Here is a 57,671-nt window from a genome sequence, read left to right as displayed (position 1 = left end):
TACGGGCAAAATTTTCAGAAAACCACAGAACAGCGCGCCCACGCGACCATGGTTCTCATCCTTCGCCCCCAATACACGTTGCACAATCGTCTGATCTGCACACCAGTACCAGATCCCGAGAATCGGGTAACCAAAGAACACCGCATACCAGGGCATACCACTGCTGTCATCAGCGCCACGGAGCATGGACAATCGGTCTAGTCCACCTTCAGCGATCAGTACATCTTTCATCGGTATCCACCCACCCATGCGATCGAATGCCGCAAAACTGATGATAAATGCGCCGGCTAATAATACAATGGTCTGAATAGATTCCGTCACAACCACCGCACGCAATCCACCAAGGATAGTATACATTCCGGTAATAACACATATCACTGTAATACTCAAATACATATTGATCCCAAAAAGGGTCTTTAGCACGATACCTCCTGCCAACATCGAAAAAGCGATATGGATCACTATGGCCGATATAATGGAAATAAACGTCAGCCAGTCTCTACTGGAACGGTCATACCTTCTTTCCAGGAAATCCGGGAGCGTTGCCACACCAGACTTGAGATAGAACGGCACAAAAAACAAAGCCAATAAGACCAAAGTAAATGCAGCCATCCATTCAAAGTTTCCATTAAGCAAACCCGTATCAAATCCACTTTGCGCAAGACTTACCAAGTGTACAGTCGATATATTTGTCGCAAAAAGCGCCAATCCGATCGCTGGCCACCGCAGACTTTTGCCGGCGAGAAAATAACCTTCGGCCGTCCCTGTATTTTTCTTACCACCGATACCTGCACGAATACCGACAATCAGAATCAATGCAATATAAGCTACTGCGATACCCAAATCTATATTTCCTAACATAAGCTAATTTTTAGATTAAGTCACAACTACTTCCAGCTTCCATCGGCGTCCGATAAACTCCATTTTCGATTACTACGGGATGTACGAAGTGGGACTTGAGATGTGGAATATGTTCAAGAAACAGTGCTTCATGCCCAAGACTAATGTGATTAAACAACACGAGGTGCTGGTGCAGTTGTCCCATATCTCCTACATGCGGTACAACAGGGATACCATATTTGCGACAGAGTAAACTGACTGTAATAAATTCACTCACCCCGCCGACACGGACCGCATCTACCTGTACAAAACCTGCTGCCCCCAACTGTAGGTAGTTTTTGAATAAAATCCGGTTAGGTACATGTTCCCCCATGGCGACTTTTATCGGCGCAATGGCATCAGTCAATATCTTATGCGCAACAATATCATCTGGATGTGTAGGCTCTTCCACCCAAAACGGATTCATTGCCTTGAGCTCCTGACATATTGCCAGCGCCTGAGGTAATGTCCATTGTTGGTTAGCATCCAGCATGACTGTAGCCTGATCACCGGCAACCTCCCGAACAATATGAGCCCGTCTGATATCACGGAGCGGATCCGCACTACCCACTTTCAGTTTCATCGCCGTAAAGCCATTTGCAATAGCCCGTTTACAATTCTCTCTGACTTGGTCGTCTGAATAGTTAAACCAGCCAACAGAGGTATCATAACCCGTATATCCCTTTTCGATGATGTTCATTCGCTCCTGACGGCTCTGTCTATTTGCAGCAATCAGCGCAATGGCCTCTTCCTTTGTCAGCTCATCTTCTAGATAGGATAGATCCAGGGTATTAACAATTTCCTCTGGGGATAGATCGACCAATAATTTCCAGAGCGGAACAGCCCGGGTTTTCGCCCATAGGTCAAAACATGCATTTGTCACCGAAGCCAGCGCTAGATGTACAATACCTTTGTGTGGTCCTAACCAGCGAAACTGCTGCTCATTGCTCAATGTATTGAAGATTGCACCAAAGTTTGCCATCAGCTCTTCGATGGGTATTCCCTTGAGCCGCTCCGCATAAAATGCTGCCGCCTGACAGACGAGTTCATTTCCCGCACCTATGGTGAATGCCAAGCCAGTGCCTACACGTCCTTTATCATCTAACAAATGGGTAACGGCATAAGAATATACAGGATCTTTATGTATAGCATCGCTACCTGCTCCAGTATTTAAGGAAAATCGACGATCCTGGATATCGAACGTTGTAATCATACTAATACTAATTTTTATAATCTATGGATAAGTGTATTTCTGGGCTATAATTTTAATTTATCTTTCAATTGGAGAAGCAACGTTACATCTGTCTCTTTGATACGTCCTTCCCTGTTGGGGCCAACATTCAGGATCAGGATATTATCCTGTGCGGTTGCTGTCCGATAGATATCTTCTAGTTCTGCCAGCGTCTTGTACTTTTTGTCTGTTGTATTATAGAACCAACGTTCGCCAAGTACAACTGTTGTCTCGAAAGGCATGTAGTAGATATTGCCCTGTGCGGTAAAGAGTTTGGGATCAGGCGTACCCGGCAAATATGGATCACCTAAACGGAAGTCACTTGGGAAATAACGTATCGGAAATAAATTCTGTTGATCCTTGGGCTGTACAACATGCTTATCTGCATTTTCAGGACTACCAATGGTCCAATTGATACCTACCTGACACTGAGGCGCCTTACTTTTGACCAGCGTATAGATTTCCTGTGCGGGCCATCGGTAATTTTCTTTTTCCCAGCCGCCATCCAACCAAAGTTCGACGATGTCTGTATACTTCTTGGTCATATCAAGCAATTCAGTCAATTGATTGAGCATATAGGTATTATAGGCTCTATCCGCTTTTCTGTCATTTACATTTCCATTTTGTTTCCGGTCCCACAAGGAATAATAAAGTCCCAAACGGATGCCCTGCTTACGGCATTCCTTTGCCAGCGCCTCCACAACATTCGTCTTGTTAGCTGAATTTGCCACATCGTAATCGGTATATTTACTATCCCATAAGCAAAAACCATCGTGATGCTTGCTTACCAATATGATATATTTCATTCCCGCAGCTTTCGCCGTAGATACCCATTGTTTTGCATCAATGGTTGTTGGCGCATAAGAACTAGTAGGTTTCGACCCGTCAGTCCACTCTTGATCGTGAAAGGTATTTATACCAAAATGTATAAACATCCCATACTTGCGATCAATCTGCTCTTGTTGGTATCGATTGGGTTTATCGGATGCTGTGGGTATAACAACTTTCGTCTGAGCGAATACCTTAGCTGCCAATAAACATAGGGTTAAACTAAAAAACACCTGCTTTTTCATATTTTTTTGTTTTAGGTTATTGTTCGGTTTTTTATTTCAATTAGTTTGTATGAAATATCTCTTCCATATCCGACCAGACCGCTCCTTTTGCACGGGCATCCGGGAGTGGCATCTGGCAAGGATCCGTTTCCTTCCACCAACGCTGTGTTTCGGGATCAGCAGCCATCCGATGCATATCGGCGTTAAAATCTGTTCCGGTATACTCAAAATAGCTGAATAGATAATGCCGCCCATCTACCTCTTTCAGAAAAATAGAATAGTTCTGGATATGGCATTCCTTGATTTTCCGAAGCACCGTAGGCCATGCATCAGCATGAAGTTTTTTGTAATATTCCAATTTTTCAGCTTTTACACCTGTAATGGAAGCATAGCGTCTAACAGAGTCAGGTTCTTGATCCTGTCCACAGCAAACCATTAAAATAGAGATTGCACAAACGAGCGTAAAAAGCACAAAGGGAACTAATTTTTTTAATATCATATTTAGGTATTCTTGTTATCAATACTTCTTTTACATACTGCTAAACTACCATTCTTAGGACAATAAAACTGTACCTAGATTGCTCAATATTGACACTATATTAACGATATTTTTCCCCTAATTTCATTTTTATGACAAAATAAGCTATATTTAACATCCATTAAACAACATGATAACCAGTAAATGAAACCCATCTTCACAAAAATATTGGAGGGATCCGAGATAGCGACATTTGCAACAAAAGAAGTTTGCCAACCTTTTTTTTCCACAGAATTCCATTTTCACAGTGCCTGTCAGATGACCTATATTGTTCAAAGTGAGGGTAAACGTATTATAGGTGACAGTATAGACAGTTTTTCGACCGATGAGTTGACTTTTGTGGGCCCTGACCTACCCCATGTTTGGCACAATGACAGCTCCAATCAGGATTCGACAAATCTATCGCACTCAATGGCCCTTTATGTCGAACCTAAATTACTCTTAGAGGTATTGGGACAGCTTTTTAAAACACATAAAATAGAGGCTTTTCTGACTGCCTCCAAGCGGGGACTTCTATTTCGGGGAGAAACAAAGCAGCGGCTAAAACACAAACTTGATCAAATAGTTCATCTTGACTACGGTTTTAAAAAAACAATATTGCTGCTTGAAATCATTGAATTGTTGATTACAACCGATGAATATGAATATCTTTCCAGTCCTGGTTACACGCACAATTACAGTTCGATGGACAATGAGAAAATCGATCGTATCTTTAAGTTTGTGTTCAACAACTTTACGAAAGAGATTCCGCTGGATCAGGTTGCGACCCTAGCAAATATGTCCAAACATTCGTTCTGTCGTTACTTTAAGTCCCGCACACAAAAGACCTTTGTACAGTTTGTCAATGAAGTACGCATCAGTGAATCATGCCGGTTGATTACTGAAAATAAATTACAGATCACCAACATTGCCTTTGCCTGTGGTTTCAATAGCCTTTCGAATTTTAATAAAATTTTTAAATCCATTAAAGGTATTACCCCAAGTAGGTACAGATTACATATACAGCGTTAAAACAAATCTTTCTGAGATCAAGAAAAAATCATCATGAACTGACCCAATCTACTCAAAAGTAAGGTTGATCTTCGAAAAGCCCAGTCCTTGCAACAATGGTTTGAACACAGTCGTTGCATTTGCTTTGGTTTGTTGTAGGATATCGGATTTCTTCACATCATCCGCTACAGCTTTTTCAGCAGTTTTGTATGCTTCATCAACCAATTCCGCCTCTCGCAGGAAAGCCATTTTGGTATCATAAACCTTTGATGCTTCGTGGTCAATCTTAATATAACAGATCTCCGGAGCCGGCAATTTAATGGAAACAGAGTCCCCAACCACCTTAATATCCTCCGGCGTCAGTTTTGTTAAATTCACACAGCCAACAGCATCAGCTTTGACAATTAGCAATACACTTGCCGTAGGCAAGAACGTATTGATATTTTTATGTTCAACAACATCGCTGTAGCGATATTTCACCAATTCCAATTTACCCATAGCTTCAATGCGATCAACCAGAAGCTGATGCTTGCTTTCCACCCGCGGTCCACTATTATATTTTTGATAGACAAACCAAGCTCCCACTGCCAAAATGGCTACGACAATTAAAAATTTCAAAAATTTTCCCATAAATAGTATAATACAAATAATAGACCAAGGTCCAATTATGGCCATTTGAACCGAAAATGTTACGCGAATATTACCTTTTGTCGCCTTTCAATATGCTCCGATAAAAATATACCATTTGATAGACAATTGTTTAATCAAAAAGTTTAAAAAACATTTGGAAGATATGGGCTATAATACTACTTTTGTGACATCAAAATCACGGTAGGTATAGCTCAGTTGGTTAGAGCACTAGATTGTGGTTCTAGGGGTCGTCGGTTCGAGCCCGATTACTTACCCAAAAGGCAGATCATTATAATGATCTGCCTTTTTTAATTTTCAATATGTCCGGTCGTCAAAACCTATCGAGACAATTTGAATGGCGTCAGGGGACAGTGATATCAAATCATTTAATCTCTTAACAACGTAATATCCTGAGCCGGTGCAGTTAAACTAAGGTTAGCAATTTCCGTATAAACAGATTCATCAACTTTAAAGCCCCATTTTCTAAAGAAATCTGAGAGGTCCTTTTGTGCAATCTGACAGGCTGAAAGCATAAAATAGCGCATCTTTTCAGCATCGGTAGAAACGGTTGGTCGGGTTTCACGTGTAGATCTACTCAAATTAATATACAGGTTATCGCCAAATGCCAACCATAACTGATGGAACATAATCATTTTTAGATCATTATCACCTGCATTAAAATTACGGTCGGCTATATTCTTTTGAAAGTACGTATCCAATTTTGGCCAGGAGTTGTTAGCGGTAATTCGGCTCACAGGAATACCAAATCCCCTTTCACTCGCCAACGAATAGACATTGACTGTTGTTTCGGTGAGGTTGCCCCAAGTCCAAGCCTTTTGCTGATAGGTGTGACCTACTTCATGCCAGATTCCCCAGCCGTTCGTATTGGAGAGGTATTTAGGTTGTAGCATTCTATAGGATAGAGATTCTGTAAAATAAATAGAAATACCAGCGGCCATGTATCCGCCAGCAGAGGAATCTCTAACTGTAATTAGATGTTTGTTATAGGGGATTGCATGTACGCCGCTGGCTCCACTCAAACCACTAATATAATTTGAAAAGCCGATGATAGAATCCAGTCGGTCAACAATGAGCTGCTGATCTTCGTTCTGATATAAAAGAGCCTCATCCATATTAGCGACCATAATCGTACGATCAGAAGAGAACATGACATCAGGTGCCATATTTTTTAGCGAGTCTAAAGTCAGCAACCATTGTTCATGCGTTGTTTTCCCTTTCTGGAAATACGGAACAGGAATGAAGCCATCTCCAAAGGTCAATTCAATTTCTCCGGGAGTAGTGTAATTGTTGGCGGTATAGATCACGTACACCAAACCTCCATACTGATCGGCCGTGAAGGTCTGTGTTCCCGCCTGAAGATTAAAATACTGTCTAACAGGGCGAATATTATCTCGAAAAGGCGTACCAATTGCCAGACGGGCAACCGTAGTACCCGTATTGACTTTTACGTTCAGGGTAATTGTGCTATTGGGAGCGACATAAAACCCCGTAGCCTGCATATCGTTGTGATTTGCTCTGAATTGTAGCCGGTCCACCTCTGTAGATGCCGATGGTGTAATTTTAAAGGTCTGCACACTATCTGCAACGGCCAGTTCCAGGGCTTGCGGATCAGCAGAAACAGGAATCATCCAACCACCATCCTTTTTGCAGGAGGAAAATACAGTAATACAACAGAGTGCAATAACATAAAAGATGTTCTTTCTCATTGGTTTTTAAATTAAGTTTATGAATTGTGTTAATTATTTTATTCGCAAGAATACCATACCGAATTTTTATGTACGTTACGTATTTTCATCATATCTTGAAATTTCTATAACAAGAAATTTCTCGGTTTAAAATCAGTAGCAATATAGGCGGAAAAGTTTTAGAAAATTTCATCAAACGATTGCGTAATTACCGAAAACGTTATAGTGTATAACAAACACTGTAACACCAAAACATGAAGTCCATAATAATTAAATATAAATTATTTTAATTTCCTAAAAATAATTGTGAAAAAAAAATAGAGAAACTACCCTATAGGTATTGATGCTGAGCGGGATTAAATGATTTCCAGAAAAGCAATTCCAGCTGATCCATAAGGAAGGAAACTGTCCCCTATAGTAAAAGGGAGACGTGGCTCCCTTTTTAACAATTAAACCAATGATCTATAGCTCAATAAAGAGCTCTTCGTGCGGTCTGCATACCCGATCTAATTTTGACCACCAATCATTTTCATCGTCACGATGCCCCAAAGCCATCAACACTGTACTTCTTAAACCCTGCGACTTTAGGTCAAGCAGTTCATCCATAACATAATAGTAGTTGTTACTCCTTATACTTCAACGCCCTGTACTTGCTTGGGGTCATACCGGTCGTCGACTTAACAAACCGTGTCAGTGTCGAGGCAGAAGTAAAGCCGTATTGGGCACACAGAGCTTTCATTGGCATTTCCGTTGTTGTCAAATCTTTCGTAATGTGCTCCACAATAAAATTTCGCAAAAACTTTGTAGGAGATAAGCCCAATACATCTGCGAACATTCTCTCTAATTCCCATTTTGAAATATTGAGCTCGGACAGATAAAAATCCAATCGCTTTTGTTTTTTAAGATGTTGCTCAATGAGTGTTTTAAATGCAAGGATCGTCTCCTCCTCTTTTTTACTGCCTAAATATCTCCCTTCGATCATCATAGCTATAAATTTGATTGTAATCCCGTCTATAAGTTACTGTTCGCAGGAACTCAATAGATTTTTCGTTGGCAATAAAGTTAGTATTCACTTTGCGGTTATATATAGGACGAAAAATGTAATTAAGAGAACAAAAACAGGAACTTATAGCACAATTGGTGACTACTTACTACCCTACCCAAATACGGTGAATGCTCCTCGGAATTATTCACCCCATAATGAAGGCAATTTCTTCCATTGCTTTCTCTACAACAATGGGTGAAATCAGGAGGAATATTTGCAATTGACTTGGGTGATAAGAAAGATAAATCGACGGTAAAATCCCACTATTATAGAAACAAAAACGGCAAATCAATACAATGATCTGCCGTTTTGAGGAGCCTTGGAAAGTTTTCAATTGGATCTATTCCAATTTGGTAAGAATCTTCAATTACAATTTGTAGGAAACCGTAGCCACAAAATTTCTTTTTTGCTGTGGATTAACGGACCAGTAACCAATATAGTATTGTTTATTGTTGATATTGTTCATATTAAAGTTTACGCGGAATTTATGAAAAGAATAAAAAATACTTCCGTTTAAAAGCGCATAACTTGGAAGTTCAAATACACCCGTCACACTATTGTCTATTACCTTATATTTTCCGCCATAGTTACCTCCGATTCCAAAGCCGAGATTCCGCAGCTTACCTTGCTGAATCTGATAACTTCCCCAAAGGTTTGCCAAAGTACCCGGCCCTTGTCCTCCGGGAGCTCGTCCTTTTTCATTATAGAAATCATTTCCGTTTCCGGCAATGATCTGGATATCATTATAGCTAAATCCAGCTTTTACCGAAACTCCTTGGTAAGGCAGTGCTTCAATATCGAAATCAAAGCCCTTACTTTCGACCTTCCCCCCTTGTACAGATCCGGTTGGTGTACTGTACACCCTATTTGCAACAGTAATGTCGTACAATGCTAATGTGATCCATAACCTATCTTTGATCAGGTTTGCTTTGGTACCAAATTCCCATTGGTTAGCCCGTTCAGGCTTAAATGACCGTACTCCTATCTTTACATTATTGTCGTCATAGCTTATGTTCGGAGCAACATTATAGAAAGCATTCATATAATTAGCAAATACAGAGACTCTATCTTTTACGATCTGGTAGACGATGCCGAATTTTGGTGACAGTGCCCATTGGCTATAATTATCATCTTTATTAGAAACATCGCCTTTTGAGTCAAAATAATCTGTTCGCAAGCTCAACATAACGGAGAGTTTATCCGTAAGATCCACTAGATCGGAACCATACACACTAAATGAACTATTTTTAATATGGGAGGGATCTCCGGCTTTTGTCCCCGCCAGCAACTTGTCTATGGCATCCTTGGTCAGTGGAACAGGATCTAATACTGTTGAGTTTTTGCCCAATGGTCCTTTTATTTCCCCCTGCGGGCTTACCCTACGTCCTAGTCCCCAGCCAGACCCATTTTCCTTGACATCCCTTGAAAAATAGTCAACACCAACCAAAAGCCTGTTTCTTAAGCCTGCCAATTTAAAATCACCGTTGAAGTTTTGCTGCAGATCATAAGTCCTTGTCTTTTGATTTTCATTGTGAAAATATTGGTCAAAAAAATTGCCCTGATTACCCCATATATAGCTGTATATTCCATTCGACTTCACCTTTCCGTATGAAACAACGGTCTGCGAATTCCACTTTTCATTGATTTTATAAAGCACTTCGCCCTGTATATTCGTCCGTGGGTTTTTGATGGTCAATTCATTGCTTGTAAAGGAAAGCTTAGGATCAAGGTTTAGTTCTCCTATATTTTTAAATGTAAGCGGTGCTACCCTATCCGAGTGGAAAAAAACGGGAGCAACAGCCCTTTTCATATCAAGCAATTCGGTCATCAGATTAACGGTCAACCTGTCATTTACCTTATAGGTCAACGATGGTGCAAAATAAAAGGATTTTTTAAATCCGGCATCCTGAAAACTGTGTTCATGATGATAGGCTGAATTGATCCTGAGTGCCAGGGTTTTACTTTTATTCAGAACGCCATTGAGATCAACTGTCGCCCGATGCAGCTTATTGCTACCGTAGTTGTAGGAAACTTCACCACCATTTTCAAAATATGGTCTTTTCATAATCGTATTGATTACACCACCATACCCATAAAAGCTGGCACCGAATAAAGTCCCAGAGGGGCCTTTCAGGACTTGAATCTCCTCTATTCCGGCCGGATCTAGGATACCGCTTGATAAGCCGGGAAGCCCGTTAACAAGATTACTTTGTGCTTCGAACCCCCGTAAGGAAAAATATGCACCTCCATCTCCTGCTCTACCTGTAGATTCCCATGTCCGGCTGAGCCCCGAGACATTGCGGATCAGGGCGTCATCAAAACTTGTGATTGCCTGTTGTTTTAATAGCTCATGTGAAACGGTGCTATAGACCTGCGGATTCTCTATATTGTTCAGTGGCATCTTGGCTACTGCGCTGGTCGTTCGGTTGACTTTGAAAGCAGATACCAGCACCTCTTGCAGTTGAGCGTAGTTCTCATTTAAAGCGAAATCCAGGATAACAGGTTTATTATTTTCAACGGTTACTTCCTTTTCAATCGGATTTAGTCCAGTGAAACTGGCCACAATCTGGTAACTCCCAGGTTTCAATCGATCAAATTTGTAGTTCCCGCTTTTATCCGTCCGGGTCTGTCGATTAATTCCTTTGATGGTCAAATTGACCGACTCCGCCGGATTACCATCAATTGTCGTTATTTTACCAAAGATACTCGCTGTCTGCGCATTGGCGACTCCTGTAAGCGAAAGCATCGCTACTGCAATAGGTATAGATCTGATTCCCATAAAAAAAATTATGGAGCCGAATATAGTACATCCAATTGTATAAATAAAATTAATTAGACTAATTATAAATAATAAAACACATTACTATTGACTGACAGGTTAAATAATAGGAATAAAATGAATGCTGAGAAATCAAAAAATTGATAAATCGACTCTCATGTCTTTGAATAGAACCAGTACATTGATAAAATAATTATCCCAAAAAGTATAAATTGCCGATTGGTCTTTTGTAACGGTTTTCCTCCCTTTGACAGATCTCCTTGTTGATCATCATGAAATCGCATACCAATCGTTTTATTATAAATACGATTTACAGATGGAGCATAATCGCCCATGATTAGCTGCACCCATTTGAAACTACTTTGACAGCTCCGCTCCATCCATTTGGAGACATTTGAGGTTATTTCACGACATTAAAAACTCTTAAATAATAAATAATTTCAATTAACACAAACACCCTCAACACCAGAATATTATTTCTCGACACAAAAATGCAGTTCCCCAGTATAGATATAGCACTTACCAAGCACAGATAAAGCACTCATCTATTACAAAGCGATATATGCCTTTAAAGTCTTATAAAGATACATGAAGACTGAGTACAACTGGTTAATGGCGGACTTATACTTTTGTTCGCTTTTTAACCTATAGATAAACAAAAAATCCTATCAATGAGCTTATAAATGTGTGCAGCTTTTACTTAGCACGTTTTCTCTCATGATTCATCTGGTATAGAATAATCAACATGAGTTTGTTGCGGAAATGGGAAAAATTGCATAAAAATAGGGGTGCCCGATTTTTTGGACACCCCCCAGTAAAATATGTGACAAATAATTTTTACTGTATAACGGCACGCATTAGAACTTATAGGCTAGGTTCAACCTAAAGCCCTGCGGATTGACTGCCCGCCATCCATAGTGCGTATATCTCCAGGCTCCGGGATAGAAACCGACGTAATTATAGCGGTTGGTTACATTGTTGACCAATAGTGCAATGTGATAGTTATTTTTTTGATAGGATGCCCCCAAGTCTATGGAAAACAAGTCATCAGGAAGGTACTTATGATCTTGGACAACTGGCCAGGTAGCACGCTTCGCCTGATATTCATAACCTGCAGAAAATCCGAGTCCTTCTAAATTCCCTTCCGCAATGGTGTACTTTATCCACGCATTGCTAATATGACGGGCAGTACCATACAACATTCCTCCAATCTTCTTGGGATCCTTATCTTTTGTAACTTTGGCATCGGTATACGCGTAATTGAATACTACATTCCAGTTTTTGTTGATAACACCATTGACATCCAGCTCAATACCTTTGGATGTTGCTTCACCCGATTGTTCAAATCTTCCGGGATTGTCAACCCCCGCCGCGGTGAGCATATTGGTCTTTGTTAAATGGTAAGCTGTCAAATTGGTCATCAATTTATTCTGAAACCAGGTTTTCTTCAGCCCAATCTCTTTGTTTCGCCCATAGGAAGGATCTGCAGTCCCTCCATCCAGCAACAATCCCACTTGCTCCTGAAATGTTTCATCATACAACGCATAGAGAGTAAAAGTGGGTGTCAACAACCCCGTCACGCTAAACCGCGGTGTAAATGCTTCATTTTTAACTTCATTACCATTATTGGCAATAGATACCTTCTTTGTTGCAGTATACCGTAGACCAGCAGCGACCCTTAGTTTATCTTGTAAAAAACGAACTTCATCCTGAATATGGACAGAACTGTATGAATAATCCGATAGATAATTGGCACCACGTTCCCGTAATGATTTGGAACGATCATATACCGGTAACATATCCTTAGTCAAATTACCATAAACGGGATTATAGATATTAAAGATCACCTCTCCATTAGCATTGACTTGTAGCTTTTTGCTTGCATCGACAATGCTACCTGCTTCAGACCAATCCGCTACGTAGAACTTCTTACCCATGTCTAAACCAGCCAGAATATTATGATTGATCTCTCCTGTTTTGAATTTTCCTCGTGTAAATACCTGTCCTACGGTTGAAGTATTCAAAGCATCATTGATACTGACATTGCGTGTTACATCACCCTTTTTGACACCGTCAGCACCATCTTTTAAAGCAATCGTATTGTAATTTGCATACAGGGAGGATCCTTCCATTTCAGAGCGGACATAACCGAACTGTGCTGTCAACAGCCAATCCTCATTAAAGTTATGGTTGATTGTCCCGTAGATATTGTGTTCCCAGGACTTGGTCGGATCCATAATCGGATCGCTAAATGAAAAGTTCTTTTTCACCTCCTTAAAGCCGTCGATGCCATAGGCATATTTTGAAAATCCACCTTCAAAATTATTTTGAGAGAGAATATATTCGAATATTACGTTCGTATTTTCGCTGGCATTATATTTAAAGGATGGGTTCAAAACAAACTGTTCGTGACCGACATTTTGCTGAAAATTCCCCTTCTTGGTTCCCATGACGTTAAACCGTCCTAAAAACTTACCGTCACTGCTCAACCGCTGGTCAATATCAACCGCAGCGCGCAATAGATTGTAACTCCCCAGGGTCATTTGCGCTGTTCTTTGATTATTTCCCGATGGTTTTTTGGTCACGATATTATAAAAACCACCAGGCTGCGTATTCCCCATCATAAAGCCTGCTGGACCTTTCACAAATTCTACACGCTCCACGAAAGCCATATCTTCACGCAATGGTCCAAAACTACCACTTACATCCATCCCATTACGGAGATTAGAAGCTTGAAATCCACGTACGGCAATCCCTACACTCCCCTCTTCCTGATGCGTGATCGTTCGTACACCACTTACATTCCGCGACAGACCTTCAGCAGTCGTTAATATCATTTGATCATTGAGTAGACGCTGGTCGATAACCTGAATATTTTGCGGTGTGACCAAAAGATTTTCGCCCAGACGTAAAGTCGAAGATGGTATTGTCGTTCTGTTGGCAACAACGTTGGCTGTCGATAGCACATAGGATTTTGTATTATCCACCTTTGTGGAGTCGACAGCCGGATTTATTTTATTCTTCTCTTTTTCCGTCTTACCGCTCTGAGCCAGTACCACAGTGGGCAAAACCAAGATGCTCCAGAGAATACTTTTCTTTAACATACTCTATTTAGAATTAATATAATTAAATTTACACCGCAAAAGTAGAGCACATTTGGGCAATCAAATTTCGAATTCGGGAGAAAAACATTAGAATATGGGAGAAATTAAAACAAATCGGGAACTGATGAACGAAGTATTATGCTTCTATGATCAGGACGAAGATGACCAGACGGTAAAACATCTGGAAACTCCTTTGGGAAATTTTACCACAACCTATATCTATGACAGTCCGGAATTTATCATTAGGGATTACGCTTATACTTACGCTCGAGACATCACATTAACGTATAGAACTTCTACAAAAAACTATATTCAAATTGCCTTTTTCCTGAATCAGCACGTGCTAAAGGATAGCATTAACAACAGGCAAAATAGCTATCTACCGCAGCACAATTATATCTATTTCACACCATCTGAATCAGATGTAGAGATATTTTTCAGGAAAGACATTGCCTATCGTAATTTCGATATTTATGTGGAGTCAGACTATTTCCATCAGTTTGTTGCCGAAATGCAGCTGGTAGACTCCTTTATCGCCCAGGTTGACAAGAATAATTTTGTTCGTTTGGTTGAAGCGGGCATTCCCCTCAGTCCACAGATGCTTCATATCCTCCAGGAGATGAAATCCTGTCGCAAAACAGGTATTCAACGACAGTACTTTATGAAAGGCAGAACAATGATCCTCCTGCAATTGCTATTTGAATGGATTGATCAGGAAAAAAAACAAAGCGATATGAATGGCAGTTATGGGGAGACAGATGCCAATATATTCTATACGGTCCAGGAATTTATTACAAAAAATACCGGAGAATTTTATACCATCGAGCAACTGGCTATCAAATTTGGCATCAATGAATACAAATTGAAAAAGGGGTTTAAGGAAATATCCGGTATGGGCCTCTTTCAGTTTGCAACAAAAGTACATATTCAGGAAGCAATCTCCCTCTTAAAAACAACTGATCTGTCCATTAAAGAGATTGCCTTCAGAACAGGATATTCGTCGCCCTCCTCCTTTTCCGTCGCATTCAAAAAGCAATATGGCATAGCACCCAATCAGATTCGAAAGAAATCGGATACTGTGCATGAAGATAAAGCTTCTTTTAAAAGGTCTGATAATTGATTCAGACGACTTTTGTGCTATTACTTCAATTTAATAACAACAATAATTGTTTATGAAAATTGCCAGAATCCGGGTATTATCCGACCTGTGGAACGGTGCTTATAAAGGTAGAGAGATCCATATGCAAAAACATATTCCGAAAGCTCTGAATATCCCTCTTCTTCAATTTGCAGAAAAAAAGTATATCCATCCTTCTCAAGTTGCTCATAGTAAAATTTACTATACTGAATCAACCGAGGTAATCCACCTGCTTTTACAAACAGAAAATCACCAATCTGCTTATCAACGTATTCACTAATCGAGTGTTTGCCGAGTTGGAACAAACAAGAATCACCATTGGTACCCTCTTCCGAATAGGCATGTTCGATTACCTGAATAGCAACTGAAGGGTAAATGTTATTATCAATTAACGTATCAAAATCTCCATGTATTAAAATAGAGATCATGGTATCATTTTTTTCAGGATGGATTAAAGTGGCATAGAATTTATATTCCTTGGGTACCGATTGTTCTATCGCTAATGGTGGGTTCCCTCCAATTCGTCCTCGGAACAAGGCATTATACGGAACACATTGCGCAAATATTTCATTCATCATGCAGGAATTTCCCTTGAATATACGCTATATTCATCATACAATTATTTGTATTATCTATAGAGTGGGCTATTTCCGCTTTTGTCAGCTTAACAATTATTCTTAGAAAGCACGATTTTCCCAGTTTTTTTATGGTAAATCTGCTATAGCCTTTCGTATTCCTGATCGTTAATTTTTCCAAAAGTGTATTTACAGTTTAAATATAAAATATTTAATTTACAGTTTTTGAGTGCTAAAGCCATAATCTGGTCAGGCTGGATTTACATTTTGAAAATCCAGTAGGTCACAGATCATACGATAAATATTCAATCCATAGCTTTAAATTTTGCCATCTTCTATCCTATTTAGTAACTTCAATAACAAGCAAGCCCTCGTATGACATTGATTTCGAAAACAATTCAAATAAATTTCGCAGGTTTTGTAAGACATCAGTTAATAATGATCGTTCTATCTTCATTGTTAATAACAATATCCTGCAGTCCGATAAAATATTATGAATATTATTACAATGACAATCTCAGGGAAATTAATGCTAACTATGCCTATTGCACTTTGGAAGTACGTAAGAACAAGACCGTTTATCGGGCTTTCTATAATGATTATGTATATCAAGGAAAAGACCCCATCTCTTTTCTTTATATTGAACAGAGAAAATGGCTGATGTAGATTACATTCCGCTATGGAAAGCCTCAAAATTTTATTATTACATCAATGGAAGTCAGAAAAAAGTCATTGATTATTCCAATTTATCAGATGCCGATATTAAATTAATAGGAGGATATTTCAGAGAAAATAATACATATAGAAGGGAAAATAGACGGCCTGAAGATTATCATTTTAATGATTACAATCTAAATCAAATGGCCATCTGGTTTCCATCGGAACTAAAAAGAGTCAAGAAAATAGATTATAGTAAATTTCCAAAAGCTATACAGAAACTCAATCTTGTCAATCCGGATGCTGAGAAAGATTCGATAAAATAAAAATTACGGCAATCTGCTATTCTTCTATCACCGGTTTATTGTTTTCACAACGTACGTTTTTGTGAGAAGCAAGTAAGTTTTCACATTTTACATAGTTGGGATCTAATTTAGCCAGTCTACGAGATAAGGCTTTATGTTGACGATAAATAGCATTAAAATCCTTTCTGCTTTCGCTATTTGAATCATTTTGAAATAGCACATATTTCAATTTGCAGTCTTTAGTAATTGGTAGCGCATACCAATTACTAGGTTTATCACAGATTGGATTAGCATAGAAAGTTTCTAATACCCTTATACTCGTATTCAATTTTTCTCTCGTTTGCTCAAAGTTGAAATCCGATGCCAACAGTACTTTCGGAGAACCATCAATACAACCGATGCCAAAATGAGGTTCGGATTCGACTAACATATCAAATATTGGCCGTTCATCTATTTTTCTAGCAGCCTCCAGCAACGATATATATTCTGATTTTAGTTTATTGTAGGCATTTTTTATCTCATTACTTACAGGGAAGTATTTGTAAACGCTATTGTAACCGCCATTATACCCTCCAATAACACTATCAATTTGCAAACTGCTAAGATCGTTACAAGATGATGTCTTGACCAACTTTTCTATTTCAACAAGTTTCGCATCGGCTTTTTTATAGAGCTCTTCGTAGGACTGATTATCTTTTTTACAAGCTACGCAAAGAACTATCAGGGAAAATAGTCGGATTAATTTCATAATTATCAGGTTTACTATATAATGTGTTATTTACATAATACGTAAAACATACCCTCCTTGCTACAAAAAATAAAAAAATTGACATAACGGTATTATAGAACCACCCAATCCACTTAATCTTCTTCCAAATAAATATTGTGGACGACAAACTTAACATTTTTACTGAATAATAGCATATCATCGACATCCTCCGAATCTATCGCATAAAGTGTATCGACTTCTCCCCCATCCAAAAGCTCCGAATCAGGTATTAGCTCAAAAAAGGTGATCCCCTCGATGGTAGACAACTCTTCTACCTTAATATAGGACACATCTTGGTTCTTCCAGATCGATAGAATCTCTTTGGAAAATAATTGATAGGTATTTGCTTGCGTTGACATGTGTGCAAATTAGCAAAAAATTGGTTCATTACACTTTTATTATAAGGTTTCTAAAATCTTACTTACTTTTTCGTTTTTAGGATTTATTTCAAGCAACTTTATGTAGTTCTGCTTTGCTTTGTCTCTTTTGCCCGCTTTCAGATAAGCTTCTGCCAGGCTATCATATGCATTTTCGCTCTTCGGGTATAAAATCGTATTGACCCTAAAAATATCGATAGCCTGGGTCAATTTCTTTTGAGAAAGGAGCTCATAACCTGTGCCATTCAAAAAACCTTCTGAAAGCAACCGATGTTCACTATCCTCTTGTTTTGCACGTTGATAAGCTTTTACGCCCTGTTCAAAATGACCGCCCAAAATCAGCTCCAGCGGAATAATATCGCCTGCATTAAGTTTTGGATTTCTGGCATGAATCGTTTTATCACGCAAAACCTGAACAAGCTCCCGTTTACCTGTGGTTTTATCTTTTACAAAGGCCATTTTAAAATCCCAGTCATGCATCGCAAATGTGTCTACCCCCACTTTAATCAATTCGACGGGTATGTCCAGATTCTGTATGGCCATCAGTTGACCGTTTTCCTTATAGACTTTGATTAATCCATATTTATCGGCACGATAACGTCCGATATAGGAATTTAGCTCTTGTGCGGTTGAAGGTAAGATTTTATTAGCTGGAGCAATGTAATTGGGCCATTGATAGGTTAAAGCGACAGCACGAACGAGTTCGTTGATAAATAACGGTTTGTTAGTATTTGTCAATACGACAACCCCATCGCCACTTGTCTTGCTTCCAATAAAATAAGAACTAAAACCTTCATTCCAGCCACCATGACAAAAATAAGCCGCTCCGGCATAGTTTTCAATGAACAGCCCTAGACCAATAAAGGATTCAATGAAAGGGCTGGTAAACTCTTCTGCTGTCTTTTTGGAAATAACAGTGCCGCTTTTGCCAGCCAATGTATGTTGAATATCGATCACAAACTTGGCATAATCTTCAGCTGTAGACCACAATCCTGCTGCAGCCTGCTCTGGATAAACATGATATCGTCCTTCAACAGGCTTTCCATCTGCGGAATAGGCTGTGGCGGCAAACTCTGCTTGTGCAGCTGGAAGTGGTTGCGCAAAAGTGCTATTCTTCATTCCCAATGGCAGCAGCACTCTCTCATTCATAATGCTTGTGTAATCTTTCCCTTCGATATCCATAAGCATCTGTTGCATGACGGTATATCCACCTCCTGAATAGCGAAAATTTGCTCCCGGAAGCTTATCGATAAATACCGCAGGGGTATTGGCGGGTTTTCCCCCATTCAATACCTCTACTGGCGTGGGCATCGGGTCCGTTACCTTATAGCCAGGAAATCCACTTACTGTAAAACCAGCAGTATGGCTGACGATATTCTTGAGGGTGACTTTTTTCTTTTTGGTCCATTCGTTATCCGGAACTTTCCACGAGGTTAGAAATGAATTCACATCCGTATCTGTCGCTAATTTGCCAAGTTCTACCTCCTTTAACGCAGCGTAAGCGCTGACAGGCTTGCTCATCGAAGCAACCTGAAACAATGTCTTAGCGGTGACTGGAACCTTGGATTCAAGATCTACAACTCCATAGGTCTTACTCCAGATGACCTTAGAACCTTTGATAACTGCTATACTCACACCGGGAATATTATAAAACTTCATGCGTGAGGCAATATCCCAAGATCGCTCCCCCACAAAGCGGACAGGTGGTATCAGCCCTGATTCGACACTGGAAATTTCTTTTTGGAGCTGATTTTCAGTTTGCGCACAAGCTGTTGAGACCATTAGTCCGAAAATAAGGGCAATAGGCAAAGATTTTATGATCTTCATAATTATGTTAAGTTTTAGATTCCGAATAATATAGAATAATATAATTCATGTCGCTTTTTTCGGTTTTTGTTGCAAAAAAGCGGATGATTTCCAGTTCATCTTTTACACAATTTTCTCGATTAACTTCCTTATCAACTCGCTTGCCAAAACAATATACCACTGTTAAACAACACACTAAAACATATTGATAATCATAAATTGATCATAATCGGACACCAAATGTTCAGAATCGAACGATACGACAATGCCCCCTAGCTATGTTCCCTTTCTATAATATACGTTTTGAATATCGTATGAGATCACTTTTAAAGTAAATTTATTTATGTATCGGTCTTTATATTTTAAGCCCAAACTTAACTATCATAATGTTTTGTTTTATTTAACCCAATCATTTGTTCGACCAATAACTTCAGTACTGGTCTCTCGGCGATCAGGTTGAAACTCCAGATATCATCTGTAATAAACACATAATGACCGGAAAAACTAAAGATGTAATCCCCTCCTTCTATTCCTATTGACCAGTTTTCCTTTTTTAGATCAGGAAAAGTCCTTAATACCTGCCAGCAATATTCCTTTATTTCGCTTTCACTCCAAGTAGCGTCTAAGCTATCGATCAAGCTCTCAGCTGTACTAAGCCCGTACATTTCTAACATTTCCGCAACGGTATTTCCCATGGTTGACCGATTATTCTAACTGTCTCTAGATATATTGGAACGTCCGATGCTCTTCTTTCTTTCACTAAAATAATGAAAATAATACTTTTACAGTAACATCTTACGTTTTTCAATTTCTGCGAATTTTAAAATGCAAACTCCTTAAAATATCCACTAAAAAGCAATAGTATCAACGACACCAAAACAATGAGGAATATCCCTTGTCTATAACTTGTTGTTTTTCCCCGTTGTTTGAATTGATAAGTTTCATAGGCAAACAGAACCCCACTTGTTCCCAGTAAGATGAACAAAAGACGAAAAAACAGGATTACACCATCCATATAGGCAAATTCTTCCTGTTCACTTACATAATCACTTATCAAATTGATCAGCATTACCAACAGAGTAAGTATAACAATTCTTGTAAGTGTGTATCTCATAACACTATAAAGATAAATGTCCTCACTGTTCCTGACAATGGTATTTTGATATCCGTTTATGACCATTTGTAATCCGCATTCATTTGTCTAATCTTCGTATCAGGGGCGGCTGTGCTCCTCAACCAAGTATACTCGGGCCTGTAGTTAATACGCCTGTTTAATAAGGTATTTATCCTTTTGTCGTTTTCCCCCCTTGAATTTGTCGGATATCCAACCTAAACCCAATATCGAAAATTGAATAGATTTGTTTATAATATTTTAACAATCAAATAAATATGAAAACAAGAAAGGCATTCGGGCTAATAATAACGCTAGTTTTTGCGTTATTGATATCCTGTCAACAACAGACAAACAATCGAACAGGTTCGCCAGAAAATTCATCAGTTGCTAAAACAGCTATACCATCAGAAGCCGGTTATGTTGATGTAAATGGGTTAAAAATGTATTATGAAGTTTATGGTGAAGGTAAACCTCTTGTATTACTTCACGGATCTTATATGACGATCCCATTGAACTGGTCTCATACTATCCCCAAGTTTAAAGGTCGGAAAGTAATAGTCGCGGAGATGCAGGGACATGGGCGTACCAGAGACATTGCACGAAAAATCAGTTATGAGGGGATGGCCGATGATGTATCTGGTCTATTAAAACATCTTCAAATAGATAGTGCCGATATATTGGGCTACAGCATGGGTGGCGGCGTAGCTTTTCAACTGGCTATACGTCATCCCGAGCAGGTACGAAGGCTTATTGTATTGTCAGGTAGTTATGCACATGACGGATGGTGGCCTGATGTAGAAGCATCTTATTCGTCGATAACTGCGGATATTTTTAAAGGTTCACCCATTGAGAAGCAATACGACAGTCTTGGCAATGATCCAAAACATTTCCCCGAATTTGTAAAGAAGGTAATTAGCATTGACCTGGAACCATACGACTGGTCCAAAGAGGCAAACAAAATAAAAGCGCCACTATTTATGGCCATTGGTGATGCCGATGGCATAAAGTACGAACATGCATTAGCATTATTTCGTGCCTTGGGTGGTGGAAAAATGGGTGATATACATGGATTACCTAAATCTCGTCTGGCCATCCTACCCGGGACAACACATATTGGTATGATGTACCGCATGGATTGGTTAGTTCCGATGATCGATGACTTCCTGAATTCTGACTTAAAAACTGCGGCACCAACTTTTTAGTATTTTCTGACTGATCAACGTCATTTTTATGCCATCGTAGTCAAGAGTCTACAAACGAATATTATCTAACTATAACGCGGAAAGTTCCAGAGCTTTTATTTCGGTTTAAATTTTAAATGGGCTTTAAATGTTTTTAAAAATTTAATATATATTTATGTATCTAAAACGAATACATGTTAGAAAATTTTGCATTCTATCTCTTTTTGGTTCTGTTGATTACCATGCTCATTATGCTGGCAAAAAAAATTCGGGTTGCATACCCTGTTTTGCTTGTGTTGGCGGGACTTTTAATAAGCTTTATTCCAGGAGTACCGCCTATAAAAGTCGAACCTGAATTAATATTTATTATTTTTTTACCACCATTATTGTATGAAGCCGCTTGGTCAACCTCCTGGAAGGAACTCTGGCGATGGCGCAGGATTATCTTCAGTTTTGCTTTCGTCGTTGTATTTTTCACCGCATTATCGGTTGCAGTTTTCGCAAACTATTTTATCCCCGGATTCTCTTTAGCCTTGGGATTTTTATTGGGCGGAATAGTTTCTCCCCCCGATGCAGTAAGCGCAGGTGCAATTCTAAAATTTGTAAAAGTACCGAAAAGACTGGCTTCAATTCTCGAAGGCGAAAGTTTGCTGAATGACGCTTCTTCGCTGATTATTTTTCGATTTGCAATGATTGCCGCTGCAACGGGACAATTTGTATGGTATGAGGCAGCAGGCAGCTTTATCTGGATGTGCATCGGTGGCGTAGGTATCGGACTTACACTTGCGTATATTTTCTTGAAAATGCACAAAATCCTACCAACCGATCCAAACACAGATATATTGCTGACTTTCATTGCGCCATTCTCAATGTATCTGGCGGCGGAGGAGCTTCATGCTTCCGGAGTTTTGGCAGTGGTAAGTGGTGGGTTGTTTCTCTCCTACCGCAGTCACGATTTTTTGAGTAGCGCATCCAGAATACGCACGGTAACAGTCTGGGAAAGTTTTTGCTTTTTGCTAAACGGGATTGTTTTTATGCTCATTGGTTTGGATTTACCCGAAATAGTGAACGGTTTAGGGGATACTGATATTTACACCGCAATTGGTTATGGAGTTGCAGTTACTGCAGTGCTCGTTATTGTGCGAATTTTAGCAGGTTATGCGGCAGTCATTACCACTTTAGTGATGCGGAACTTTATCACTGTTGCAGATGCGCAGTCTCCAGGCTGGAAAACGCCCATGATCATTGGTTGGACTGGAATGCGGGGCGTAGTCTCCTTGGCTGCTGCACTTTCAATTCCCCTAACTTTAGAGAATGGAGCTCCTTTCCCACAAAGAAATCTGATCCTTTTTATCACATTTGTCGCTATTCTGTTAACGTTGCTTGTACAGGGACTTACGCTCCCTTTTCTATTAAAGAAATTTCCGCCAATAGATCGAGATTTTGTCCGGACAGAAAAGGAAATTGATTACGAAATCCAAAACAAACTTGCTCAGGTGGCTGTAGAGAAAATTCGTAAAGATTACGCTGACAAAGTAGACAGCTTTCCAACATTGAAGGATCAGTTGCAGAAATATGAAAACCAATTGACTAGTTCGGAAATTATCATTAACTATGCTGAATACCGAAAAATCTATATCGACATCATAGAAACTCAAAGAATGTGGTTGATTAATAAGAATCGTGAAGAGCTTTTGTTGGACGAAGAAATCATTAGAAAACATCTTCGCATACTCGATCTTCAGGAAGAAAGAATGAATATGAAAAGCTAAACTTGCTTTTGAACATCAATCCTACGAATTGATGTTCAAAAGAGGATTAAATCGATACTAGCAGGAATTAATGTTGCCGCTTTTCTAGCTCCAGCAACCATTTTTTTCGCCAAATACCACCGCCGTAGCGTACCTGGATCAATATTTATCGTACAATTTGCAATGCCGTTTCTCCTTTGGGAATGTATAACAGCATATCTACAAATGTTTTTCTGTTCATACCATTTTTATCTGTATCCGTATAGCCCAATAAAGATTCTCCCCTATTGACACCTTTTCGTGGTTCAAGTCGAACTATTCTACCCTCAGCATAAAATTTTATAATGTAATCCTCCAGTGCATAAAATGTCCGGGAATTTGGCTTCGAGTTCGAAAACGTTGTTGCGACAGATTTACCTTTTCGACCTTTCACTGTTTGAAACTTAGTAATTATATCTTGGGAAAAATACTCCGATTGGTACCATTCTGCATCTGCCTTCAAAAATCGTGTATTTAAATCATCGTAGTCACCTGTTTCAAAAACAGCTATCATCTCCTTATAAAAACCAAGCACCTGCTCTTCGAGCTGTTGAGTATCCAACTGAGTCAAATCTTGTCCATTCTTCCATCCTGCAAGTTGATAGGGAACAGTAACAGTAAAGCTAATATCGGTTTTATATGATTTTCGTTTGGTCAAATCCAATTTTTCGTCAACAGCCTTATAAGACACAATTTCTTCGGGCTCCTTTAAAAGACCATCTTTCCCCCAACCAGTTTTCTCTATTTTGAGTGTAAATTTATCACCTGCTTCAAGGTAGGGCTTACTAATTCCTTGATCATCATAACCTGGATAGAGTTCAATGGTAACTTGTTGTTGCCCGCTTTGAAGAATATAGGGATTGATATTTATCCTCCCCATTCCCGGAATTTTATCGAAATTGGAGTAAACCGGACAACCATTTACCAATACGCTGAAACTAAACAGGCTTTCAACTTCCAGTTGATAATGAGGTTCATCTTTGAATCTGCGAACTTTTTCTGAAAGATAGCTTATACGATTAGTTGTTGACATCACCCTCTCTTTTTTTTCCTGTGCACATCCCCCACCGCATATTACCATTAATAGTAAAACCATTATCAATTTCACCATATCTATTGAACTTTGAGCATATTTATTCTGTCGCATCATACAAAGTAAATAGATATTTTAACCTGTTAAGTATTCTTTTAAAATTCGTTGTAGTTCATTTAATATCCGTAACACCAGTCATGGTATTCCTACTCATGAGATTTAGGGCCTATTCTTCAAAAACATCTGATGTAAATCTTATTATCCAATTTATAAGCTATCTATCAAATGCCATCCGAGGAGAAGACCGATAATAAGAAAACATGCAGACATCAAAGCAATACCATAAGAACCATAAGTAAAGCTTTCCGTCTCAATTTGTTTAGCCACTTTTCTATATTTGATATAAGCTAATACGACAGTAATTGAGCCTATAATAACAATTGAAACGCCAACGATACCGGAATATTCATGTTCAATATCGATCTTTTTTTTTGAGCTGAGCATTAGTGTTACCTGTTGTATAAATAAGGAAAATTTGACAACAACGAAACCAAAGCCCATTATCCCCAAACTCGTTGTTATCCAAGCTAAAAATGTACGTTCATTAGCTAAATGGTCGTTGATCTTTTTTGAATTGTTCTTTTCTATCATATGTTTTATAACAAATCTATTTGAAGCTTCGTATGATGCTTATGAGTAAATCCCGTAAGTAAACCATCACCCGACCGATATTGTTTAGACTGGACCTCGAAATAAATAGTCCGTGCAGACATTTTCTTAAAATTAGGTATAGAAAAGGACTATTATCTATTAATAATAGTTATTTAGGATATCCGGTTATTCCGGAGGATAAGGAAGTTGGAAAAGGCTTAGGTCTACATTTTGATAAGCTGTAGACCTAATTTTAGCGAACGATAAAAAAGCATCGCATTAGAACTTATAGCTCAAACCCGCTTTGATCATAAAGGGTGTTCCGGGTGTAAAATGCAGTTCCGAAACAGGTTCTTGCTCATTCCGTAAACGGGTTTCGGTTTCAAATTGTGCCTCATTCCATTTTGTATTGAATAGATTCTGCGCCTGGATCAGGAAATTCCATTTTCCTGAAGCATAATTTAATAGAAGATCATTGACAAAATAGCCTTTTGCCTGTACAGTGTTATCTTCAGTCGCAGGTTTTGTGTTCATATAACGATACCTCAGGTTTGCCGAGATTCCCCAAGGCAACTGCACCGCAACCCCACCTGTACTGGTCAACGAAGGCACCAATGGGATATAGTCCTCTCCTTTCGGTTCACCAATTGCTCTCGCATAGGCGTAATTGATATCACCATCCACATATATCCAGGGGGTTGCCTGATAACGAAGACTCAAGTCGGCTCCCAAACGTCTGGTCTTGCCCGATGGCTCCACCACCGCCTCATCGCCAACATATACAAATTCCTGTTGTAGGTAGAGTCCCCAAAGTGCAGGCTGAATAAATAGGTTATCCGTAGGTTTCCAAATTATACCCAAATCGCCACCATAGGAAAATGGCATAATTTCATTTCCTTTTTGTGCCATAACGACTCTAATATCGTTGGAATGGAAGCCCATACCTGTCTTCAGATAGACTTGTGCTTTACTATTTATTGTGTAACCAAAATTCAGCTTAGGGCTGATACGCGTTGCCGAGGCATCTTGTCCAGTGGGATCACTCTGAAGCTTATCGTGCATATTGAAAATGAGATGGTCAACTCGTACCGCTGGGTTGATCAACCATTTGCCAATACGCCAGTCAAGGTTCGTATAAGCATGTAAATTCATCTCCACTCCGGTAATATGCGACAACCTATTCAATAAGGAATCTCGTTGATATACATGATTTAACTGTAGGTCTTTTATGTCGTCTACACGAAGTCCAAAGCCTGAAGTCCAGGCAAGCTGACTATTTTCAAAATGGTATTGACGATTGTATTTGTTTTCCATTCCATACAAGTATCTATTGTCGACTTGCTCGATCTCATCCCCATACATGGGATCTTTCAAGAAGAAGGTGAAGTCCGAAAATAATTGAAATCTATACCTGGAAAAGTAGATATTACTCTCCCAGCTTTCGTCATCGTTGATCAGGGCCCGATACTGTAAAGCAAGGTTCATCCGTGAAGTATTACCTCCCTCTGTAGAGTCAATTGAGCCCCAACGGCTTATTAAGCCCCGACTGACGGCTCTTTCCGGGATTTGCCCTGATGCATTCCAACCCGAACTAAATATGGCTCCCTGCAGATTGATATAATGCTTTTGATCTATCCATTGGTTATATTTTGCGAATAAATTAACACGGCTAAAGTTTTGCTTTACATCAAAAGGTCCATTTGAATAATTAAACTCACCGGCAGCATACGCATATTTATTTTGCTGGTGATTATTCAACAGGTTTATCATCGCGACTGTACGCCAAGAATCAAAAGAACCGCCCTCGACCTTGAAAAGATTATTGTCCAAATGATCCAAGGTGTTAAAATTGACATAACCAGATGTATTTAAATCACCTTTGTCCGCATAATAGGCACCTTTACCAAAATCAATATCTTTCACTGTTTCCGGAATAATAAAATGCAGATCTGCATATCCCTGTCCATGAGCATGTGAAACCATATTCACAGAAATGCCATCCGCACTGACAGCGATATCTGTACCATGATCGTTGTCAAAACCGCGCAGGAAAATCTGTTCAGCTTTTCCACCGCCCGCATGCTGTGCAATAAATAAACCCGGCACCTTACGTAATAAATCCTGCGCAGAATTTACAGGTATGCGGTTTAGATCAACTTTGCTCAAGGTCTTGTTGACGTTGAATGCATCCACCTGAATCTGGTTTAATTGCACTTCATTTTTTTGCATAACAACCGCAATGGAAGATTGTTGCCTGTTCAGAATATAATGCTGTTCGAGGTAGCCCACTCTACTGAATATCAGGGTATCCGGAAATGTTGAAGGCTGCACCGAAAAAGTTCCGTTTGATGCCGTATGACTATGTTTCAACCCACGTTGATAGCGAATATTCACTTCCTCCAGCTGCTGTCCGCTATCTTTATCCCTTACCAGGCCCTGAACGATGGGCTGTTGTGCATATACATAGGAGAAGCAAAGCAGTGCTGCCGTAAGGATTATTTTATGTTTGTTCATTTATATGTAATCGTAAATTAAGTTTTTGGTAGTCTTTCGGATTACCAACCAAGAAATAGCATACCAGCTCCGCAAATGGATAATACAGTACCGCTGATGGCATGCACATAGCGGTCTATCTTTTCCGTATTGAGCAAATTGTAACCATAGATTCCCAACAGCACCATACCGACCATCGTGATCACTGTTGTAACAGTAAATACACTGATCAGTGTAATCACTTCGGGTATAGACCGATGTGCTCCCGAGAAAAATAAAAGTGGTATCAAAGGCTCTGAAGGCCCCATAACGAAGATTGCAAATAATACAAAAGGTGTAACCTTTGTCGGGTGATGATGATGGGGAGTAGAACTTTTACCATGACTATGTTCATGCACATAAACTTCATTGCCGACCACATCAAAATGCTTGTGGGATTTTTTGCGATAAATCTTCCAGATACCATAAGATAGATAACCGAGGCCAAAGAGAAACAGCGCCCAACTGGAAAGATTTCCACGTACATCTTGCAACCAGCTAATTTTGTTAAGCTGCCAGCCCAGATATACACCGATAATTCCTAAGATAACCGAACTAAAAACATGTCCCAAACCGCAGACCACAGTCCAAAGGATTGTTTTACCGAGCGACCATTTTTTGGATTTGGACAATACTATAAAAGGCAGATAATGGTCAGGACCAGATGCCGTATGAAAAAAACTGATTGTAATGGCTGTGATGGCCAATGCATAAAGTGTCGTACTCATGTGTACAGATGATGTTGATGTTAAAGAAGCCGTTACTTCCAAAACAAGAGTGAAACATCACATAGCAATGTGAATGCGCTATGTGTAATTAACCAAGAAATAGCAGGAAGTTTAGCAGTAAAGTCTAAAGGAATGGTAAAGGATATACCGATCAGGAATTCTATTGGACAGGTATTTATTCTGAAAATCATAAAAGCTGTCCCAGGCTTTCTTCGCCATAAAGAAAAAAGCGATTGATAGAAGTAAGCCCAAACCACATAACCACAAAGCATAGGCTAAATGCTGTTCATAACTCAATTCAAATGCACATTCTTCTGTTGAGTCTAAATAAAAATCATAATGTTTCTGTCCTGATGCAACAGTAGTAACGGAATGATGATGACTAGCTTTCGCAGAGGTTTCTCTATTCATTTTTCCTGCAGGTGAGCTACAACAAAAAATGAGCATAATGACTATAAAAAGATGTCTGATATACCTGTGCATAATACCGTCAATCCATGCTGGATTTGTTTTCAAATTTATTGCATGAACCAAAGCTTCGAGTAGCACAAATCTTGAATTTTATAGTCTTTTTATAATCAAGATATATTTCATTACTATAGTGCTATTTCTTTCAAAAATTCATTATAAACTATTTTAAATAGCAATAGAAACAAATAAAACACTCAGATAGTATTAATCAAAACAATTAAAAAGTAGCACAAATCATGAATATATTTCAATTGATTTTGATTTGTGCTACACAAAAAAGCTAGACGGTGATTTTAAAATGTTTGTCCGTTGCCAATAAGACAATACTCAGCACACACATGATAAGCGAATTATAGAAATGATGGTATTCCTGATGAGCCATATGTGCTGTCAACGCCCCCACGGCAAACGGAAACAGAAGCAAGATACCGATATTCTTAAACTCTGGTTTGTATAAACCGATCAGAAGAAGTATAACACCGAACAACTCTCCTATTCCAATGCCCAAAGTCCATGTTTTATTAAAACCTAATGAATCCATGCTCTGCATCATGGACTGTTTCTGAAAGACTTTAAACAATGAAGCGTATCCAAATACGTATAGGTAATAGGCATAACTCAACCAATGAACAATAGATTTTATAATTTCCATTTTTATATTTTATTAGATGAACTACAAATTTCTTTATTAATTTGCATGATTAACAGTACGTACCAAATTGTATGATACCAACAAAAAAGTAAGTATGAACAACAGAAAAGAGAATTCCACCAATGCGATCAATGAAACTTATTGGAAAGATCATTGTGGTATTGCATTTACCTTATCTACTATTGGTGGAAGATGGAAAATAAATATGCTGTCTTATCTCCTCCATGAGGAAAGACTACGTTACGGTGAATTGCGAAAAAGATTGGTTGGCATTTCGGAGCGCATGCTCATCGCTAAATTGAAAGAACTGGAGCAGGATGGGCTGATTAATCGAATTGTCTATCAACAGGTACCGCCCAAAGTAGAATATGAACTGACCGAGCTTGGTCGCTCACTGGAAAAAATTTTGGTCCTCATGGATGAATGGGGTGAGAAAAACATGTAAAATACAGTCCTTATATCAATAGAAATATAAGGACTGTATTTTAATTTTTAGAAAGGGCATATAGGGCAAAAGTACCCAGCCAATGCGATCCCATATAATCATCTTTGGAAGTGATATTGGGTAATGAATATTTTAAATGTTTATTGGCCAAACCGTGCAAATGCTTCAATTCAGGGAGTGCCTTAGCGATGCCATTCAGACAGGTAGCCCGGCTAAAATTCAAGCCATCCAAATGAACCAGATGTCCATCCGTACGATCTTTTACGATACCAGGTTCCAAGTTAAAATCCGGATTAAAAATTTCGGGAAGAAAATCTTTCAACCATTTTCGATATTGGTCCTCTCCTAAAACTACACTCATGCAGAGCGCCTCCTCAAGACAGGGTGAAAGGAAATCGCTTCCACTGGGTTCAAAAGAGATATTACAGTTTTTATCATGATCATATAGTCTCACAGCGTTTGTCGTCAACGATTTTTCGAAGACGGCATTGTTTGTCCCCCTTGCATAGTCTAATGCCAATGAAAGACCAAAAGCTGAATTGTCGTGATAGCCTGTCCGGATTGGATAGACCAATTTCGGTAAATATTCCTGATAAGCTTTCATAATATGCTTTGCCATTGGATCCAGAATTTTTGCCCAACGTTCTGCATCTGGATCTTTCCAGGTCAATAATTCTTTTTGCAACTGTAAGAGCCAAGCCCAACCGTAGGTCCGCTCAAAGTTCTTATTATTTTTATCCTGGAAGAAAGCTAGTTCTATTGCTGCATTTTCGGCTGTAATATTGTGATTAAGCTGCTTCCGTATAGCTCCAGATTTATCCAAATCCGGAAATTGCTTTAAAATCCGCACAATTGACCAATAGCCGTGGACAGATGAATGCCAGTCAAAACAGCCGTAAAAAATGGGGTGCAGCGTCCGTGGTCCCTTCAAATCCTGATCACTTCCAAGCACCTGTCCCAATTTGTTGGGATATTCAACGTCAATACAGTGCAAGGGCAATGTAAGGAGATGTTTTGCTTGTGCGCTATCGAGTTGTATCGGCGCATTGTTTGTACTTGTGTTTACTTTTACCTCCGAGTTGTTGTGGCAGGAAATCGCCAAAACAGAACCACAGAACAATCCTATTATTCTTTTCATTTTTTAAAATTTTATTCCATTTAACTCACACCCAAGACAGGTTCATAATTCATTATTATATTAGCTTTTATCCGAGGCTTCCTGAAGTAGCTGTGTTACCAAATTTGGTACTGCCACCGTCGCTGCCTGTTCAAAACATTGTAAACGGCCCAACGCTGTACTATTCGGGATCTGTTTGTCTATTAAAAATGATCGGCAATGGCTCGGTGCAAATTCCCGAAGTCCTGCGGCAGGATAAACCTGTAACGAAGTTCCGATAATAATCAGGATGTCTGCCTCAGCAACGTGCAACATCGCCCGTTCAATCTCTGGGACAGCCTCACCAAACCAGACAATATTTGGTCGCAGTTGACTACCTTTTTCGCAGAGTTCGCCCATTTTTATCTCGTCCCCCTCAATTGGATAAACCAACCGATCATCGAGGGATGACTTGGATTGATCCAAACGGCCATGTAAATGGATAATCTTTGTGGAACCAGCCCGTTCATGCAATAAATCTACATTTTGTGTAATGATCGTAACCTGGTAAGCTGACTCTAATTGACGTAAGGCGAGATGTGCTGCATTTGGCTGTGCGGCCAATGCTGCTTTCCGTCTAAGGTTGTAGAATTCCTGCACCAGTACTGGATTTTTGTTCCAACCTTCGATGGAGGCTACAGCCATCACGTCATGCCCTTCCCATAGTCCATTCGCATCCCTAAAAGTTGGTATACCACTTTCGGCAGAAATACCTGCTCCCGTTAATACAACGATATTTTTCTTTTCCATTTGGCTTTTTAGTCCTTTAAAAATAAGAAAATCTCCCGATTCTGGTAGATTCAGACATACTTTCTTTTGAAAATGAACAACCTGTCTTATTCCCTTATCAACCTAGTGGCATAATCATCTGGGAGCTCCAGACGAATCGAATCTTTACTAGCTGCCGCCTTTCGGTTCATCTCATCAAAAGACCGTTGGTAATAGACAAATGCTTTGTTGGGTATATGTAGATCCTTGGCTTGTTTTACAGCAAATTGATATCTGTTATCCACAAGTTTGACATGTTTGTAAATCCGATAAGTCACAAGCTGAATCTGTACCTTATCAAAAGCAGGAGTTGTCTTCAAATCGGCAGGCTCATGAAAATATTTTTCATCGAAATACATAAATTCATCGGATTCCGCCAATTGCTCCAGGTTTAATTTTCCATTGATTACTTCAGTGCACAGCGAATCCGCTCGTTGTCGTTCCATTTTATTTCCATCTCCGGCACTACAGGAAACTAAGAGCATAACCGTTGACAAAGACAGCAGAAAAATATGCGATAAACTCATCTGCCTAAGTTAATATAAAAAATGCTTCTCTCCATAAGATAAACATCAAATATTACCATTCATCTAGAACTAAAAAGCCCAAGATAGGATTATCTTGGGCTCGAAATAATTTAATAAAAGTGAGTTACAGATTATTTTCAATTGCGCCCACCTTTTCACGGTGCAATGCTAAAGGCGAATCCAACAATACCGCAATAACAGTCATATTTTTATCCAAACGCTCTTTTGGTGCCTGGATATAAACTATCCCTGGAATACTGCTCCAATAGAGTTTATTGAAAATCTCATGGTTGATCATAGAACCTTCACCTACGACTCGAATACGTGCGATACCATTCTTTATTCCTTTAAGTGCAATAGGTCCTGTCGGAGTTCCTTCCACAAAAAGATAAAGGGTCTGACGGTCCTTGGCAAGTGCACTTAAGCCTTCATAATGACCCTCTGGCAAGCCTTTTCCGGTTTCATAAAGTGCTTCAGCATGCTTTTTAACCCAATCCAACACGGCTGGATTTGTCAAGTTCCCTGTAGGCAACTTAGTCTCCATACCGTCTAATGTCAAACCGGAATGATCAAAGATATTCTTTCCAACATGCAGCGTTGACGCAATTTGATTTAACGCAGTACCAGTATGCTTGTTATTTAAAACATTTTCCAGGCTTACCTCTTTTTCCTGAGGAGCTTGCCATTGAACCTTATCCTTGAATTTCAATGCTAAAACAGTAACATCTTGGTCAAAGTTAACTTTCGTTAGGTCCAATTGGATCGCGGCATCGGCAGTCGTTGCTGTCACCTTTGAGGCGGCATTCCCCACAACAGAAAGCTCTGGAAGAGCTGTATTCAGCAAACCCTTTAGTTGTAATTGTGGTTTTTGCTCATATACATAGAGATAAAGGGTTTTCCCATCTTTTGACAAAGCGGACTTTCCTTGATAATTCTCGAATGGAATACCTGCTCTTGTACCATAGATAGCCGTTGCGTGTTTATTTGTCCATCTTCCCAGCTGCTTCAAAATATTCATTTGCTCTTCAGGAATGCTTCCATCTGCTTTTGGACCGATATCTAACAACAGATTTCCGCCCATCGAAATACAATCAACCAAGGTGCGGATAATCATGTTGGGTGATTTGTATTTCTTGTCAAATGGTTGATAGCCCCAGGAGTCGTTCATGGTGTAGCATAGTTCCCAAAACTTAGTTTCTGGACGAGTTACAGGAATACCCTGTTCTGGTGTTTCGTAATCACCGTGATGGTTCAATCGCGAATTAATAATGATATTCGGATTATGTTTACGCAACAGCGCCAGAGTTTCCTTTGCTTTCCACTCCTCGGCACTATGCTCCCAGTCCCCATCAAACCAGATCAGTTCGGGTTTATATTGCTGTGATAACTCACTGAGTTGTTTCTGATAATAGTCTACATAATGGTTCCAACGGTTGGGTTCTTTTGCCAGTTCATAACGCTTTCTTGCGCGAGTAAACACATCATAATAGGGATGGCTCCAATCTGGCAATGAATAATATAACCCTGTATGCAGGCCCTCTTGCTGTATAGCTTGCACAAATGGTGTAATAACATCCTGTTTTGCAGCGGCATCTTTCACTGTTGTAATAGCCTTATCCGCTTTGGTATTCCACAAAGAAATCCCATCGTGATGTTTGGTTGTGATAACCGTATACTTTGCCCCAGCCTGTTTGATCAATTTAGCCCATTCCTTTGGCCTATAATTTTTAGCTGTAAATCCATCAAGCTGCTTGATATAATTATCGTGGTTAATATAATTATTGAAGAATGACCACGATTCTGAGATTCCATCAACGGAGTAAATACCCCAATGAATAAAAATCCCGAGTTTGGCATCCTCAAACCATTCCATTTTTTGTGCTGGTACATTGTTCTGGGCGGTGACGTTTAGACAGGTCGACGCCAAAAGAACAAAAAGAGAAACCTTTTGAAACTTCATAAAGCTAAATTATCAATTACATAACGAGTTTAAGCCGGCAAAATACATATAAATCGTCAGAATCCTATTGTGTAAGCGATAAATTACAGCGAGGAAGCCTTTGCTAAACCGTATAACTCCTCAATATTACTGACAGAGTACCAAGCTTTAGAGGCTATGGGCACAATTATAATTGTATTTCAACGCAAATTTATCTAAGTTTGAAGGGTATGATCGAATTATATACAGACGGGGCATCAAGCGGAAATCCGGGACCGGGTGGTTATGGAACCATTTTGAGGACCATTTATACAGGCGACAACGAAGCATTTAAAGGGAAACTCATCGAAAAGGAATTTTCAGGAGGGTATCGAAAAACGACAAACAACCGCATGGAGCTAATGGCTGTTATTGTGGGGCTGGAAGCATTAAAAAATTTAAACCAAGCGGTTACTGTATATTCCGATTCCAAATATGTCATTGATGCGATTGATAAAAAATGGGTCTATGGCTGGATCCAAAAAGGATTTGCCGGAAAAAAGAATAAGGACTTATGGATACGTTTAATGAACGTCTATAAATTACACAAGGTCAAGCTGGTATGGGTCAAAGGGCATGCTGGTCATCCTTTGAACGAACGCTGCGACCGCCTGGCTGTTGCAGCTTCCAAAGATAAGAGTACCTGGAAGATTGACACAGTATTTGAAGTCGAAGAAAACAAATAGTGAATGTAACTATTCCAAAAGTCAGCTTTCTAAAACTGAACCCAATTGGAATTGAATATCGAATGTTCAATTGTTATAGCAGAGCAGCAAATCCTTTGGATTTGCTGCTCTTTTGTTTGGTCTACACTTCTTCGGATCAATTTGCATGTTCTCCCGTATACCTGAAGCTCAGTTTTATAAATGTTTCCCCCTCCTAAAAGCGAAACGCTGGTGCAGCGATTTCTTGGGTTTTACTCGCTCTAAATTCCTTCATACTGACAGGTTCCTTACGCTCCAATTCAGCGAAATCCACCACCCCATTATCCCTTGCCCAACGAAAATAAGCTGTTGATAAACGTGATACAACTCCGTGATGTTGGCTCGCTATATCTTTTCGTTCTGTGGGGTCTTGGTCCAAATCGTATAATTCCCATTTATAGGAAGGCCAGGTTGATACCAATTTCCACTTTCCGATCCGCGCGGCACGATTACCTGCCCGTTCCCAAAACAGACCTTCTTCCCGTTTGACCGTATCCTGTTGCTGTAACAATACGGGAACCAGGCTTTTCCCGGGAAGCTTATTCGCCTGATGTCCTTGATATTCTTTTGGATACACAGCTCCAGCCAATTCATAGAAGGTCGGCGCCAAATCTATGATATGCCCAGTACCCTTTTTAATACCCTGTGCGATCTTGCCTGGAAACCAAGCTATAAACGGCGCGTTGATACCACCTTCATAGGTATAATCTTTAAAGGCCTTGAATGGTGTGTTTGATGCATAGGACCAGTTTTTACTTTGTGATTCGAATGAGCCCACCGTGCCAACCGGACCATTATTTAATCGAGCACCATGAAACCAACGAACAAGATCCTCTGCTGGTGCTCCATTATCAGACAGAAACACGATTAAGGTATTGTCCAATTGTCCGTTGTCTTTCAGTTTTTGCAATAGTTTGCCTACAGTCTGATCCAGACGGTCGACCATCGCGGCGAACACCTCCATTTTCTGGGCCCATAGCTGTCTTTGATCAAAAGATAAACGCTCCCAATCGTAAATATCTTCATCAGCAACAGAGAGTGCAGTTCCATTTTCAACAATACCCAATTGCTTCTGACGCTCAAAACGCTCACGACGGATACTTTCCCACCCTTTATCATAGCGTCCCTTGTACTTGGCAATATCCTGTGGCAGGGCAACTAAAGGCCAGTGTGGCGCAGTATGTGCCAAATACAGAAAGAAGGGTTTATCTTGACCTTTGATCTGATCCAAAAAGCCTTCGGCTGCCCGATTGATCAGCTCTGTGGAAAAGGAACTTTCCAAGGGATAACCCGCGGAATCTGTTGTTTTATTGAAAGTTGGAGCACCCGAATCAGCATTCTTTTCCTCTCTTGGGAAAACTAAGTCAAAACCCCGATCCCAAGGTAGACTCTTGCCTTTACCAGATACATGCCATTTGCCTGATGTCGCTGTGATGTAACCATTGGAGCGAAGGACTTCAGCGATGGTCAGCGACTCCGCATTGATATAACCCTGATAAGCCGGTAGACCTAGATCATTTGAGAAATACCCCACCCCTGCTTTGTGCTGATACTGCCCCGTAATCAGCGATGCACGTGTAGGTGCGCAGATGGAGTTATTGTAAAACTGTTTCAGCCGTATCCCTTCATTGGCCAAACGGTCGAGATTGGGGGTTTCAATCTCTGAGCCGTAGGCACCCAAATCTGAATACCCAAGGTCATCCGCGAGAATCAAGATAATATTTGGTTTTTTACTTTGTGCCAGAACAGTACCTGCCCATCCAAAAATAAGGGCTATATATAATGTTATCTTTTTCATCTGTATAAATTATTTGTTCATCAATTATTTTTAGATTAAGACATTCACGCTGCCTTTGGCGGTATAAGTGTTGGTCTCATCGGTATAAATGAGCTCGTTTACTCATTAAATTAGTACTTTAAGGTATTCGCGAGCTCAATCGTTCGGTTCACTCGGTTTGTTTATTCAATAATCAATTTTCCCTTTAAGGTATTATTTATAAGTATTTATTTTCAATGGTATTCATGAGCTCGGTTCATGCAGCCTTCGGCGGTTTCAATTGTGATGAAGCTATTTAAATTATCTAGCCATTAGCCAGTTACTTCCTGTGCTTAGCGGAATTGACCGGTTGGCTTTAGCCGTCTATAATCTACCACGCCATTTTCCTTTGCCCAGACTGTATAACGAGCTTCGAGATCTTTGACGATCTCAGGGTATTGATCGGCGAGATCTCTATTTTCTCCGCGGTCTTCGTCGATATTATACAGCTGCGGCTTATTTCCCTCCTTAAATAAAGAGACAAGTTTCCATTTACCATATCGAACAGCTTTGTTTCCGGCCCGTTCCCAAAACAAGGGCGCTTGGCGGTCAACCTGGTTTTTGTCTGTATGCAATAGCTGCCGTAGACTTATACCTGGTAGTGGGTTGGTGGTCAAGTCCCCTTCTTTCGATGGATATTTCGCTTGTGCAAAATCATACAATGTAGGCGCAATATCAATCAGGTGTCCTGTTCCCCGCTTCACAACATTGGCTTTAACTTCTTTGGGATACCAGACAATAAAGGGTGAACCGATGCCCCCTTCGTAAGGATTGTCCTTATAGCTCCGCAAGGGTGAATTTCCTGTTTGGGACCAGCTGCTATTTTGCATATCATAGGAGCCTGGCAAACCAACGGTTTCGGTATTTCGGGATGTATAAATGCGATTACGCTCACCACCTTGGGCGCCGTTATCGGATAAAAAGATGATAATGGTGTTCTTATCTTTTTTTAGTTCTTTTAATGTCTGCCGAACCTTTCCGATGCTCTGATCCACACGATCGATCATTGCGGCAAACACTTGTTGCCGACGTTGCCAATATTGTTGTTCATCATAGGTAAGCTTGTTCCATTCCTGCACACTTGAATCCTTTGCAGCGATAGTCTGACCTTTGGGAAAAACACCTTTTTGAAGTGCATTTTCGTAGCGTTTCACACGCAGGCTATCCCAACCTTGTTGGTATACGCCATTATATTTTTGGGTTTCCTCTTCCGGAGCCTGCAAAGGCCAATGTGGCGCATTAAAGGCGAGATATAGAAAAAATGGTTTTTTATCCTGCGCCTGCTCGCGTAGAAAACCGATTGCCTGATCAGTGATTTCATCTGTTAGATACCGATTTTTAGGTAAATAGAAGGCTTTATTGTTTCTATACAATGGTACGGTAGGGTTTTCGGGATCATTGATTTCATAAAAATTGGAGGCCCCGCCTACAAAATTAAAGGAGCGTTCAAACCCACGTTGTGCAGGCCATTGATCATTATCGTCGCCGACATGCCATTTCCCGGAAATAATAGTCGAATAACCTGCTCCTCGAAGTATTTCGGCCAATGTCCGCGATTCTTGATTTAGAAATCCCTGATAGGCCGGCAAGCCGAGATTAACGTTAAAATAGCCCATACCGGCGCGATGGGCATATTGCCCAGTCAACAATGTTGCGCGTGTTGGGGCACAGATCGAATTGTTATAAAACTCCTGAAAACGCGTGCCTTGTTGCGCCAATTCCGTCAAATTCGGTGTATGGAAATCTGTCCCACCATAAGGCTCTATATCTGAAAAACCCAAATCGTCGACCAGAATCAAGACAATATTTGGCCGCTTATCCTGCGCTGTACTTCTATTCAGCAAGCTACTTAAACCGGTCAATAAAAGAATAAATACTGTTTTCATAATTTATCTCGTTTTGTTGAACTTATATCTTTATTATTTCGCCAACCAATCTGGATGTTGGACCAGTTTTGGGTTTAAATTCAGCTCTCGCTGCGGAGTTGGAAAGTGAAGGTGTCTTGCTGCTGCGTTTGTTTTCCCCGCTGCTTTGAGTTTTGTGACGTAATAGTTTGCTCCCCGACGTACGAGGTCAAACCAGCGCTGGTACTCATACACCAATTCCTTGCGGCGTTCTTCAAATACAAGCTCCCGAAAACTATCTTTATTCTCCTTATCCAGCACGTTCTCCACCCCTGCCCGTGTGCGTACCGCGTTGATTGCATCTCTTGCTTCCTTCGTAGGACCATTTAACTCATTTTCCGCTTCAGCAAAAATGAGTAAGACCTCAGCATAACGGATGATGGGTGTATTCTTCGCAGACTGTGACTGGTTACCGACCACGGTCTCATCGTAATACTTATTGAATTGTGGCTTAGCCAATGCATAGTATTTCCCGTCGGCAGGTGATGTCATGCCAGTTGTAAATGTGATGGGGAGACGTTTATCGGTTGCTACGAAGCTTTTGTAAAGCCCGCCTTCGGCGTGTAGGGCGTCGGCATAATCCCCATTGATACCTGGTATATCGGCTGGTGCCGAACGACTGGCCAATGAATTGCCCTGATAGCCGCTGTTCCCTTTAAACTGCGCTGAGAAAATATGTTCAACACCATTTTTTTTCTCTATATCGAAGACATCAGCGAAGTTCGGAAAAAGCGCATAACTCTCTTTATCAATCACCTCCTTAGCAAGCAGTTTGGCATTTGTCCAATCCGCTCGGGTTAGATATACCTTAGCCAAAAGACTTCTAGCCGCTCCGGATGTAGCACGCCCCTTATCTGCATCGCTATAATTCTTATAATTTGGCAGACTGGAGGCCGCTTTCAGATCATTGATGATCTGTGCATACACATCATCTTCAGAGGCCTTTGTCACATACAACTCTTGCGTGGATAAGGTTTCTATAGGGCGTACCACAAGCGGAACTGGACCAAACCAGCGTACCAGGTTGAAGTAGTGCAATGCACGGAGAAATTTTGCTTCATTGATCAGACGCTGCTGTACTGTTGCTTCAATCTGATTTTGTGTCATCCCTTCGATATTGACAATGTTTAGGTTTGATGCATTAATTGCATCGTAGCTCTGTTTCCAGAGTTGCTCCATTCGATCATTTGAGGCGTCATGGGTCAGATTGCTTAGGGCACGTACATGGGCATTCCGTGCTCTGGGTCCAGCTTCATAGTCATCTGTTGCCATCTCCACACCAATCTGGAAAAGGCTATTGTAAAGAGACTGCCCTGTCTCATACAATTTTCGATAAGTACCTGTTACAGCGGCAACTGCTTGCCCCTGATTGAGGTAAAACTGTTCTGAAACCAATGCGCTTTCGGGGTTTTCAGTCAATTTTGAGCAGGATATCCCTGTCAGCAAAATCAATACTACAGTAAGATGGAAATGTATTTTTTTCATTGGTATCTGTAAAAATTAAAAGGTTAAGGAAACACCTAAGGAAACAGATTTGGCAGCTGGGTAAATACCGGCATCCGTCCCAATCTGAACATTGCTACCCGAAGTTACCTCTGGATCAAAACCCCTATAGCTCGTCCAGGTCAATAGATTTTGCGCTGTCAGGTACAGATTCAGATTTGTAATGTGCGCATTTTTTAACCATTCTTTTGGAAAGCTATAGCCAAGTTGTAGGGACTTCAATCGTGCGAAAGAACCACTTTCAACAAATTGATCCGAAAATATGGGGGCCGGATCTAGTTTCGCTCTAGGGTACAGTTGACTTGGATTACCCGCAGTCCAGCGGTCAAGCGCATCGATGGATGCATTCTGTTGCCCTGTAAACATCTCAAGATTTTGACGGTTGATATTCAGTAGATCGTTACCAACTGTTCCCTGAATCAAGAAAGAGAGATCAAACCCTTTGTAGGAAAAAGTATTGCTGATACCGAATATAAAATCAGGCTGGGCATTACCGATTAGCGTGCGATCATTGGCTGTTGTAAATTGACCGTCCCCATTAATATCCTTAAATAAGCGATCCCCGGCCTTGGGATTTGCATTTCCCGTCAATGCACCTTTACTACTTTCCTCACCCAACTGTAGAATACCGTCGGTAACGGTACCATAAAAAGTACCCAAGGGTTCGCCGACTTTAATAATATAGTTTCCTGAGATATAGGATGTCGCACCTTCACCGATAGTTAGTACTTTATTGCGGTTAAACGAAACATTCAGGTCGGTGTTCCAGCTCAGATTGCCTTGTAAATTTTTTGATTTCAAACCAAACTCCACGCCTTTATTGGAAACTGAACCAAAGTTTTGCAATGAAGTGGCATAACCCGAAGTCCAGGGGATCTCCACATTCAGTAATAGATCCTTTGTCTTTTTGTAATAATAATCAATCGTAAACTGTAGTCTATTGTTCAGGACAGTAAGGTCGAAACCAGCGTCATATTGAAAGGTTGTCTCCCAGCCCAGGTTTTTATTGGGTATACGTTGCGAGGCAAAGCCTGTTGCCAGGTTATTTCCAAAGAGGTAATTTAAACTATACAGGGTTGAAAGTGACTGGTATTGACCGATCTCCTGATTGCCGGTGGTACCGAAACTGGTGCGTATCTTAAAATCACTGACACCGGGAAAAGCTTGCTTAAAAAAAGACTCATTCGCTACACGCCAGGAGAATGCCAAGGAGGGAAAATTACCCCATTTATTGTCGGCACCAAATCTGGAACTTCCGTCGCGACGTATGCTCGCTGATGCATAGTATTTATTGGCATAATTATAATTAACCCGCGCCAGGTACGAATGTAGCACCCAATTGTAGGTATCCGAAGAAGGGCGTGTAATGGTGGAACCGCTCTGTAGGCTATTGAAAAGCAAATCGTCTGTAACAAAATTCTGTGCTCCAGCCCTAAATACTTCATTTTTATTTTCCTGCTGTGTAAAACCAAGCAAAGCATTAAAATTATGCTGTCCGATAGCGCCTGTATAGGTTAAGGTGTTTTCATTCAACCAGGATGTTCCATCTAAATTTCCTAGACTTGCCTCTCCTTTGGATCCGCTCCCTTCATAGATGTAGGATGGTAGATAGAATTTATCATCGCGGTTGTTGAGATCAACCCCAAAGAGCACTTTAGCTTGTAGCCCCTCTAATATACGATACTGCGCAAAGGAAGTACCCAGAATACGTAAACCATTTGATGTATTTGTGGTTTCTTTCAATGTCGCAATGGGGTTTGCAAAAATATTTTCAAATGGATTGCGTAGCGTATACGCACCATTTGGCTCGTAGATTGTTGCTGTGGGCGGCATAATGAGCAAGGCATTGACAATACCCGTTGGTGCAATCTGTGCATTGGTTTTATTGATAGATACATTGGCACCTACCTGCAAACGATCGAAAGGATTTGCATTGATATTGGAACGGAACCCCAAACGTTTGAAGTCTGTATTTGCAATAACACCTTGTTGATCAAAATAATTGGCACCGAGAAAATACTGTACTTTTTCAGCACCACCGGACAGTGCAAGTTGATGATTTTGTATGTTACCTGTCCGAAAAGCTTCTTTTTGCCAATTTGTTCCTTCGCCCAATTGGTCTATCTCTGCCTGTTTACGATATTGATATGGACCTAAGCTGGGATTAGCATCATATAAGGCTTCGTTACGAAGGATAGCAAAATCATGGGCATTCAAGACATCAATGTTTTTGAGAACCCGCTGTACGCCTATACTACCGTCATAGTTCAATTGTACATGGCCAGCCTTACCTTTTTTAGTTGTGACCAAGATAACGCCATTTGCCCCACGAGATCCATATATTGCTGTTGCAGCAGCATCCTTTAGTACCTCAATGCTTTCTATATCTGCTGGATTTATGCTGGCCAGCGGATTGACAGGGGTGCCGCTTCCCACACCAGTGCTTTCTGTCTGGTTGTAGACTGGAAATCCATCGATGACATACAGAGGTTCATTTCCGCCTTGTATGGAAGCCCCTCCCCGAATACGGATGCTCACCCCTCCGCCGGGTTGTCCCGAAGTTTGTGTAACCTGGACACCGGAAATACCTCCTTTCAAGGTCTGATCTAGTGAAGAAACAGGCTGTCTGAGCAGATTTTCTGGCAAAGATGCCACAGCTCCCGTCAGATCACGGCGCTTTTGAGTACCGTATCCCACGACGACGACTTCCTCCAGATCTTCGGATGAAGGAACCAACTCGATAATTGCCGGTGATGTGTTGACGATTATTCTTTTCTTCTGGTAGCCAACAAAAGTTAAGATTAATGTAAAAGGCAGTTTTTGCCCGGTTACGAATTGGAATTTCCCTTTCTGATCTGTTTTTACGCTATGTGTAACAGCCTCCAACTGTATGGTCACCCCCTCGATGGGTTCTTTGGTCGTTGCGTCAATAACTGTACCTATTAGGGACGCGTTGATAATCGGTTGAGGTTGCTGTGCCTCCGCAAATACGAATGTATAGAGAAAAAGCACGACTAAAATAGCATACGGAAGTACGCTGAAATTTTTCATTGTCAGTTCTATTTAATATGAATATGCAAACAAGTGCCAACGCCATTTGGTACTCTTGTTTTTTAAAACTCGAATTGCTTGTTTAATGATTTATAAACAAGAAAGATGGTTGTGCTTAACTACACATTCGCATTCGACAAATGAAGAAGAAAAGATTAAAAGTTGGGATAGGTTTTAGGTTGCTTTTTAGCGGTTTTAGATAGTCGTTTTTCATACTTGTTCAAAATTTGTAGTCTAGATTTTATATTCGTTGCCAACGCCAATTGTTAACGACAATACAAATATATAAATAGTTTTCAAAAAGACGACTTATTTAGTAGTCTTTTTGAAAACTATTTATGATCTTCTTATAAAGGGCTCTTTATTGTGTGAGAAGAATCAATTAGCAGGTTATTAGTGGCAGTTCTTTCCTAAAAAAGTTATTTATTGTCGTAAGATAAATCTATCAGCAGGATTATTGTAGAAGATGGTGGCCTAAAACAACATAAGCCCGATATCGAATCGGGCTTATGTTTACATTTTTTTTGAGATTTCATCCTCGCTAGAGCTGATACCCCAAAGGTATCCACTATTTGGAGGATCTTATTCTCCGCTTTCTTTCGCAGCAAGATATCTTTCTGCTTCAAGCGCAGCCATACAACCTGTACCAGCTGCAGTGATCGCCTGGCGGAATATATTATCCTGTACATCTCCACAGGCAAAGACTCCTGGGATATTGGTTGCAGTACTATCTGGCTTGGTAATCAGATAGCCTGTTTCATCCATTTCCAATACGCCAGTAAACAACTCCGTATTGGGTTTATGACCGATTGCCACGAAGAAACCTGTTACTTCCAGATCTTTCTCAGATTGATCTTTATTATTGATTACACGGATTCCTGTCACCACTTGACCATCGCCTAAAACCTCTTTAGCTTCGGAGTTGTAATGTACTTCGATATTCGGTGTGTTCATTACGCGGTGTACCATTGCCTTAGATGCGCGGAACTCATCACGACGCACCAACATGTGTACTTTCGAACACAATTTTGCGAGATAAGTCGCCTCTTCTGCAGCGGTATCACCAGCACCTACGATAGCAACTTCTTGATTTTTAAAGAAGAAACCGTCACAGACAGCACAAGCTGACACACCAAAACCATTATATTTTTGTTCAGATTCTAAGCCCAACCACTTCGCTGTTGCTCCTGTAGCAATAATCACGGTGTCTGCAGTAACCTGAACTGTTCCATCAATTTCTACGCGGTGTACATCACCTGTGAAGTCTACTTTTGTCACATAACCAAAGCGTACGGATGTTCCAAAGCGTTCAGCTTGTTCCCGTAAGTCTTCCATCATAACTGGACCGGTAATCCCTTTTGGATATCCCGGAAAATTGTCCACTTCTGTTGTTTGTGTCAACTGCCCCCCCGGTACAATACCTGTATATACCACTGGTTTCATATCCGCACGGGCAGCATAAATTGCTGCTGTATATCCCGCCGGTCCTGAACCAATAATCAGACATTGTACATGCTCCACTTCTTGTTTGAATTCCATAATCCTTTTTCTAAGCTATTAATAAAGTTATTTTTTAAATTTATCTTGCAATCCTTTCAACATATCCAAAGAGATATTTTGAGCTTTCTCCTCTTTTTGCTGATTGAATTCCTTTTTAGCAGTTTTTTTATCTTCTACTGAATGCGTCGGAGCCGCTTTCGCTTTTTGCTCGCTTTTTTCTTTCTTATATCTGATCCAGATATTTTCCAGTACTTTTTTGGTATATAAAGGAAAATCACCGTTCTGCATCCAAGCATAGTAGCTAGGCTCCTGTTCAAAGACTTCTACAATCGGTTTTCCTTTGTGCTTACCAAAATTAATGGTCTCTAATCCATCTTCGTTATATACAATGCGACCGGCGAAATCCACGGGTTTACTTAAATTTGTAAATTCGTGCAACGCAGCAACATCATTGACAACAGGATAAGATACAACGCCATGACGATCTTCAAATGCTGATCCTTCGTATTTCGTCAACTGTGCTTTTAAGACTTCATATGTAGCACGAACATCTGCTTCGGCAGTATGTGCATTTTCAAGATTTTCATCACAATAAAACTTATACGCTGCCTTTAAAGTACGCTGTTCCATTTGATGGAAGATGTTTTGCACATCAACAAAAGCACGCCCTTCCAACGAAAAATCTATGCCTGCACGTAAAAATTCTTCCATAAGCATAGGCACATCAAACTTATTTGAATTGTATCCTGCCAAATCCGCATCGCCAATAAATGCCGCCAATTCGACCGCAATAGCTTTAAATGTTGGTGCATCTTTGATATCTTCATCCCGAATACCATGAAAGAAGGTTGATTCCGCAGGAATCGGTCTTTCTGGATTAATTTTCTTCGTATATACAGTTTCTTCACCACTGGGCACCACTTTCAAAAATGATACTTCTACAATACGATCTGTCGCGACATTAACTCCCGTCGTCTCTAAATCGAAAAATACCAATGGTCTCTTTAATTTTAATTCCATGCTGGATAGTATGCTTTTTTTACAAAAACCAAAAATACAAAGTTGAATTTGATTTTTGTAGTCTGTGAAATTTAATTTACAACCGCTTGATGAATCGGTTCCAACTGATTGAATTTACCTACGACAACCTTAATCATTTGGTTAAAATCGAGATATTTATTTGCGATATCACGAACTTTCTCGGGTGTCATGTTTTTGACCTGCTCCATGTAATAAGAATAATACGTTAAGCTCATATCGTTCAACAAGACATTTTTGAATTTATCCGCGTGAGAAAAGATACTCTCCAACGAACCCAACATCGATCCCTCCATATAGGTTTTCACCAACTCGACTTCTTCGTCTAGGGCTAATGTGGTCTTCAACAGGTTGATTTCTTTCTCGATCTCTGTTAACGTTGCATTTGTTACATCTACACCAACTTCCGTAGCAATTGTTAGGAAGCCGGTATGTTTTAAGGTCGCAACCGCCGAACCAATACTGTAGGTATATCCTTTTTCTTCACGGATATTTCGCATCAATCGCGAACCGAAAAATCCACCGAATAATGTATTTACAAATTGTAGCGCAGGGTAATCGGGATGGGTTCTCGAAATGGTTTGATTGCCCAGACGAATAGCTGATTGTAGTGCATTTTCTTTTTCTTCGTAAGCTATACCACCGGCATCTTGAATAAATACAGGATTATTTGCGGTAGTGACTGCTGCATCTTCTCGCCATTCGAATCCAAAAATCTGCTCCAACTCTTTCATCAAATTATCAGAAACATTTCCAGACACAATCAATGTGCAATTACTCGGCACAATTTCTTTCTGATATAATGCAATCAATTGATCACGGCTAATCAAATCATAATCAACTAGTTTTGGTGTACGACCATAACGGTTGCTTTCACCAAAAACCAAATTGTAAAACTTGCGTCGTGCCAGATAATCATTTTTTTGAATGGATACCTGAAATTTTTGTTTGTTGTTACGGAGATAGGTATCAAGTTCCTCCTGTGGAATAGATGCTTCTGTCAGTATATCTTTGACAAGCGGTAGCAGAACCTGGCTATGTCTGTTCAACGTATACAAGCACAAGGAGGTTACATCAAAAGAGTATTCAGGAACAAGAAATGCGCCATAAAAATCTACTTTGTCTGCAATCTCGGCACTAGACATGCTCATTGTACCTTCTTTTAGCAATGCACTTAATGCACTATTCAGGAGCGGATTTTCATTTTGTCCATCGAGGTATTTATTTTCAAAAATCCATTCAATACGGACAAGTTCCTGTTCTGGAGAATGAAATACATACACTGGCAATCCGTTTGCGAACTGTTTTTTGACAGGTTCCTTCAAACTTATATGACCGATTTCACGGAATTCAGGTGCTTTTGTTCTATCCAACATGTCGTATCTCCTCCTCTTGTGCTTTATACATTAATACTGATGCGTTTTCGGGATTAAAAATAGCTTGTGCTTGAGCTTGTACTTCTTGGGCGGTTACAGCCAAATATTTCGAAACTTCGGTATTGATACCATCGGCATCACCAAGCAACTCATGAAAGGCCAAATTCATTGCTTTATCCAAGATTGATAATTCAGCAAATACATTTGTCGACTCGATTTTATTTTTAACTTTTTCCAGTTCGGTATTAGATACCAATTCTTTTTTCAACAGATCGAGTTCTCCCCATACTGCACGTTCGGCTTCTTCCAACGATATTCCTTCGGATGGCTTACCTTCGATAACAAACAGGTTATTATCGATACTGCCCATCACATAGGCATTTAACTCACTAAAGAGCTGCTCTTCTTTTACTAGTCTACGGTATAGTCTTGATGAAGATCCTCTGGAAAGGATATCCGAGAGTAGGTCCATGGCAAAGTAACCATCTTCCAGTCGTGCTGGTCCGTGAAAAGCCATATAAAGTGCATCTAATGGTACTGGAGCAAAGGTCGTTTCCCTTCTTAGTTCCTTTTGTATCGGTTCTTGCGGTAGCTGACGGTTATATTTTTGACCAGGATCAATATCACCGAACCATTTCTGAACCAAGGATTTAACCTCTTCATAATGCACATCACCAGAGACAACCATAATTGCACTCTGTGGATTGTAATGTAATTTGAAAAAAGCCTTAACATCCTCCATCGTCGCATCTTCGATATGTTTTAGTTCTTTGCCAATGGTGGCCCAACGATATGGATGCACCTTATACGCTAAAGGACGCAATTTAAGCCAAGCATCCCCATAAGGTTGATTGAGATAACGCTGTTTAAATTCTTCACTCACAACATTCCGCTGTACTTCAAGACTCTGTGGAGAGAACGCTAAGCTTAACATACGATCCGATTCTAACCAAAGTGCTGTTTCCAGATTCGAAGAGGGTAAAGTAATATAGTAATTGGTGATATCATTGCTCGTAAAAGCATTATTCTCACCACCTACTTTTTGTAATTCTGTATCAAAACTAGGGATATTAACGCTACCACCAAACATCAAATGCTCAAATAAATGGGCAAAACCAGTCTGCTCCGGCGATTCGTCCCTTGCGCCTACATCGTACAATATATTTACACAGGCCATTGCCGTGTTATGATCCTCGTGTACCAACACACGTAGGCCGTTTTCTAAGGTAAATTTTTGGTATGAAACCATCTAGTTCTTTATCGATTTTATGAAATCCAGTTAATACCTTTTCGCAACAAGGATAAGGTCTTGGCTTCTTCGGAGCCTTCTTCAGGGTGATGATCGTATACCCAATTGGCTTGAGATGGTAGACTCATCAGTATGGACTCTATGCGGCCATTTGTTTCCAGTCCAAATTTAGTACCAGAATCCCAGACCAAATTAAACTCAACGTAGCGTCCCCGACGAATCAATTGCCAATTTTTCTGCGTTTCGTTATATACTTTATTTCTATTTTTTTCAACCAGCGCAGTATAGGTCGGTGCAAAGCTACGACCTAGGTCACAGGAAAATGCCAAGATATCTTCCATAGCCATACCTGTTTTCGCTGTGTTTAATTTATCGTAGAAAACCCCTCCTATTCCACGCGTTTCTTGTCTATGACGAATAAAGAAATAGTCATCGGCCCATTTTTTAAATTCATCATAAAAAGTCGGATTATGTTTATCACAGACCGTTTTCAATTGTTTATGGAAAAACTGAGCATCATCTTCATTCACATAATGTGGTGTCAGATCAATCCCCCCTCCAAACCAACGCATCTGTTCATTCAATTCGAAATATCGGATGTTCATATGAATGATCGGTACCCATGGATTATTGGGATGAATGACAATAGAAACTCCTGTGGCGAAAAAATCGTCTTCATCGACACCAAACGCTTTTTTTATTGTCTCAGGCAGTTTGCCATGCACAGCAGAAAAGTTGACTCCACCTTTTTCCAATATATTTCCGTTCTGAATAATCCGTGTTCGGCCACCACCACCACCTTCTCTTTCCCATAGTTCCTCCTCAAAGCGGGCCGAACCGTCCAAGCGTTCCAAGGCCTGGCATATTTCATCTTGAATTTCTTTATAAGCTAAAGCTATCGCTTCTTTTGTAATCATCTACTCTATCGCTAGTTTATGTTAATTTTTCGCTCAGGGCTTGAATAATTTTAGATGCAGGCTGATGTTGATATAAAATTTGGTATACGGCATCACAAATAGGTAGTTCGACAGCATATTTTTCGGCATATTCCTGAATACAAGCAGAAGCATAATAACCTTCGGCCACCATATTCATTTCAAGCTGAGCCGATTGCACACTATACCCCTTACCGATCATATTACCAAATGTTCTGTTGCGGCTAAACTGCGAATATGCCGTGACCAACAGGTCTCCCAGATAAGCCGAGGTATTGACATCCCGGGATGTATCGCCATCTACTTTAGCAACAAACCGACGCATCTCGCGGATGGCATTGGAAACCAAAACTGCCTGAAAGTTATCGCCATAGCCCAACCCATGGCATATACCCCCGGCAAGGGCATAAATATTCTTTAATACAGCTCCAAATTCAATTCCTAAAATATCTTCCGATAAGATCGTTTTAATGACTCTGGAAGATAAAAACGAAGCAACCAGGGCTGCACTATCCAAATTTTTGCATCCAAATGTCAGGTAAGACAGCTTACCTAAGGCGACTTCTTCCGCATGGCAAGGTCCTCCGACCACACAGATCCGTTCGATATCGACTGCGTAATGCTGTTCCAAAAACTCGCCGATAATCAGGTTATCCTTAGGAATTATCCCTTTGATGGCTGACACGACTATTTTGTCTTTAAAATCTTCCTTTGTGACTCCTCTCAATGCATCTTTTAAATAGGCTGCTGGCGTATTTAAAATAACAATATCCGAATTAACAACAACATTTTTGGCATTGGTATCGATGGTTGTAATACTCAAATCAACAGAAACGCCACTCAAATAGGTTGGATTGTGTTTAAATTGTTGAATATACTCTGCATCCTCCTCTTTTCTAATCCACCAAAAAATATGTTTGTCTTGGTCATTTTCGCATAGCATCTTGATCATGGCCGTCGCCCAGCTTCCGCTACCAATTATACCAATCTTTTTCCCCTGCATGTTTTTAATTTGTTTTCGAAAGCAAATATACTTATTTACTGCTTAGATATGCGATTGCATCAAGAGATATGATACTTTAGTTACTTTTAGAACCGAGAAAACTTTGCCAAAACCCTTTCTCAATACCCACATAATAGGCATTTTCTTCCTCTTTAACAGGGTAAATATGGATAAAGTCATGTTGGGCAGGATTACCCTTGCCTGTTACAAGATCAAATTCATGGCGATGGAAGGGACAGATCACTTTACCCCGTTCACACCAACCATTTTTGAGCGGAGCGCCCGCATGGGGACATTTCCTAGAGAAGGCATGCAATTGATCCTCAAACCAAGTAAGACAAATGGTCTTTCCGCCAAAATTATGCTCTGTTATCCCCTTATCCTTTAGAAATTGGGCATTATCAATTTTGTACCATCGAAGCATTCTACAAGATAGTTAAAAATTACAGTGAATTTTCTATCTTTGTGGAATTTCAAAAATTTGCACTATATATGGCTTTACAATGCGGTATCGTAGGTTTACCAAACGTTGGTAAATCAACATTATTTAACTGTCTGTCGAATGCGAAAGCACAGGCAGCAAACTTTCCATTTTGTACTATTGAACCAAATGTTGGGGTAATTACCGTACCGGATGCCCGTCTAAATAAATTAGCTGAGTTAGTCAATCCACAACGTATTGTTCCAAATACCATTGAAATCGTCGATATCGCCGGACTGGTAAAAGGAGCATCAAAAGGTGAAGGATTAGGTAACCAATTTTTAGGAAATATCCGCACAACAAATGCGATCATCCACGTTTTGAGATGTTTCGATGATGGTAATGTTATCCACGTTGATGGATCAGTAGATCCGATCCGAGATAAAGAAATCATCGACACAGAATTGCAACTTAAGGATTTGGATACTGTGGTAAAACGTATCCAAAAAGTTGAGAAAATGGCAAAAACGGGTGGTGATAAAGATGCTAAAAAGACCTTCGATATCCTATCTGTCGTTAAAGAACATTTGGAGGCAGGCAAATCAGCACGTACAGCAGCTATTGAAGCAGAGGATTTTGAATTTATCCAAGACTTAGCTTTACTAACAGCAAAACCTGTACTTTACGTATGTAATGTGGACGAAGGCTCTGTTAATACAGGTAACGCTTATGTGGATCGTGTAAAAGAAGCAGTGAAAGATGAAAAAGCTGAAGTATTGGTTATATCTGCACAAATTGAGTCTGAAATCGCTCAATTGGAGAGTTATGAAGAGCGTAAGATGTTTTTAGATGATCTTGGATTAGAGGAATCCGGAGTCCATAAATTGATCAGAGCAGCATATTCCTTATTAAATTTAGCGACCTACTTTACAGCAGGCGTTCAAGAAGTACGTGCCTGGACAATTGAGAATGGTTTTACAGCCCCTCAGGCAGCTGGTGTCATTCATACAGATTTTGAGAAAGGGTTCATCCGTGCTGAAGTAATCAAATATGATGACTTTGTTAGTCTAGGTTCAGAAAGTGCTGTAAAGGAAGCCGGAAAATTGTCTGTAGAAGGAAAAACTTACATTGTACAAGATGGTGATATTATGCACTTCCGTTTTAATGTATAAATAGCTGATTAAACAGCAGGATTTAAAACATAAGCGGCCGAAAAGATGATTTTCGGCCGCTTATGTTTGCACTCTGTTTTAGCCCCCACCAATTTCCGGTATATTCGCTCTATATTCGTACTGCGATCACTACGAGTCTGCTGTAAGGCCACGCAGAGTCCACCTTTTATATTGGAGCCATTGCGCTAATATGATGGTGACAGCTTGCTAACAAGTAAAATTTTGACCCTTATAAGGTATGAGTTAAACTTCAGTAAGCACCTCCAAAACTGACTATCAGTTTATTTGTTAGTAGACTAACAGTTAAGCCCATCGTTATTTAACAAAATAACGATGTTCTATTACCTCAACTTTTTTAACATCTTTATCTTCCAGCAATTTTTTGACATCACAATGTCCTGTCACGCCACGATAAATTAACGTCCCACCAAGGGTCAATCCTGAAAGCCCAGCAAGTGGAGATTTAAATATCTTTTTTACGCCTAAACCTAAAATAAAGCCACCGGCAATCACAGACAGCACGCGCTCGGAAGCACCAATATTCTCCTCAATGCAATCATCTTTTATCTTAGCTTTAATCTTGTCAAATGCAAATAGCAATAGGTTACTCATAATTATCTATATTTAAGTATTGTTTCTTTATGTAAACAAATTGTGATCCAAAAAAGTTTAGAAATAGAATAATAGTTTTATATGATTTCTCGGATCACATCCCTTATATTCGTATTTATCAAATTAAATATCCATGCAAGTCAAAAAATATTCCGGTGAATTAGTACCCTTTAATGGAGAAGCCTTACGGCATTCACTTTCCCGTTCGGGAGCAAATAGCGATCAAGTAAACGAAGTATACAGTAGTGTTGTCGGTGAGATATACGATGGTATTTCAACCAGGGAGTTGTATCAGTTGGCTTTCGATACACTGAAGACTGTGCGAAACTCTTTTGCCGCGCGATACAGCCTAAAAAAAGCCTTACGTGATCTTGGACCTGAGGGTTTTTATTTTGAAAAATACATCTCCCATTTGCTTCGTTCAATTGGATATGAAAGTACCACTGGACAGACGGTACAAGGCCATGCTGTTTCGCATGAATTGGATGTGGTTGCCTATAAAGATGGTAAGTTGATGACAGCGGAGTGTAAGTTTAGAAATGACATTGACGCCAAGATCTCCGTTACCACACCAATGTACTACCTATCGAGGTTCAAAGATATCAGCGGAATTGACTATGATTTTTTTGGCAAAAAATTACAGTTTCAGGAAGGCTGGCTAATCACTAATGCCTACTTCACATCAGATTCGATCGATTTTGCAACTTATTACGGCATCAACTTGCTCTCTTGGGATTATCCGAAAGAGAATAGTATAAAAAGAAGAGTCGATAAAGCCGTCTTTTATCCGGTCACCTGTTTAACCACCCTTTCGGACCTGGAAGAACAGCAGCTGTTAAAAAATCAGTTGATCTTGGTAAAAGATCTTGTAAACAATCCGGATAAACTGGATATTCTTGGACTTAACAAGGAAAGAAAAGAGAAGGTCCTCAAAGAAGCCAGTGAGCTATTAGATTACAAAGTAGAAGAAGAATATTAATATTATCAGTCTAAAAAGCAATAGGCATACATTTAGACTTAAGTATGGCCTATTGCTTTTTACAAACTGTAATTATCTGTCTAATGCAACGGGATAGTAAACCTTACCATATCTGGAAAACTCACTTAAATCCATCTTTTCCCAAAAAATGGCATAGATTGCAGCGCCGGAACCTGACATCGAGGAGTATATTGCCCCTTTATGATACAAAGCATCTTTAATTTCTTTGAGCAAGGGATAACGCTCGAAAATAGATTCTTCAAAATCATTTCGAATATGGAATTTCCATTCCTGAATAGGCAATCGGATCGCCTCCTCCAGATCAACATCTGAAGGTACCGGTTTCACGCCACTGTAAGCTTCGGCTGTAGAGACATGGATATCAGGCATAATAACCGCGATATGGTATTCATTCAGATCAAGCGGTATCTCCTTAAAATCCGTTCCAATCCCAGTTGCAAACACGGATGTATTTGCAATAAAGAATGGGCAGTCTGCCCCTAATTGTGTAGCATATTTCGTTAACTGTGCAGCTGTCAAATTTAGTTGAAACAGCTCATTAAGTCCTTTCAATACAAAAGATGCATCCGCTGACCCACCTCCCAATCCAGCTCCAATTGGAATTTGTTTGATCAGATCAATCCTAACCCGAGGAATATCAAATTCTTTTTTTAACAATGCATGCGCCTTTAGACAGAGATTATCCGCGGAATCCCCGGGTATATGGTTACCCTGTACTGTCAACGTAGAATCTGGCGTATCTGTCTCCAGTATCTCTATAATATCATAGATTGGTAAAGGATAGAAAATGCTCTTCAATTCATGATAGCCATCCGTTCGCCTGGCAACCACCTGCAGTCCAATATTTATTTTAGCATTTGCAAAGAGTATCATACGATATCGTCTAAATCAACACTTAAATTCTATATTAATTTAATAGCTCACCAATGAGGAGATTGTGTCACTAAATCGAGACAATCTGCCTTTTGCTTTGAGAAAATCCAATGAAATGATAAAACTATAGGCCGCAATCACCCCGCCCAATTTTTCAATAAGCTTGCTTGCTGCGACGACGGTTCCGCCCGTTGCCAACAGATCATCATGGATCAAAATACGACTACCTTTTTCGAAGGCGTCTTCATGGATTTCTATCGTAGCCTGTCCATATTCTAGTGCATAAGATTCAGAAATTGTTTTAAATGGTAATTTTCCTTGCTTACGAATTGGAATGAAGGGCAACCCTAATCTGTTGGCAAGTAAAAACCCGAAAAGAAATCCACGGCTTTCAATACCTGCAATAGCATCAATTTCTATTCCTTGAAGTTGGTCAATAATCGCGTCGATCATTTCATTGCAAAGTTCAGCATCTTTCAACAAGGGGGTAATATCTTTGAATACAATACCCGGCTTTGGAAAATCCACAATATCCCGGATTTCCGCTTTCAATTTATCTTGAATCATTCTCAAATATTAAATACGGAGCGATCTTAGCAATAGCAAGATCTGAAAGTGTACCTATCTTGGTAAAATCTTCTATATTAGCGTAATTGCCATGTTGATCTCGATAATTAACTATTAATTTCGCATCCTTTGGGCTAAGATACGGATGTTTGCCCAATGAATTGGCATCAATCTGGTTAATATTGATTTTTTTGATTCCTTCTAAATTAGACACCGTAATATAATCCTTAATGAGGTCATATGTTTCCGAAGTGACACCATATACTTCCTTTAACTGCTCTATCCTGTAGAACCCGCCGAGCACCTCTTTATATTTCAAAATGCGTTTAGAGAGAATTGTACCGATCCCTTTGAGGCTCATCAAGGCTATTGTGTCACAGGTATTAAGATCTATAAGTTTGGCATGATTAGTTTCAAATTTATCGTAAAGTAAGGGGGGTTTAGCTACTGTATTTGGACCTGTTGTTTCCACTTTAATGCGGATAAAGGGTTCTAGTTTTTTGTATAATTTTGCATTGATGGAATACATTTTCCTAACATCATTTTTATCTTTAAACTGGCCGCCTTTTTTTTCGTAATTCTTGATCACGGCAATTTGCTTATCCGAGAGGCCAAGCTCGCGCCATGCTTCTACAGATAAATTATTGGGATCAAAATAAAATAGCTTAGTATCTACAACTTTATTTTCTATACCGGGATCCGGACCTGAACGAGCTACCCTCTTTTCCAAATGAACATCGGCTACCTTAAATTTCTTATTTGGATAATCTTCGGCATCAGTTGAATCATGAAATGATTGTTCAAAAACCCTTGCTTGATGAGCAATCGGATCATTTTTACCCTCTCTACTAACAAGGGAATATATAATACTAAAGACGATGATTATCACCAATATAACAAAGAACCCATTTTGCTCTGTTTTGTTAAATTTAAAATAAGTCAATAGCCTTTTCATAAGCTGTTAGGGATTGGGTTGTATAAATTTAATAAATTAGAAGGAAAATAAAAAGAGAGGTATTAAAAAAACACCTCTCTTTTGTTATAAATATTGTACCGATATAATTTTATAACACCGATTTATCTACTTTTTCCACTTTACTACCATCCTTTAGCGTTTTAGAGATCGCATCAAATGGTCGAGAAACGACTTGATCTCCTTTTTTCAACCCGGATAGAATAATAATGTTTTTATCATCTTGAATTCCAGTTTTGATCGGAACTTGTTTTACTGTCTGCTCTTTTAAAACAAATACATATTCTTGTATTTTCTTATTTGTATTCGTAGAATCTTTATCATCCGATCTTACAGTAACCGATTGGATAGGTACAACCAAGCCTTTATCATGTTTTGTAAAAATCTGTACAGTAGCGGATAATCCAGGTTTGAACGGCGAAGCGACATTTTCTTTGATCAGATCCTGATAAGATTCCGCGCTGATACGCACCTTTACATTAAAATTTGTGACTTGGTCTGTCGATGAGGTTGCCGCTGTTGTCGTTGCTATATTTTTGGATGAGCTTGCAATTTCGGTAACAATACCTTTAAATTTTCTATCTTGAAAAGCATCAACTTCAATTTCAGCTTGATTTCCTACTCTTACGTTGTTGATATCATTTTCATTGACATCAACATTTACTTCCATCGAAGACATATTGGCGATGCGCATAATTTCAGTACCTGCCATTTGCGCTGTTCCCACCACACGTTCTCCCTGTTCGATAGACAATAAAGAAATAATACCATCCGTTGGTGCATAAATGGTTGTTCTGTTCAGATTATCCTGAGCTTCTTTTACAGAAGCTTGAGATTGATCGATACCATATCTACTTGATTTTACGGTCTCCCTTTGTGCCTGAATGGCAGCAAGAGTCGAAAAATATTCAGAAGAACTCTTATCCATTTCAGCTGCGGAAATAACCCGTTTTTCAAAAAGCTCTTGGTTTCTCTTGTAAGTTGCAGCTACATTTTTGAAATTCTCTTCCTGTTGTTTTAGTTGTTGTTGTGCAGCAGCGAGATTGGCACGCTGCGAATTCATTGCTGCTACAGAGCGATCATAGCCGGACTGTAAGATATCGGGTTTGATCCGACAGAGTACTTGTCCTTTTTTTACAAAATCACCTTCTTTGATATTTAGTTCAACAACCTCACCCGAAACCTCTGAGCTCAGCTTAACTTCTATTTCCGGTTGTATTTTTCCACTGGCAGACACCAATTCATCTACATCCGTTTCCTTCACAACGTCTACAGCGACTTTAGTAATCTCTCCCTTTCCAAACCAACCGGCCTGAAAGCCGATAAAAACAAAAATTGCCAGGAGCGCTACGACTATTAATAGAATC

Annotated in this window: 51 protein-coding genes and 1 tRNA gene (2 of these 52 only partly in view); 10 read left to right on the top strand and 42 right to left on the bottom strand. The window is 39.8% G+C overall.

The annotated features are described in order from the left end of the window. The 4 genes in view from M2408_RS10865 to M2408_RS10850 are tightly spaced (at most 44 nt apart) and all read right to left on the bottom strand, a layout consistent with a single transcriptional unit that may run on beyond the window. A protein-coding gene (locus tag M2408_RS10865; RefSeq protein WP_259181654.1) for a sodium:solute symporter crosses the window boundary here: on the bottom strand, nt 1-861 show its 5' portion. Its footprint begins 777 nt before the window's first position; the window shows 861 of its 1,638 coding nt (coding positions 1-861); it begins with the start codon at nt 859-861; its stop codon lies off the left edge, out of view. A 10-nt stretch (nt 862-871) separates the two neighbouring features. Further along, the gene (locus M2408_RS10860) at nt 872-2,092 is read right to left on the bottom strand and encodes an enolase C-terminal domain-like protein (RefSeq protein ID WP_259181652.1); all 1,221 of its coding nucleotides are present in this window, start codon (nt 2,090-2,092) and stop codon (nt 872-874) included. A 44-nt stretch (nt 2,093-2,136) separates the two neighbouring features. Beyond that, a complete protein-coding gene (locus M2408_RS10855) occupies nt 2,137-3,183 on the bottom strand; it encodes an alpha-L-fucosidase (protein ID WP_259181650.1) in 1,047 nt (348 codons plus the stop codon). A 40-nt stretch (nt 3,184-3,223) separates the two neighbouring features. Beyond that, complete coding sequence (locus M2408_RS10850; protein WP_259181649.1) at nt 3,224-3,661, bottom strand: L-rhamnose mutarotase; 438 nt, start codon at nt 3,659-3,661, stop codon at nt 3,224-3,226. Between the two features lie 183 nt (nt 3,662-3,844). Here M2408_RS10850 and M2408_RS10845 point away from each other — a divergent pair, with 183 nt between their 5' ends. Beyond that, the gene (locus tag M2408_RS10845; RefSeq protein WP_259181644.1) at nt 3,845-4,711 is read left to right on the top strand and encodes an AraC family transcriptional regulator; all 867 of its coding nucleotides are present in this window, start codon (nt 3,845-3,847) and stop codon (nt 4,709-4,711) included. Between the two features lie 48 nt (nt 4,712-4,759). Here the strand turns inward: M2408_RS10845 and M2408_RS10840 are convergent, their stop codons facing one another. Next, nucleotides 4,760-5,320: a DUF4230 domain-containing protein gene (locus tag M2408_RS10840; protein ID WP_257090936.1), complete on the bottom strand. Its 561-nt coding sequence runs from the start codon at nt 5,318-5,320 to the stop codon at nt 4,760-4,762. A 201-nt stretch (nt 5,321-5,521) separates the two neighbouring features. On the opposite strand from M2408_RS10840, the gene M2408_RS10835 reads away from it, so the two are divergent. Next, nucleotides 5,522-5,595 (top strand) — tRNA-His (locus M2408_RS10835). A gap of 111 nt (nt 5,596-5,706) precedes the next feature. Here M2408_RS10835 and M2408_RS10830 read toward each other — a convergent pair. From M2408_RS10830 to M2408_RS10810, 5 genes are all read right to left on the bottom strand, one after another. Then, nucleotides 5,707-7,047: a M60 family metallopeptidase gene (locus M2408_RS10830; protein ID WP_259181639.1), complete on the bottom strand. Its 1,341-nt coding sequence runs from the start codon at nt 7,045-7,047 to the stop codon at nt 5,707-5,709. A 441-nt stretch (nt 7,048-7,488) separates the two neighbouring features. Then, nucleotides 7,489-7,632 carry a hypothetical protein gene (locus tag M2408_RS10825; protein WP_259181638.1) on the bottom strand — a complete coding sequence of 48 codons (144 nt, stop codon included), beginning with the start codon at nt 7,630-7,632 and terminating at the stop codon, nt 7,489-7,491. A 16-nt stretch (nt 7,633-7,648) separates the two neighbouring features. Beyond that, on the bottom strand, nt 7,649-8,011 hold the full coding sequence (locus M2408_RS10820) for an AraC family transcriptional regulator (RefSeq protein WP_259181637.1): 363 nt from the start codon (nt 8,009-8,011) through the stop codon (nt 7,649-7,651). Nucleotides 8,012-8,438: 427 nt separating this feature from the next. After that, a complete protein-coding gene (locus M2408_RS10815) occupies nt 8,439-10,850 on the bottom strand; it encodes a TonB-dependent receptor (protein WP_259181635.1) in 2,412 nt (803 codons plus the stop codon). Between the two features lie 857 nt (nt 10,851-11,707). Then, complete coding sequence (locus tag M2408_RS10810; protein ID WP_259181633.1) at nt 11,708-13,954, bottom strand: TonB-dependent siderophore receptor; 2,247 nt, start codon at nt 13,952-13,954, stop codon at nt 11,708-11,710. Nucleotides 13,955-14,048: 94 nt separating this feature from the next. Between M2408_RS10810 and M2408_RS10805 the strand changes: the two genes are divergently transcribed. After that, a complete protein-coding gene (locus M2408_RS10805; protein WP_259181631.1) occupies nt 14,049-15,074 on the top strand; it encodes an AraC family transcriptional regulator in 1,026 nt (341 codons plus the stop codon). Nucleotides 15,075-15,124: 50 nt separating this feature from the next. Here M2408_RS10805 and M2408_RS10800 read toward each other — a convergent pair whose 3' ends face one another. After that, nucleotides 15,125-15,670, bottom strand: a complete 546-nt coding sequence (locus M2408_RS10800; protein ID WP_259181630.1) for a hypothetical protein — start codon at nt 15,668-15,670, stop codon at nt 15,125-15,127. Nucleotides 15,671-16,320: 650 nt separating this feature from the next. Here M2408_RS10800 and M2408_RS10795 point away from each other — a divergent pair. Further along, nucleotides 16,321-16,650, top strand: coding sequence for a hypothetical protein (locus M2408_RS10795; RefSeq protein ID WP_259181629.1), 330 nt, complete (start codon nt 16,321-16,323; stop codon nt 16,648-16,650). 16 nt (nt 16,651-16,666) lie between these two features. On the opposite strand, the gene M2408_RS10790 is transcribed toward M2408_RS10795, so the two are convergent. The 5 genes from M2408_RS10790 to M2408_RS10770 form a co-directional block, all read right to left on the bottom strand. Further along, nucleotides 16,667-17,377: a hypothetical protein gene (locus M2408_RS10790; protein ID WP_259181627.1), complete on the bottom strand. Its 711-nt coding sequence runs from the start codon at nt 17,375-17,377 to the stop codon at nt 16,667-16,669. A 113-nt stretch (nt 17,378-17,490) separates the two neighbouring features. Beyond that, nucleotides 17,491-17,757 (bottom strand): hypothetical protein, encoded by a 267-nt coding sequence (locus M2408_RS10785; RefSeq protein WP_259181624.1) that lies wholly within the window; start codon nt 17,755-17,757, stop codon nt 17,491-17,493. 39 nt (nt 17,758-17,796) lie between these two features. Beyond that, nucleotides 17,797-19,602, bottom strand: coding sequence for a serine hydrolase (locus tag M2408_RS10780; RefSeq protein ID WP_259181622.1), 1,806 nt, complete (start codon nt 19,600-19,602; stop codon nt 17,797-17,799). A gap of 353 nt (nt 19,603-19,955) precedes the next feature. Beyond that, complete coding sequence (locus M2408_RS10775) at nt 19,956-20,276, bottom strand: hypothetical protein (RefSeq protein WP_259181619.1); 321 nt, start codon at nt 20,274-20,276, stop codon at nt 19,956-19,958. A 125-nt stretch (nt 20,277-20,401) separates the two neighbouring features. After that, the gene (locus M2408_RS10770) at nt 20,402-20,650 is read right to left on the bottom strand and encodes a hypothetical protein (RefSeq protein ID WP_259181617.1); all 249 of its coding nucleotides are present in this window, start codon (nt 20,648-20,650) and stop codon (nt 20,402-20,404) included. A gap of 320 nt (nt 20,651-20,970) precedes the next feature. Here M2408_RS10770 and M2408_RS10765 point away from each other — a divergent pair, with 320 nt between their 5' ends. Both M2408_RS10765 and M2408_RS10760 read left to right on the top strand, forming a co-directional pair. Beyond that, nucleotides 20,971-21,897, top strand: coding sequence for an alpha/beta fold hydrolase (locus M2408_RS10765; protein ID WP_259181616.1), 927 nt, complete (start codon nt 20,971-20,973; stop codon nt 21,895-21,897). 173 nt (nt 21,898-22,070) lie between these two features. Then, nucleotides 22,071-23,648, top strand: coding sequence for a Na+/H+ antiporter (locus M2408_RS10760; RefSeq protein ID WP_259181614.1), 1,578 nt, complete (start codon nt 22,071-22,073; stop codon nt 23,646-23,648). Between the two features lie 145 nt (nt 23,649-23,793). Here the strand turns inward: M2408_RS10760 and M2408_RS10755 are convergent, their stop codons facing one another. From M2408_RS10755 to M2408_RS10730, 6 genes are all read right to left on the bottom strand, one after another. Further along, a complete protein-coding gene (locus M2408_RS10755; RefSeq protein WP_259181613.1) occupies nt 23,794-24,699 on the bottom strand; it encodes a hypothetical protein in 906 nt (301 codons plus the stop codon). 267 nt (nt 24,700-24,966) lie between these two features. Then, nucleotides 24,967-25,350, bottom strand: a complete 384-nt coding sequence (locus tag M2408_RS10750; RefSeq protein ID WP_259181611.1) for a YidH family protein — start codon at nt 25,348-25,350, stop codon at nt 24,967-24,969. 279 nt (nt 25,351-25,629) lie between these two features. After that, a complete protein-coding gene (locus tag M2408_RS10745; protein ID WP_259181610.1) occupies nt 25,630-27,864 on the bottom strand; it encodes a TonB-dependent receptor in 2,235 nt (744 codons plus the stop codon). A 41-nt stretch (nt 27,865-27,905) separates the two neighbouring features. Further along, the gene (locus tag M2408_RS10740; protein ID WP_259181609.1) at nt 27,906-28,610 is read right to left on the bottom strand and encodes a hypothetical protein; all 705 of its coding nucleotides are present in this window, start codon (nt 28,608-28,610) and stop codon (nt 27,906-27,908) included. A 111-nt stretch (nt 28,611-28,721) separates the two neighbouring features. Then, entirely contained in the window at nt 28,722-29,021 is a 300-nt protein-coding gene (locus tag M2408_RS10735) for a hypothetical protein (RefSeq protein WP_259181607.1), read from the bottom strand. A gap of 340 nt (nt 29,022-29,361) precedes the next feature. Next, a complete protein-coding gene (locus tag M2408_RS10730; protein ID WP_259181606.1) occupies nt 29,362-29,733 on the bottom strand; it encodes a DoxX family protein in 372 nt (123 codons plus the stop codon). Nucleotides 29,734-29,827: 94 nt separating this feature from the next. Between M2408_RS10730 and M2408_RS10725 the strand changes: the two genes are divergently transcribed. Next, on the top strand, nt 29,828-30,178 hold the full coding sequence (locus M2408_RS10725; protein ID WP_259181604.1) for a helix-turn-helix domain-containing protein: 351 nt from the start codon (nt 29,828-29,830) through the stop codon (nt 30,176-30,178). 40 nt (nt 30,179-30,218) lie between these two features. Here the strand turns inward: M2408_RS10725 and M2408_RS10720 are convergent, their stop codons facing one another. From M2408_RS10720 to M2408_RS10705, 4 genes are all read right to left on the bottom strand, one after another. Then, nucleotides 30,219-31,316, bottom strand: coding sequence for a DUF2891 domain-containing protein (locus M2408_RS10720; protein WP_259181603.1), 1,098 nt, complete (start codon nt 31,314-31,316; stop codon nt 30,219-30,221). Nucleotides 31,317-31,376: 60 nt separating this feature from the next. Beyond that, nucleotides 31,377-32,084 carry a Sir2 family NAD-dependent protein deacetylase gene (locus tag M2408_RS10715; protein ID WP_259181601.1) on the bottom strand — a complete coding sequence of 236 codons (708 nt, stop codon included), beginning with the start codon at nt 32,082-32,084 and terminating at the stop codon, nt 31,377-31,379. Nucleotides 32,085-32,170: 86 nt separating this feature from the next. Continuing rightward, complete coding sequence (locus M2408_RS10710; protein WP_259181600.1) at nt 32,171-32,629, bottom strand: hypothetical protein; 459 nt, start codon at nt 32,627-32,629, stop codon at nt 32,171-32,173. Nucleotides 32,630-32,753: 124 nt separating this feature from the next. After that, complete coding sequence (locus tag M2408_RS10705) at nt 32,754-34,589, bottom strand: alpha-L-fucosidase (RefSeq protein ID WP_259181599.1); 1,836 nt, start codon at nt 34,587-34,589, stop codon at nt 32,754-32,756. Between the two features lie 209 nt (nt 34,590-34,798). On the opposite strand from M2408_RS10705, the gene rnhA reads away from it, so the two are divergent. Further along, nucleotides 34,799-35,293: a ribonuclease HI gene (gene rnhA / locus M2408_RS10700; RefSeq protein WP_259181598.1), complete on the top strand. Its 495-nt coding sequence runs from the start codon at nt 34,799-34,801 to the stop codon at nt 35,291-35,293. Between the two features lie 193 nt (nt 35,294-35,486). Here the strand turns inward: rnhA and M2408_RS10695 are convergent, their stop codons facing one another. From M2408_RS10695 to M2408_RS10645, 11 genes are all read right to left on the bottom strand, one after another. Further along, nucleotides 35,487-37,109, bottom strand: a complete 1,623-nt coding sequence (locus tag M2408_RS10695) for an arylsulfatase (RefSeq protein WP_259181597.1) — start codon at nt 37,107-37,109, stop codon at nt 35,487-35,489. Nucleotides 37,110-37,420: 311 nt separating this feature from the next. Further along, complete coding sequence (locus M2408_RS10690; protein WP_259181596.1) at nt 37,421-39,013, bottom strand: arylsulfatase; 1,593 nt, start codon at nt 39,011-39,013, stop codon at nt 37,421-37,423. A gap of 33 nt (nt 39,014-39,046) precedes the next feature. Continuing rightward, nucleotides 39,047-40,516 (bottom strand): RagB/SusD family nutrient uptake outer membrane protein, encoded by a 1,470-nt coding sequence (locus M2408_RS10685; protein ID WP_259181594.1) that lies wholly within the window; start codon nt 40,514-40,516, stop codon nt 39,047-39,049. A 15-nt stretch (nt 40,517-40,531) separates the two neighbouring features. Next, a complete protein-coding gene (locus M2408_RS10680; protein ID WP_259181592.1) occupies nt 40,532-43,585 on the bottom strand; it encodes a TonB-dependent receptor in 3,054 nt (1,017 codons plus the stop codon). Between the two features lie 582 nt (nt 43,586-44,167). Continuing rightward, a complete protein-coding gene (trxB, locus tag M2408_RS10675) occupies nt 44,168-45,124 on the bottom strand; it encodes a thioredoxin-disulfide reductase (RefSeq protein WP_120257380.1) in 957 nt (318 codons plus the stop codon). 27 nt (nt 45,125-45,151) lie between these two features. Further along, a complete protein-coding gene (locus tag M2408_RS10670) occupies nt 45,152-46,105 on the bottom strand; it encodes a 3'-5' exonuclease (RefSeq protein WP_259181588.1) in 954 nt (317 codons plus the stop codon). A 71-nt stretch (nt 46,106-46,176) separates the two neighbouring features. Then, complete coding sequence (locus M2408_RS10665) at nt 46,177-47,499, bottom strand: pitrilysin family protein (protein WP_259181587.1); 1,323 nt, start codon at nt 47,497-47,499, stop codon at nt 46,177-46,179. Next, entirely contained in the window at nt 47,489-48,748 is a 1,260-nt protein-coding gene (locus M2408_RS10660; protein ID WP_259181585.1) for a pitrilysin family protein, read from the bottom strand. Before M2408_RS10660 ends, M2408_RS10665 begins: the two co-directional genes overlap by 11 nt. A gap of 17 nt (nt 48,749-48,765) precedes the next feature. Continuing rightward, entirely contained in the window at nt 48,766-49,665 is a 900-nt protein-coding gene (gene hemF / locus M2408_RS10655) for an oxygen-dependent coproporphyrinogen oxidase (protein ID WP_259181583.1), read from the bottom strand. Nucleotides 49,666-49,681: 16 nt separating this feature from the next. Then, the gene (locus M2408_RS10650; protein ID WP_120257375.1) at nt 49,682-50,686 is read right to left on the bottom strand and encodes an NAD(P)H-dependent glycerol-3-phosphate dehydrogenase; all 1,005 of its coding nucleotides are present in this window, start codon (nt 50,684-50,686) and stop codon (nt 49,682-49,684) included. A 76-nt stretch (nt 50,687-50,762) separates the two neighbouring features. After that, nucleotides 50,763-51,110: a Rieske (2Fe-2S) protein gene (locus tag M2408_RS10645; RefSeq protein ID WP_259181579.1), complete on the bottom strand. Its 348-nt coding sequence runs from the start codon at nt 51,108-51,110 to the stop codon at nt 50,763-50,765. 68 nt (nt 51,111-51,178) lie between these two features. Between M2408_RS10645 and ychF the strand changes: the two genes are divergently transcribed. Beyond that, nucleotides 51,179-52,279, top strand: a complete 1,101-nt coding sequence (gene ychF / locus M2408_RS10640) for a redox-regulated ATPase YchF (protein WP_259181578.1) — start codon at nt 51,179-51,181, stop codon at nt 52,277-52,279. 315 nt (nt 52,280-52,594) lie between these two features. On the opposite strand, the gene M2408_RS10635 is transcribed toward ychF, so the two are convergent. Further along, nucleotides 52,595-52,891: a DUF2892 domain-containing protein gene (locus tag M2408_RS10635; RefSeq protein WP_120257372.1), complete on the bottom strand. Its 297-nt coding sequence runs from the start codon at nt 52,889-52,891 to the stop codon at nt 52,595-52,597. 133 nt (nt 52,892-53,024) lie between these two features. Between M2408_RS10635 and M2408_RS10630 the strand changes: the two genes are divergently transcribed. Then, on the top strand, nt 53,025-53,870 hold the full coding sequence (locus M2408_RS10630) for an ATP cone domain-containing protein (RefSeq protein WP_259181575.1): 846 nt from the start codon (nt 53,025-53,027) through the stop codon (nt 53,868-53,870). Nucleotides 53,871-53,942: 72 nt separating this feature from the next. On the opposite strand, the gene ispE is transcribed toward M2408_RS10630, so the two are convergent. From ispE to M2408_RS10610, 4 genes are all read right to left on the bottom strand, one after another. Then, the gene (gene ispE, locus M2408_RS10625; RefSeq protein WP_259181573.1) at nt 53,943-54,764 is read right to left on the bottom strand and encodes a 4-(cytidine 5'-diphospho)-2-C-methyl-D-erythritol kinase; all 822 of its coding nucleotides are present in this window, start codon (nt 54,762-54,764) and stop codon (nt 53,943-53,945) included. A gap of 39 nt (nt 54,765-54,803) precedes the next feature. Further along, complete coding sequence (locus M2408_RS10620) at nt 54,804-55,331, bottom strand: adenine phosphoribosyltransferase (RefSeq protein ID WP_259181572.1); 528 nt, start codon at nt 55,329-55,331, stop codon at nt 54,804-54,806. Beyond that, complete coding sequence (locus M2408_RS10615; protein ID WP_259181570.1) at nt 55,318-56,286, bottom strand: helix-hairpin-helix domain-containing protein; 969 nt, start codon at nt 56,284-56,286, stop codon at nt 55,318-55,320. The genes M2408_RS10620 and M2408_RS10615 overlap by 14 nt, the downstream gene beginning before the upstream one ends. 109 nt (nt 56,287-56,395) lie before the next feature. After that, nucleotides 56,396-57,671, bottom strand: the 3' portion of a protein-coding gene (locus M2408_RS10610; RefSeq protein ID WP_259181567.1) for an efflux RND transporter periplasmic adaptor subunit. The gene runs 29 nt beyond the window's last position; only the last 1,276 of its 1,305 coding nucleotides appear in the window; its start codon lies beyond the right edge, outside the window; its stop codon occupies nt 56,396-56,398.

The organism is Sphingobacterium sp. BIGb0165 (assembly GCF_024810095.1).
GTDB lineage: Bacteria > Bacteroidota > Bacteroidia > Sphingobacteriales > Sphingobacteriaceae > Sphingobacterium > Sphingobacterium detergens.
This window is presented reverse-complemented; position numbering and strand designations above follow the sequence as displayed.

Bases quoted from the DNA above. Each gene is read 5' to 3' on its own strand.
- M2408_RS10860 (WP_259181652.1), bottom strand. From the start codon at position 2,092: ATGATTACAACGTTCGATATCCAGGATCGTCGATTTTCCTTAAATACT.
- M2408_RS10855 (WP_259181650.1), bottom strand. From the start codon at position 3,183: ATGAAAAAGCAGGTGTTTTTTAGTTTAACCCTATGTTTATTGGCAGCT.
- M2408_RS10850 (WP_259181649.1), bottom strand. From the start codon at position 3,661: ATGATATTAAAAAAATTAGTTCCCTTTGTGCTTTTTACGCTCGTTTGT.
- M2408_RS10845 (WP_259181644.1), top strand. From the start codon at position 3,845: ATGAAACCCATCTTCACAAAAATATTGGAGGGATCCGAGATAGCGACA.
- M2408_RS10840 (WP_257090936.1), bottom strand. From the start codon at position 5,320: ATGGGAAAATTTTTGAAATTTTTAATTGTCGTAGCCATTTTGGCAGTG.
- M2408_RS10830 (WP_259181639.1), bottom strand. From the start codon at position 7,047: ATGAGAAAGAACATCTTTTATGTTATTGCACTCTGTTGTATTACTGTA.
- M2408_RS10825 (WP_259181638.1), bottom strand. From the start codon at position 7,632: ATGGATGAACTGCTTGACCTAAAGTCGCAGGGTTTAAGAAGTACAGTG.
- M2408_RS10820 (WP_259181637.1), bottom strand. From the start codon at position 8,011: ATGATGATCGAAGGGAGATATTTAGGCAGTAAAAAAGAGGAGGAGACG.
- M2408_RS10815 (WP_259181635.1), bottom strand. From the start codon at position 10,850: ATGGGAATCAGATCTATACCTATTGCAGTAGCGATGCTTTCGCTTACA.
- M2408_RS10810 (WP_259181633.1), bottom strand. From the start codon at position 13,954: ATGTTAAAGAAAAGTATTCTCTGGAGCATCTTGGTTTTGCCCACTGTG.
- M2408_RS10805 (WP_259181631.1), top strand. From the start codon at position 14,049: ATGGGAGAAATTAAAACAAATCGGGAACTGATGAACGAAGTATTATGC.
- M2408_RS10800 (WP_259181630.1), bottom strand. From the start codon at position 15,670: ATGATGAATGAAATATTTGCGCAATGTGTTCCGTATAATGCCTTGTTC.
- M2408_RS10795 (WP_259181629.1), top strand. From the start codon at position 16,321: ATGGCTGATGTAGATTACATTCCGCTATGGAAAGCCTCAAAATTTTAT.
- M2408_RS10790 (WP_259181627.1), bottom strand. From the start codon at position 17,377: ATGAAATTAATCCGACTATTTTCCCTGATAGTTCTTTGCGTAGCTTGT.
- M2408_RS10785 (WP_259181624.1), bottom strand. From the start codon at position 17,757: ATGTCAACGCAAGCAAATACCTATCAATTATTTTCCAAAGAGATTCTA.
- M2408_RS10780 (WP_259181622.1), bottom strand. From the start codon at position 19,602: ATGAAGATCATAAAATCTTTGCCTATTGCCCTTATTTTCGGACTAATG.
- M2408_RS10775 (WP_259181619.1), bottom strand. From the start codon at position 20,276: ATGGGAAATACCGTTGCGGAAATGTTAGAAATGTACGGGCTTAGTACA.
- M2408_RS10770 (WP_259181617.1), bottom strand. From the start codon at position 20,650: ATGCTGATCAATTTGATAAGTGATTATGTAAGTGAACAGGAAGAATTT.
- M2408_RS10765 (WP_259181616.1), top strand. From the start codon at position 20,971: ATGAAAACAAGAAAGGCATTCGGGCTAATAATAACGCTAGTTTTTGCG.
- M2408_RS10760 (WP_259181614.1), top strand. From the start codon at position 22,071: ATGTTAGAAAATTTTGCATTCTATCTCTTTTTGGTTCTGTTGATTACC.
- M2408_RS10755 (WP_259181613.1), bottom strand. From the start codon at position 24,699: ATGTCAACAACTAATCGTATAAGCTATCTTTCAGAAAAAGTTCGCAGA.
- M2408_RS10750 (WP_259181611.1), bottom strand. From the start codon at position 25,350: ATGATAGAAAAGAACAATTCAAAAAAGATCAACGACCATTTAGCTAAT.
- M2408_RS10745 (WP_259181610.1), bottom strand. From the start codon at position 27,864: ATGAACAAACATAAAATAATCCTTACGGCAGCACTGCTTTGCTTCTCC.
- M2408_RS10740 (WP_259181609.1), bottom strand. From the start codon at position 28,610: ATGAGTACGACACTTTATGCATTGGCCATCACAGCCATTACAATCAGT.
- M2408_RS10735 (WP_259181607.1), bottom strand. From the start codon at position 29,021: ATGAATAGAGAAACCTCTGCGAAAGCTAGTCATCATCATTCCGTTACT.
- M2408_RS10730 (WP_259181606.1), bottom strand. From the start codon at position 29,733: ATGGAAATTATAAAATCTATTGTTCATTGGTTGAGTTATGCCTATTAC.
- M2408_RS10725 (WP_259181604.1), top strand. From the start codon at position 29,828: ATGAACAACAGAAAAGAGAATTCCACCAATGCGATCAATGAAACTTAT.
- M2408_RS10720 (WP_259181603.1), bottom strand. From the start codon at position 31,316: ATGAAAAGAATAATAGGATTGTTCTGTGGTTCTGTTTTGGCGATTTCC.
- M2408_RS10715 (WP_259181601.1), bottom strand. From the start codon at position 32,084: ATGGAAAAGAAAAATATCGTTGTATTAACGGGAGCAGGTATTTCTGCC.
- M2408_RS10710 (WP_259181600.1), bottom strand. From the start codon at position 32,629: ATGAGTTTATCGCATATTTTTCTGCTGTCTTTGTCAACGGTTATGCTC.
- M2408_RS10705 (WP_259181599.1), bottom strand. From the start codon at position 34,589: ATGAAGTTTCAAAAGGTTTCTCTTTTTGTTCTTTTGGCGTCGACCTGT.
- rnhA (WP_259181598.1), top strand. From the start codon at position 34,799: ATGATCGAATTATATACAGACGGGGCATCAAGCGGAAATCCGGGACCG.
- M2408_RS10695 (WP_259181597.1), bottom strand. From the start codon at position 37,109: ATGAAAAAGATAACATTATATATAGCCCTTATTTTTGGATGGGCAGGT.
- M2408_RS10690 (WP_259181596.1), bottom strand. From the start codon at position 39,013: ATGAAAACAGTATTTATTCTTTTATTGACCGGTTTAAGTAGCTTGCTG.
- M2408_RS10685 (WP_259181594.1), bottom strand. From the start codon at position 40,516: ATGAAAAAAATACATTTCCATCTTACTGTAGTATTGATTTTGCTGACA.
- M2408_RS10680 (WP_259181592.1), bottom strand. From the start codon at position 43,585: ATGAAAAATTTCAGCGTACTTCCGTATGCTATTTTAGTCGTGCTTTTT.
- trxB (WP_120257380.1), bottom strand. From the start codon at position 45,124: ATGGAATTCAAACAAGAAGTGGAGCATGTACAATGTCTGATTATTGGT.
- M2408_RS10670 (WP_259181588.1), bottom strand. From the start codon at position 46,105: ATGGAATTAAAATTAAAGAGACCATTGGTATTTTTCGATTTAGAGACG.
- M2408_RS10665 (WP_259181587.1), bottom strand. From the start codon at position 47,499: ATGTTGGATAGAACAAAAGCACCTGAATTCCGTGAAATCGGTCATATA.
- M2408_RS10660 (WP_259181585.1), bottom strand. From the start codon at position 48,748: ATGGTTTCATACCAAAAATTTACCTTAGAAAACGGCCTACGTGTGTTG.
- hemF (WP_259181583.1), bottom strand. From the start codon at position 49,665: ATGATTACAAAAGAAGCGATAGCTTTAGCTTATAAAGAAATTCAAGAT.
- M2408_RS10650 (WP_120257375.1), bottom strand. From the start codon at position 50,686: ATGCAGGGGAAAAAGATTGGTATAATTGGTAGCGGAAGCTGGGCGACG.
- M2408_RS10645 (WP_259181579.1), bottom strand. From the start codon at position 51,110: ATGCTTCGATGGTACAAAATTGATAATGCCCAATTTCTAAAGGATAAG.
- ychF (WP_259181578.1), top strand. From the start codon at position 51,179: ATGGCTTTACAATGCGGTATCGTAGGTTTACCAAACGTTGGTAAATCA.
- M2408_RS10635 (WP_120257372.1), bottom strand. From the start codon at position 52,891: ATGAGTAACCTATTGCTATTTGCATTTGACAAGATTAAAGCTAAGATA.
- M2408_RS10630 (WP_259181575.1), top strand. From the start codon at position 53,025: ATGCAAGTCAAAAAATATTCCGGTGAATTAGTACCCTTTAATGGAGAA.
- ispE (WP_259181573.1), bottom strand. From the start codon at position 54,764: ATGATACTCTTTGCAAATGCTAAAATAAATATTGGACTGCAGGTGGTT.
- M2408_RS10620 (WP_259181572.1), bottom strand. From the start codon at position 55,331: ATGATTCAAGATAAATTGAAAGCGGAAATCCGGGATATTGTGGATTTT.
- M2408_RS10615 (WP_259181570.1), bottom strand. From the start codon at position 56,286: ATGAAAAGGCTATTGACTTATTTTAAATTTAACAAAACAGAGCAAAAT.